Source organism: Phaeobacter sp. A36a-5a, from assembly GCF_037911135.1.
GTDB lineage: Bacteria > Pseudomonadota > Alphaproteobacteria > Rhodobacterales > Rhodobacteraceae > Phaeobacter > Phaeobacter bryozoorum.
Map to the genome: position 1 here is coordinate 114254 of NZ_JBBLYU010000005.1, position 56969 is coordinate 171222.

At 59.1% G+C, this 56969-nt stretch carries 53 protein-coding genes, 1 tRNA gene and 1 pseudogene (2 of these 55 running past the window's edge); 26 read left to right on the plus strand and 29 right to left on the minus strand.

Translation table 11 applies throughout. The features are described 5' to 3' along the window. The 4 genes and pseudogenes from WLQ66_RS17615 to WLQ66_RS17630 all read left to right on the plus strand — a co-directional run. Window positions 1-407, plus strand: the 3' portion of a protein-coding gene (locus WLQ66_RS17615) for a DUF995 domain-containing protein (RefSeq protein ID WP_340547642.1). 79 nt of this gene lie to the left of the window's left edge; the window shows 407 of its 486 coding nt (coding positions 80-486); the start codon falls outside the window, past its left edge; its stop codon occupies window positions 405-407. A 103-nt stretch (window positions 408-510) separates the two neighbouring features. Then, a tRNA-Arg gene (locus tag WLQ66_RS17620) sits at window positions 511-587 on the plus strand. 164 nt (window positions 588-751) lie between these two features. Next, window positions 752-982 (plus strand): helix-turn-helix domain-containing protein, encoded by a 231-nt coding sequence (locus WLQ66_RS17625; RefSeq protein ID WP_340547742.1) that lies wholly within the window; start codon window positions 752-754, stop codon window positions 980-982. Window positions 983-1162: 180 nt separating this feature from the next. Further along, window positions 1163-1684, plus strand: a pseudogene (locus WLQ66_RS17630) (IS3 family transposase); the annotation flags it as partial. Between the two features lie 388 nt (window positions 1685-2072). On the opposite strand, the gene WLQ66_RS17635 reads toward WLQ66_RS17630, so the two are convergent. Together WLQ66_RS17635 and WLQ66_RS17640 are read right to left on the minus strand one after the other, a co-directional pair. Further along, a complete protein-coding gene (locus WLQ66_RS17635; protein WP_340547643.1) occupies window positions 2073-2660 on the minus strand; it encodes a YceI family protein in 588 nt (195 codons plus the stop codon). A 43-nt stretch (window positions 2661-2703) separates the two neighbouring features. Further along, a complete protein-coding gene (locus WLQ66_RS17640) occupies window positions 2704-3537 on the minus strand; it encodes a nuclear transport factor 2 family protein (protein WP_340547644.1) in 834 nt (277 codons plus the stop codon). A gap of 105 nt (window positions 3538-3642) precedes the next feature. Between WLQ66_RS17640 and WLQ66_RS17645 the strand changes: the two genes are divergently transcribed. Then, window positions 3643-4017, plus strand: a complete 375-nt coding sequence (locus WLQ66_RS17645; RefSeq protein WP_340547645.1) for a winged helix-turn-helix transcriptional regulator — start codon at window positions 3643-3645, stop codon at window positions 4015-4017. Between the two features lie 28 nt (window positions 4018-4045). Here WLQ66_RS17645 and WLQ66_RS17650 read toward each other — a convergent pair whose 3' ends face one another. Continuing rightward, on the minus strand, window positions 4046-5446 hold the full coding sequence (locus WLQ66_RS17650) for an aldehyde dehydrogenase family protein (protein WP_340547646.1): 1401 nt from the start codon (window positions 5444-5446) through the stop codon (window positions 4046-4048). Between the two features lie 23 nt (window positions 5447-5469). Next, entirely contained in the window at window positions 5470-5847 is a 378-nt protein-coding gene (locus WLQ66_RS17655) for a nuclear transport factor 2 family protein (RefSeq protein WP_340547647.1), read from the minus strand. A gap of 139 nt (window positions 5848-5986) precedes the next feature. On the opposite strand from WLQ66_RS17655, the gene WLQ66_RS17660 reads away from it, so the two are divergent. The 7 genes from WLQ66_RS17660 (at window position 5987) to WLQ66_RS17690 (ending at window position 12864) form a co-directional block, all read left to right on the plus strand. Beyond that, window positions 5987-6934, plus strand: coding sequence for a helix-turn-helix transcriptional regulator (locus tag WLQ66_RS17660; protein WP_340547648.1), 948 nt, complete (start codon window positions 5987-5989; stop codon window positions 6932-6934). A 181-nt stretch (window positions 6935-7115) separates the two neighbouring features. Continuing rightward, complete coding sequence (locus WLQ66_RS17665) at window positions 7116-8396, plus strand: ABC transporter substrate-binding protein (RefSeq protein WP_340547649.1); 1281 nt, start codon at window positions 7116-7118, stop codon at window positions 8394-8396. Between the two features lie 3 nt (window positions 8397-8399). Continuing rightward, window positions 8400-9113 carry an ABC transporter ATP-binding protein gene (locus WLQ66_RS17670; RefSeq protein WP_340547650.1) on the plus strand — a complete coding sequence of 238 codons (714 nt, stop codon included), beginning with the start codon at window positions 8400-8402 and terminating at the stop codon, window positions 9111-9113. Next, on the plus strand, window positions 9110-9814 hold the full coding sequence (locus WLQ66_RS17675; RefSeq protein WP_340547651.1) for an ABC transporter ATP-binding protein: 705 nt from the start codon (window positions 9110-9112) through the stop codon (window positions 9812-9814). The genes WLQ66_RS17670 and WLQ66_RS17675 overlap by 4 nt, the downstream gene beginning before the upstream one ends. Continuing rightward, window positions 9811-10680 (plus strand): branched-chain amino acid ABC transporter permease, encoded by an 870-nt coding sequence (locus WLQ66_RS17680; protein WP_340547652.1) that lies wholly within the window; start codon window positions 9811-9813, stop codon window positions 10678-10680. Before WLQ66_RS17675 ends, WLQ66_RS17680 begins: the two co-directional genes overlap by 4 nt. Then, window positions 10677-11612, plus strand: a complete 936-nt coding sequence (locus WLQ66_RS17685) for a branched-chain amino acid ABC transporter permease (RefSeq protein ID WP_340547653.1) — start codon at window positions 10677-10679, stop codon at window positions 11610-11612. The genes WLQ66_RS17680 and WLQ66_RS17685 overlap by 4 nt, the downstream gene beginning before the upstream one ends. Before the next feature lie 139 nt (window positions 11613-11751). Beyond that, a complete protein-coding gene (locus tag WLQ66_RS17690; RefSeq protein WP_340547654.1) occupies window positions 11752-12864 on the plus strand; it encodes a histone deacetylase-like amidohydrolase in 1113 nt (370 codons plus the stop codon). A 177-nt stretch (window positions 12865-13041) separates the two neighbouring features. On the opposite strand, the gene WLQ66_RS17695 is transcribed toward WLQ66_RS17690, so the two are convergent. From WLQ66_RS17695 to WLQ66_RS17725, 7 genes are all read right to left on the minus strand, one after another. After that, window positions 13042-13542 carry a DUF3299 domain-containing protein gene (locus WLQ66_RS17695; RefSeq protein WP_340547655.1) on the minus strand — a complete coding sequence of 167 codons (501 nt, stop codon included), beginning with the start codon at window positions 13540-13542 and terminating at the stop codon, window positions 13042-13044. Window positions 13543-13564: 22 nt separating this feature from the next. Then, window positions 13565-14815: an ABC transporter permease gene (locus tag WLQ66_RS17700; protein WP_340547656.1), complete on the minus strand. Its 1251-nt coding sequence runs from the start codon at window positions 14813-14815 to the stop codon at window positions 13565-13567. Beyond that, complete coding sequence (locus WLQ66_RS17705) at window positions 14812-15507, minus strand: ABC transporter ATP-binding protein (RefSeq protein ID WP_340547657.1); 696 nt, start codon at window positions 15505-15507, stop codon at window positions 14812-14814. The genes WLQ66_RS17700 and WLQ66_RS17705 overlap by 4 nt, the downstream gene beginning before the upstream one ends. A 6-nt stretch (window positions 15508-15513) precedes the next feature. Continuing rightward, window positions 15514-16158 (minus strand): zinc uptake protein ZrgA, encoded by a 645-nt coding sequence (gene zrgA, locus WLQ66_RS17710; protein ID WP_340547658.1) that lies wholly within the window; start codon window positions 16156-16158, stop codon window positions 15514-15516. A gap of 24 nt (window positions 16159-16182) precedes the next feature. Beyond that, window positions 16183-16569: a Fur family transcriptional regulator gene (locus tag WLQ66_RS17715; RefSeq protein ID WP_340547659.1), complete on the minus strand. Its 387-nt coding sequence runs from the start codon at window positions 16567-16569 to the stop codon at window positions 16183-16185. A gap of 111 nt (window positions 16570-16680) precedes the next feature. Then, complete coding sequence (locus tag WLQ66_RS17720) at window positions 16681-18951, minus strand: glycosyltransferase family 2 protein (protein ID WP_340547660.1); 2271 nt, start codon at window positions 18949-18951, stop codon at window positions 16681-16683. A 154-nt stretch (window positions 18952-19105) separates the two neighbouring features. Further along, on the minus strand, window positions 19106-20143 hold the full coding sequence (locus WLQ66_RS17725) for an AraC family transcriptional regulator (RefSeq protein WP_340547661.1): 1038 nt from the start codon (window positions 20141-20143) through the stop codon (window positions 19106-19108). A gap of 121 nt (window positions 20144-20264) precedes the next feature. On the opposite strand from WLQ66_RS17725, the gene WLQ66_RS17730 reads away from it, so the two are divergent. From WLQ66_RS17730 to pdxR, 3 genes are all read left to right on the plus strand, one after another. Continuing rightward, window positions 20265-22037, plus strand: coding sequence for an acyl-CoA dehydrogenase family protein (locus tag WLQ66_RS17730; protein ID WP_340547662.1), 1773 nt, complete (start codon window positions 20265-20267; stop codon window positions 22035-22037). Window positions 22038-22092: 55 nt separating this feature from the next. After that, on the plus strand, window positions 22093-22899 hold the full coding sequence (gene dmdD / locus WLQ66_RS17735) for a methylthioacryloyl-CoA hydratase (RefSeq protein ID WP_374015638.1): 807 nt from the start codon (window positions 22093-22095) through the stop codon (window positions 22897-22899). An 83-nt stretch (window positions 22900-22982) separates the two neighbouring features. Then, a complete protein-coding gene (gene pdxR, locus WLQ66_RS17740; protein ID WP_340547663.1) occupies window positions 22983-24476 on the plus strand; it encodes a MocR-like pyridoxine biosynthesis transcription factor PdxR in 1494 nt (497 codons plus the stop codon). An 80-nt stretch (window positions 24477-24556) separates the two neighbouring features. Here pdxR and WLQ66_RS17745 read toward each other — a convergent pair whose 3' ends face one another. Genes WLQ66_RS17745 through WLQ66_RS17765 form a run of 5 tightly spaced genes read right to left on the minus strand, consistent with a single transcriptional unit; the run spans window position 24557 to window position 30832 of the window. Continuing rightward, window positions 24557-25624, minus strand: a complete 1068-nt coding sequence (locus tag WLQ66_RS17745; protein ID WP_340547664.1) for a beta/alpha barrel domain-containing protein — start codon at window positions 25622-25624, stop codon at window positions 24557-24559. A 3-nt stretch (window positions 25625-25627) separates the two neighbouring features. Next, complete coding sequence (locus WLQ66_RS17750; RefSeq protein WP_340547665.1) at window positions 25628-26524, minus strand: 3-oxoadipate:acetyl-CoA acetyltransferase; 897 nt, start codon at window positions 26522-26524, stop codon at window positions 25628-25630. Further along, window positions 26521-27723 (minus strand): pyridoxal-phosphate-dependent aminotransferase family protein, encoded by a 1203-nt coding sequence (locus WLQ66_RS17755; protein ID WP_340547666.1) that lies wholly within the window; start codon window positions 27721-27723, stop codon window positions 26521-26523. The genes WLQ66_RS17750 and WLQ66_RS17755 overlap by 4 nt, the downstream gene beginning before the upstream one ends. Further along, window positions 27716-29689: a TRAP transporter permease gene (locus tag WLQ66_RS17760; RefSeq protein WP_340547667.1), complete on the minus strand. Its 1974-nt coding sequence runs from the start codon at window positions 29687-29689 to the stop codon at window positions 27716-27718. Before WLQ66_RS17760 ends, WLQ66_RS17755 begins: the two co-directional genes overlap by 8 nt. 3 nt (window positions 29690-29692) lie before the next feature. Then, window positions 29693-30832 (minus strand): TAXI family TRAP transporter solute-binding subunit, encoded by a 1140-nt coding sequence (locus WLQ66_RS17765; protein ID WP_340547668.1) that lies wholly within the window; start codon window positions 30830-30832, stop codon window positions 29693-29695. A 245-nt stretch (window positions 30833-31077) separates the two neighbouring features. Here WLQ66_RS17765 and WLQ66_RS17770 point away from each other — a divergent pair, with 245 nt between their 5' ends. Beyond that, window positions 31078-31854: a DNA-binding transcriptional regulator gene (locus tag WLQ66_RS17770; RefSeq protein ID WP_340547669.1), complete on the plus strand. Its 777-nt coding sequence runs from the start codon at window positions 31078-31080 to the stop codon at window positions 31852-31854. An 8-nt stretch (window positions 31855-31862) separates the two neighbouring features. Here WLQ66_RS17770 and WLQ66_RS17775 read toward each other — a convergent pair whose 3' ends face one another. Genes WLQ66_RS17775 through WLQ66_RS17805 form a run of 7 tightly spaced genes read right to left on the minus strand, consistent with a single transcriptional unit; the run spans window position 31863 to window position 37531 of the window. Then, entirely contained in the window at window positions 31863-32492 is a 630-nt protein-coding gene (locus WLQ66_RS17775) for a fumarate hydratase C-terminal domain-containing protein (RefSeq protein WP_340547670.1), read from the minus strand. After that, window positions 32489-33355, minus strand: coding sequence for a fumarate hydratase (locus WLQ66_RS17780; protein WP_340547671.1), 867 nt, complete (start codon window positions 33353-33355; stop codon window positions 32489-32491). Before WLQ66_RS17780 ends, WLQ66_RS17775 begins: the two co-directional genes overlap by 4 nt. 1 nt (window position 33356) lies before the next feature. Continuing rightward, a complete protein-coding gene (locus WLQ66_RS17785; RefSeq protein ID WP_340547672.1) occupies window positions 33357-33986 on the minus strand; it encodes a flavin reductase family protein in 630 nt (209 codons plus the stop codon). Next, window positions 33976-34857, minus strand: coding sequence for an NAD(P)-dependent oxidoreductase (locus WLQ66_RS17790; RefSeq protein ID WP_340547673.1), 882 nt, complete (start codon window positions 34855-34857; stop codon window positions 33976-33978). Before WLQ66_RS17790 ends, WLQ66_RS17785 begins: the two co-directional genes overlap by 11 nt. A 26-nt stretch (window positions 34858-34883) precedes the next feature. Next, window positions 34884-35783: a cupin domain-containing protein gene (locus WLQ66_RS17795; RefSeq protein WP_340547674.1), complete on the minus strand. Its 900-nt coding sequence runs from the start codon at window positions 35781-35783 to the stop codon at window positions 34884-34886. Between the two features lie 3 nt (window positions 35784-35786). Next, window positions 35787-36587: an HpcH/HpaI aldolase family protein gene (locus WLQ66_RS17800; protein WP_340547675.1), complete on the minus strand. Its 801-nt coding sequence runs from the start codon at window positions 36585-36587 to the stop codon at window positions 35787-35789. Next, window positions 36584-37531, minus strand: a complete 948-nt coding sequence (locus tag WLQ66_RS17805; RefSeq protein WP_340547676.1) for a DUF6282 family protein — start codon at window positions 37529-37531, stop codon at window positions 36584-36586. Before WLQ66_RS17805 ends, WLQ66_RS17800 begins: the two co-directional genes overlap by 4 nt. Before the next feature lie 314 nt (window positions 37532-37845). On the opposite strand from WLQ66_RS17805, the gene WLQ66_RS17810 reads away from it, so the two are divergent. Genes WLQ66_RS17810 through WLQ66_RS17825 form a run of 4 tightly spaced genes read left to right on the plus strand, consistent with a single transcriptional unit; the run spans window position 37846 to window position 42936 of the window. Continuing rightward, complete coding sequence (locus tag WLQ66_RS17810) at window positions 37846-39096, plus strand: sarcosine oxidase subunit beta family protein (protein WP_340547677.1); 1251 nt, start codon at window positions 37846-37848, stop codon at window positions 39094-39096. A 12-nt stretch (window positions 39097-39108) separates the two neighbouring features. Then, entirely contained in the window at window positions 39109-39417 is a 309-nt protein-coding gene (locus WLQ66_RS17815; RefSeq protein ID WP_340547678.1) for a sarcosine oxidase subunit delta, read from the plus strand. After that, window positions 39414-42380, plus strand: coding sequence for a sarcosine oxidase subunit alpha family protein (locus tag WLQ66_RS17820; RefSeq protein WP_340547679.1), 2967 nt, complete (start codon window positions 39414-39416; stop codon window positions 42378-42380). The genes WLQ66_RS17815 and WLQ66_RS17820 overlap by 4 nt, the downstream gene beginning before the upstream one ends. Further along, a complete protein-coding gene (locus WLQ66_RS17825; protein ID WP_340547680.1) occupies window positions 42373-42936 on the plus strand; it encodes a sarcosine oxidase subunit gamma in 564 nt (187 codons plus the stop codon). The genes WLQ66_RS17820 and WLQ66_RS17825 overlap by 8 nt, the downstream gene beginning before the upstream one ends. A 21-nt stretch (window positions 42937-42957) precedes the next feature. Here WLQ66_RS17825 and WLQ66_RS17830 read toward each other — a convergent pair whose 3' ends face one another. Both WLQ66_RS17830 and WLQ66_RS17835 read right to left on the minus strand, forming a co-directional pair. After that, window positions 42958-43965, minus strand: coding sequence for a GlxA family transcriptional regulator (locus tag WLQ66_RS17830; protein ID WP_340547681.1), 1008 nt, complete (start codon window positions 43963-43965; stop codon window positions 42958-42960). Beyond that, a complete protein-coding gene (locus tag WLQ66_RS17835) occupies window positions 43962-44858 on the minus strand; it encodes a LysR family transcriptional regulator (RefSeq protein WP_340547682.1) in 897 nt (298 codons plus the stop codon). Before WLQ66_RS17835 ends, WLQ66_RS17830 begins: the two co-directional genes overlap by 4 nt. A gap of 110 nt (window positions 44859-44968) precedes the next feature. On the opposite strand from WLQ66_RS17835, the gene WLQ66_RS17840 reads away from it, so the two are divergent. The 6 genes from WLQ66_RS17840 to WLQ66_RS17865 all read left to right on the plus strand — a co-directional run bounded on the left by WLQ66_RS17840 (window position 44969) and on the right by WLQ66_RS17865 (window position 52669). Then, complete coding sequence (locus WLQ66_RS17840; protein WP_340547683.1) at window positions 44969-46420, plus strand: aldehyde dehydrogenase family protein; 1452 nt, start codon at window positions 44969-44971, stop codon at window positions 46418-46420. Between the two features lie 137 nt (window positions 46421-46557). Next, entirely contained in the window at window positions 46558-47547 is a 990-nt protein-coding gene (locus WLQ66_RS17845; protein WP_340547684.1) for a membrane dipeptidase, read from the plus strand. A gap of 62 nt (window positions 47548-47609) precedes the next feature. Further along, window positions 47610-49154, plus strand: a complete 1545-nt coding sequence (locus tag WLQ66_RS17850) for a BCCT family transporter (protein ID WP_340547685.1) — start codon at window positions 47610-47612, stop codon at window positions 49152-49154. Window positions 49155-49259: 105 nt separating this feature from the next. Next, the gene (locus tag WLQ66_RS17855) at window positions 49260-50951 is read left to right on the plus strand and encodes a hypothetical protein (protein WP_340547686.1); all 1692 of its coding nucleotides are present in this window, start codon (window positions 49260-49262) and stop codon (window positions 50949-50951) included. Continuing rightward, window positions 50948-51598 carry a DUF3726 domain-containing protein gene (locus WLQ66_RS17860; protein WP_340547687.1) on the plus strand — a complete coding sequence of 217 codons (651 nt, stop codon included), beginning with the start codon at window positions 50948-50950 and terminating at the stop codon, window positions 51596-51598. The genes WLQ66_RS17855 and WLQ66_RS17860 overlap by 4 nt, the downstream gene beginning before the upstream one ends. Window positions 51599-51661: 63 nt before the next feature. Further along, window positions 51662-52669, plus strand: coding sequence for an Ldh family oxidoreductase (locus tag WLQ66_RS17865; protein WP_340547688.1), 1008 nt, complete (start codon window positions 51662-51664; stop codon window positions 52667-52669). 71 nt (window positions 52670-52740) lie between these two features. On the opposite strand, the gene WLQ66_RS17870 is transcribed toward WLQ66_RS17865, so the two are convergent. From WLQ66_RS17870 to WLQ66_RS17885, 4 genes are all read right to left on the minus strand, one after another. Continuing rightward, window positions 52741-55161, minus strand: a complete 2421-nt coding sequence (locus tag WLQ66_RS17870) for a GcvT family protein (protein ID WP_340547689.1) — start codon at window positions 55159-55161, stop codon at window positions 52741-52743. Between the two features lie 143 nt (window positions 55162-55304). Continuing rightward, entirely contained in the window at window positions 55305-55544 is a 240-nt protein-coding gene (locus tag WLQ66_RS17875) for a hypothetical protein (protein WP_340547690.1), read from the minus strand. Window positions 55545-55559: 15 nt separating this feature from the next. Further along, entirely contained in the window at window positions 55560-56714 is a 1155-nt protein-coding gene (locus tag WLQ66_RS17880; RefSeq protein ID WP_340547691.1) for an aromatic ring-hydroxylating oxygenase subunit alpha, read from the minus strand. Window positions 56715-56803: 89 nt separating this feature from the next. Next, window positions 56804-56969 carry the final stretch of a LysR substrate-binding domain-containing protein gene (locus WLQ66_RS17885; RefSeq protein ID WP_340547692.1) on the minus strand. The gene runs 740 nt beyond the window's last position, so only the last 166 of its 906 coding nucleotides appear in the window; its start codon lies beyond the right edge, outside the window — the gene reads right to left on this strand; its stop codon occupies window positions 56804-56806.

The window sequence follows — 56969 nt, forward strand, 5'->3', positions numbered from 1 at the left end:
CGCGCAGTGCAAAAACTGCCAATCCGCAGAAAATTGCAAAAATATACTCGGGAAAGACTGAACTCTGGACCAACAACTGCGGCGGAGGCATCTATTTCGCACCGGGCGGTCAGGCGCGCGCCTGGTGTGCCGACCAAAGCGACAACCTGGGCGCAGGAACCTGGGCGGTCGATGCAAACGGGCAGATGTGCCAGGATCTCGTTTGGTACTACCCAAGCGGACGCCGTGCCGGAGCCAGCGCGAACGACAAATCCTGCATCAGCCATGTGGTTGACGCCTGGGGTGTCATCTGGCGAAGCTGGCCGAACGATCCCGAATGGTGGCCGATGGGTAAAGATGCGGGTCTCGTCCGTGGGTATAAATTCCAGGCCCAGGTTCAACAGACCCGGTCCAAACTGGGGTTCTGATTGATCCGGGTAAGAAGCCGTTTCAGGGGTCAGCCAAAAAAAGGGCCAACCCCTCGCTTTTGACTTGCACACCCGCGCCGCTACGCTTAAACCCCGCCGCAGTGGACCGATAGCTCAGCTGGATAGAGTACTTGACTACGAATCAAGGGGTCGGGGGTTCGAATCCTCCTCGGTCCGCCACTTCCCCCATTTGTATGACGTAAGAGGTGTTTGACTTTTCCGTCACATCATTGACCCAACAGAGTCCCGGCCGAACTCTTCCGCGCAACATTCACCCAGCATCCGAACACTGCTCGCTGGCGTTCCGTGTTGTCCTAAAACTTGCGCTGCGTCATTGTGCCAACATGCGTCAGCCCACAAAACAACAGTTAGATCGACATGAACGCCTCAGGGCCGATCTTCGCGTCCGGGGAAGCTCTCTCACAAAGATCGCCCGCGAATTGGGCGTGACTGACTCTGCTGTCACTTTGGTAGGAAAAAGAATGTGTCGATCTGCGAAGATTGAGCAGGCTTTGGCGGACGCTTTGCAAACCACGCCAGAGCAGCTTTTCCCTGATCTTTGCGAAGAGAGATAGAGCGGCCATTAGATTTGGCCCGAGAAATATGGACAGTTGAGCTAGGTGGATTTTCCGCTCCTGATCCGGCAGCGTGCCGGGACGAAGGAGCCCGAGATCGATGTCAAATCGTTGCACGCGAAGATAGGCCAGTTGACGCTGGAAAACGATTTTTTAGGCGAAGCGCTCGCCAAGGCCAGTCTGCTGAGAACGCTTGCTGTGACACGGCCAAACCAGGTCTGGGCGATGGACATTACCTACATCACCGTGGCGCGCGGATTTGTTTATCTCGTTGCGGTGCTGGACTGGTTCAGCCGAAAGATTCTGGCCTGGCGGTTGTCGACAACACTGGAAACCGGCCCTGGCATCGAGGCCTTGATTGATGCCATGCGCCGTCATGGCAAGCCCGAGATCATGAACACGGATCAGGGCAGCCAGTTCACGTCCATCGACTTCATCAAGACGCTGAAGGACACGGGCATCCAGATCAGCATGGACGGCAAAGGTGCGTGGCGGGACAACGTCTTTGTCGAACGGCTGTGGCGGACGATCAAATACGAGGAGGTCTACCTGCGCGCGTATGAAAGCGTGTCAGCAGCCCGCGAGAGCCTGTGCCGATATCTGGCGTTTTATAACAGCAGGAGGCCGCACTCATCGCTGGACGGGCAGACGCCCGATCAGGCACATCTCAAACCGTTGCGACAAATCCCGGTCGCAGCATAATCGAGCGGGAAATCTACCTACGAAACGGCCGGAAACTGTTCAAACCACCCGAACCACCTCTGCCTAGGGTGTCCAGTCGCTTGAAGAACCTTAGAATGCGTTGCAGCTGTGCGGCTCCTTTGACTTAGAACGCTCGCTAAGCTTGCTGCAGCGCATTAATACGCAAGTGATTACCTACGTTCTGAATGGTCAACAACTGAACAGCACGATGGATGTCGGCTTCAGGCATTTCGTGAACCCTTGGTTCGCAACCGCAAGCTGTGACCAACTCCATGGTGGATATCCTCCATTATGGACCGTTTCGCTGAATCTACCAGTCTGATGTGCAGACTCCGACCCCGAAGCTGGCGCCCCGGTGTCGGAATACTTGGTATATTGAGACCTGAGCTTATTCGGCAGCTTTAAGCTCGGTGTCGATTTCGATGGTCAACTGGCCCAACGGGATGCTGCTGCCGACGCCGAAATCTGTCGGGTCGATTGTGCCCGACGCGGAGAAAGCCACCCAGTCGCCTTTGTAGTAATCAAAGAACTGACCGACCGGATGCGCGCCAAGGTGTGTCAGGCGGGCCTCAAGCACCACCGGTTTGGTGACACCGTGCAAGGTCAGATCGCCGGTAATCTCGGCTGTATCCTCACCGGTGAGTTTTACACCGGTGCTGGTAAAGGTGATCTCCGGATAGGTGCCTGCGTCCAGGAAATCCGGACTTTTGGCATGTTGATCAAGCGCTTCGACGCCGGAGAAGAAGCTGTCCGTTGCGATGGCCGCTGTGACGCTGGCGGTCTCCGGGTTTGCAGGATCCAGTTCCAGCGTGCCGCTGACCGCAGTGAATTCGCCGTGCTGCATTGAGACGCCGGCGTGGTTCCAGCCCACGCGAACCTCAGTGTGGCCAGGATCTGTCTTGTAAGTTGCTGCAGCGGCTGCGCCTGTCATGATGGCAAGAGCGGCGAGGGTGCTGAGAAGGTGGATTTTGGTCATTGCGTATCCTTTCCGTTGGACGTGAAGTTAAAGGGGTTGTGAATCAAAACATGCCGTTGCCGTGGGCGAATTCGGCGGGGATTTCCTGCACCGCGTCCCAATGCTCGGCGATCAGCCCGTCCTCGACGCGCCAGAGGTCATAGAAAGCGGTGGGTTTGCCGTCGTAGATGCCTGCAGCTTGGGTCATTACGAAATTGCCTTCAGCCACCACGTTGTGCAGTTCGGTGTAGCCAAAGGAGATTTCGTTCTCGGCCAAATAGGCGATGAACCCCTTCAGCCCGTCGCGGGTGTCTGGCACATAAGGATTGTGCTGCATGTAGTCGGCGCGGATGTAGTCGTCGATCCTGGCAAGGTCGCCGCCCATCAGCACGTCGGTGACGAGGCCGGTAACCAGTGCCTTGTTGGCTTCGGTCTTGTCCAGATCTGTGATTTCGGTGGTGCCATCAATCATGGAACGGCCGCTGGCGGTTTCAGTCACTTCATCCTGGATCGCATCCCAATGCTCAACCAGTTTACCGTCTTCAAAGCGGAACAGGTCGATGATCACCTTGGGGCCGAAGAATTCCGCTGTCTGATGGATCACCACAAAGCTGTCATCACCGAACACCCGGATGGGGTTGACCTGCACGGGCGGATCCAGCGTTTCAAGGAAGTCCACAAAGCCCAACAGCCCTTCGCGCCCATCGGCGGCTTGCGGGTTGTGCTGGATGTAATCCTCGGCGACATGCGCGCGGATAAACTCGCGGTCGCCTTTAGCGAGGCCCTGCTCAAGAAGAGTCCGGGCGGTGGCCTTGTTTTCTGCGGGATCAGCGGCTGCAGAGGTTGCTACGGCTGCGGCCAGCACCGCTGTTGTTGCCGCTTTCTCGAAAATGGTCATTCAAGTCTCCTTCGTGGCTGTTGCCTGAGTCGGTCACATAAGTTACTATTAAGAAGTGCAGTTCCTATGTGGAAGAAGGCACTTTTTGGTAACTAAGGAAAATCCATGAAGCGGCGTGAGGAAATCGAACGAGAGCTGGGTCTGGATCTTTGCCCGATCCGAACCGTGCTGGCGCAGATCAGCGGCAAATGGAGCCTGCTGGTGATCCTGTTGCTGCGGGACGGGGAATACCGGTTTTCAGAAATTCAACGGGCAATCCCCGATGTTTCGCAGCGGATGCTGACCCAGACCCTGCGGCAGCTAGAACGCGATGGGCTGGTGGCGCGCAAGGTCACACCGGTGATCCCGCCGCGGGTTGACTATGCCATTACCGAGCTGGGCCGATCCTTGTTTGACCCTATCGGCGCGATGGCCGCCTGGGCGGTAGAGAAGCACCCGGAAATCATGACTGCACGGGAACGCTACGACAACGCAGGATAGGGCCGGGGCTGCGGCCCCGGCCGCCCGTTCAGGTGAACACCACTTGGATATCGGTGTATTCTGCCAGTCCTTCCTCGCCGAATTCCACGCCGAGCCCCGAGGATTTCACCCCGCCGAATGGCGCGTTGGGCTGGATTGCCCCGTGCTTGTTGATCCAGACTGAGCCGCACTCCAGTCGTGCCGCCACTGTTCGCGCCTTGGCAATATCGCTGGACCAGACCGATCCGCCCAGCCCGTTGGGGCTGTCATTGGCGGCTGCAATCGCCTCCTCAACGTCGCGGAATTTGATAACCGGCAGGGCTGGACCGAACTGCTCCTCATCCACCAGCGCATCACCATTGGTAAGACCGGCAATGATGGTCGGCTCAAAAAACAGCCCTTCACCAGGGTTGCCGCCCAGCAGCAGTTGGCCTTTATCGCGGGCCGCTGCTACGAGACGGGACACCTTGGCGTGCTGCATGGGATTCTGCAGCGGGCCAAGGATGGAGGACTCGTCGGATCCCGGACCCACCGGAATGGTGCGGGCAAATTCCACCAGCGCGGCGCAGACTGCATCGTGAATGTCTTCATGCACATAAAGGCGCTTCAGCGCGGCGCAGGTCTGGCCGTTGTTGATGAAGGCGCCCCAGAACAGCCCCTCGGCGATTGCTTGCGGATCGGCGTCCGGCAGCACGATGCCCGCGTCATTGCCGCCCATTTCCAGCGTCAGCCGCTTCATCGTCGGCGCGGCCGAGGCCATGATCTTCGCGCCCGTTGCACAAGAGCCGGTGAAGACAATTTTGCGGATCCCCGGATGGGCAGACATTGCTGCCCCCAGATTGTCAGCCTGGTCGTCGCTGGCGACACAATTTAGGACTCCCGCAGGCAGCACCTCGTTCAGCAAAGCCACAAGCCGCAGCGTGCTGAGCGGAGTCAGCGGGGAGGGTTTTATCACCACTGTATTGCCGGTCCGCAGCGCGGGCAGAATGTGCCAAATCGCAATCATCACCGGGTAGTTCCAAGGGGTGATCGAGCCGACGACACCAAGCGGTTTGCGATGCAGCTCAATCCGACCTTCGGCGTCTTCCTGCAGAACTTTGACCGGCAGCGACAGCTGAGCGGTGTAACCGGCCCAGGCCTGAGCTCCGCCCATCTCAAAACGTGATCCGAGGCCATTGAGCGGCTTGCCCTGTTCGGCGGTGATTAGCTGCGCGAGCTCCTCAGCGTGCTCCGCGATCTTGTCCGTAGCGGCTTCGCAATAGCGCCGCAGTTCGGTGTCGGGCAGCTGCGACCAGCTGGCAAAGGCTGCTTGCGCGGCTGCCACCGCACGATCCAGGTCCGCCAGCGTTCCGTTTGGTGCTTGGCCTGCCAGCCCGCCTGCCGGGTTGGCAACGTCGAAACTGGCGGCAGCTGGCGCGGGCGCGCCGCCGATTGTCATCTCAAATGTCATAGGGTGTCCTCCTTGGCAGCAGGTCAGGCGGCGGGCATGAAATAGTCCATATGGACCTTCCAGCCGTCGTCACCGTTCTGCCAGACAACCACATAGGCCAGATGGATATCGCCTGCGCCCTCGGCCCGCGGCGTCAGTACCACGCGGCCTGTCTCAATCCCGCTGCAGCCTTCTTGCTGCACCGATATTGTTGAGAGCTGGGCCAACTTCATGTCTTGCACCGCGCCCAGGAAGTAGGCTGAGGCACCATCGCGCCCGGTAAAGGTTCCGATCCCCTGGCCAATCACCACCGGGTCGGCGGTGTAGTAGCCCTCCACCAGCGCGGCGACATCGCCAGCGGCAAAGTCCGCCTCGAACTGGCGCGACTTCTCGGCGATCACGTCTTTCAGGGTTGCAGTCATGGTGTAATCCTCCCTTGGATTTGCGCATGCCCTCGGCAGTCCCGGGGCGCTGACGCCAACGCTAGCCAGGGAAAGGGAGGTGCTGTATAGTGCAGATGCACTATGTGTTTGGCAGCTTGGCGCGGGATACCCGGACCTCATGAACCGCTATGATCTGAGTGAATTTGTACTGAGCCTGATGGACAAGGCCAACACCCACACGCCGCTGCATTTCCAGCAGTACATGATCGGGCTGATGCGCGGCATTACGGTGTTTGATTCCGCCTGGTGGGGCTGGTCGGTTTTCCGGGGCGGCAAGATCGCGATGGTCCATACGATGGTCAGCGGTTTGCCGGAGGGGTTCGAGCCCAAGGTCAAAGCGCATCTGGTGAATGACCCCTTTGTGCGTACCGGCCGTTCCCTGAAACGGTACGCCCGGTCGCTGTCGGTCGAGGATGCTGTGACAGATCCCGGGTTTAAGGTCTTCGCCGAGGAATTCGATCTGACCCAGATGCTGAACGGCCATTGCAAGGTGCGCGAAGGGCCGTTCAACTTTTTCATGTCGCTTTACCGGCATGGCCAGAAGCCAGCCTTTACCGACACAGAGACTGCGGATTTTCTGGCCATCCTACGGCATCTGGAGCAGGCGTTGTCGATGTGCTTACAGCTGGACCTAGGATTGCGGGTGGACCCCTGCAACGAATGGGCGCTGCTGGACCATGAGGGCGAATTGTTCTTGTGCTCTTCCGGCTTCAATGCGGCGGTGAAAGACGGGCTTGAGCCGGGGCAGAAGCCGACGGCCATGATGCGGGAACTGGCGGGTCATACTGTGATCACCCCGCCCTCCGGGACGACCTTCGGCCGCTCCCGTTACTCTGACGACCTTTGGCTGATTTCGGCACAGCCGGTCAGCCCCCTGAGCCGCCTGTCCCCGAAGGAACGCCATGTTGCGGAGCTGCTGATTTCCGGCGCGACGATGCGGGCGATTGCCGAAGACGTCGGCGTTTCGGTCAATACTGTGCGGAATCAGGCGGCCTCCATCTATCGGAAAACCGGCGTTCACAGCAAAGTCGAACTGCTGCGACTGGCGGGCAGCCAGCTGCGCTAGAGCTGCACCCGTAGCGTTTCAGACACCTTCATTCCTTCGCTATGCCGCTGATTTCATGTGGCTCCATCGACGTTCCTGCGAGCGCTGCAAAGCTGTAAACAATCCGGTCGATGATAGTGCATCTGCACTATGTCTGGCCCGTTCGCCCTTCCATACCGTTTAGGAAACAGGGAGGATCACCATGACCAAACTCACATCTTTCAGCCGCCGCAGTTTCCTAGCCGGAACGGCCGCCGCAACCGGCGCACTGGCGATGCCATCCATTGCAACCGCTGCTTCCAAGAAGCTGCGGATCGGATTCATCTCGCCGCTGAGCGGGCCCCGCGCCTCGTTCGGGACATCGGACCAGTGGATGGTCGACAGCATCCGCAAGCAGCTGGAGGGCGGGCTGAACTCAGGTGGCAGCTCCCATGAGGTGGAGATCATCGTGAAGGACAACCAGTCCAACATGAACCGGTCGATCTCTGCGGGCAATGAGCTGATCCTGCGCGATCAGGTCGATATGCTGCTGATCAACGACGGCGATGCGGCGGTGGCATTGGGCGAGATCGCTGATATCCACGGCATCCCGACGATGAGCACGATGCAACCGTGGCAAGCCTGGATGTTCCCGCGCGGCTCCAACCCGGAACAGGGCTTTCCCTGGACCTTCCATTTCTTCTGGGGGGCTGATGACGCCATGAGCACCTTTGTGCGGCTTTGGGATCAGATCGACACCAACAAGAGCGTTGGCGATTTCTATCTCGACAACCCGGTCGGACAGGCCTTTGCCGATCCGGCGATGGGGCTTCCGGGCTTTATCGAGAGGGGCGGGTATTCGCGCACCGATGGCGGCATGTTCAAGATCGACGCGGATGACTATTCCGCCCAGGTCAGCCGCTTCCGCGACGCCGGCGCCGATATTGTGACTGGCTTCGGCTTCCCGCCGCATTGGATCACCTTCTGGAATCAGGCGGGGCAGGCGGGCTACACCCCAAAGGCCTGCACCTTTGCTGCGGCCTTTCTGTTCCCGCAGGCGATCGAGGCGATGGGCGCGCGCGGCGATGGCATGACGACTGAGGTCTGGTGGACCCCGAATGTGCCCTTCGCCTCTTCCTTCACGGGGCAAAGCGCCCGCGAACTGGCCGGTGCCTGGGAAGCAGACAGCAACGCGCAATGGGTGCAGACGCTGGGCTACAGCCATGCGCTGTTCGAGGTGGGTCTGAATGCGCTGGTACAGTCCGGCGCCCCCAAGGACCGCGCCGCAGTCCGCGACGTATTTGCTGCCACAAAACTGGAGACGGTTGTGGGGCCGGTGGATTTTGCCTCCAGTCCGATCCGAAATGTGGCCAAGACCCAGCTGGCGGGCGGCCAGTGGCGCAAGTCCTCGGGCAAGCATGCGTTTGAACTGGTGATTACCGAAAACACCCTCGCGCCTGACATTCGCGTCGAAAGCGAAACCATCGCTCTGCCCAAGGTCTGAGCCATGTTGGAAGCACGCAATCTCAGCAAGGCGTTTGGCGGCCTGCGGGTGATCGAGGATGTCTCGGTCACCGTCGCACCGGGCAGCTGCCTTGGGATCATGGGGGGCAATGGCGCGGGCAAGAGCACGTTCTTTGACCTCCTGACCGATGTTACACGCGCCGATGGCGGATCGGTCCATGTGGCAGGGCGGGATGTAACCGGGCTGGACACAGCCGGGCGGGTCCGTGCCGGGCTGGCACGTGCCTTTCAGGTGCCGCGCGCATTTGCCTCTCTCAGCGTTCAAGAGACACTCTATCTGGCCCAGCATGCCAGCCACGGCATCGCGCCCACGGCCGCACGGGCAAGGGTGGAGGAGATCCTGGAGATCACCGGTCTGGGACCACACCGCAACAATCCCGGCACCGCGCTGCGGTTGTTGGACCGCAAACGGCTCGAACTGGCAAAGGCGCTGGCCTCCGACCCCAAAGTGATCCTGCTGGACGAGGTGTCCGGCGGGCTGACCGATCAGGAAACCGCCGAGATGGTGCTGCTGGTCAAGCGGCTGAAGGAAGCGGGGCTGGCGGTCCTGTGGATTGAGCATATCGCCCACGCACTGCAGGAAGCGTCTGACAGGATCATGATGCTGGCGCTGGGTCGCAAGCTGATTGAGGACCGCCCGGAGGTGGTTGCCGCCGACCCGCAGGTGCGCGCGCTTTATCTGGGGGCGGCGGCATGACCCTGTTGCAGATGCAGAACCTGACCGCGCGCTATGGCGATTTCCAGGCTCTGTTCGGGATTGATGCCCATGTGGACGAGGGGGAGACCGTCGCGCTGATCGGTGCCAATGGCGCGGGAAAGACCACGCTGCTGCGGGCGATTGCCGGGCTGGGCACACGAGAGGCGGGACAGCTGACCTTTGCCGGGCAGGACATTCTGGCGCTGGACCCCGGCGGGCTGGCGCAGCGCGGCATTGCCATGGTGCCGGAAGGCCGCCGGCTGTTTCCCACCCTGACCGTGGCGGAAAACCTGATGATCGGCGGCGATGTCGGACGGCGCGGCCACTGGACCCTGCCGCGGGTGCTGCAGCTGTTCGACGAAATCGCGCCGATGGCGCAGCGGCCTGCAGGTCTGCTGTCGGGCGGCCAGCAGCAAATGGTGGCCATCGGCCGCGCGATGATGACCAACCCGGAGCTTTTGCTGGTGGATGAGGCCTCCCTCGGGCTGGCGCCAGTGATTGTTAATCGGGTGTATGAGGCTTTGGCCGGCCTCAAGGCGCGCGGCACCACCATTGTGCTGGTCGAACAGGACATCCGCAGGGCGCTGGCAGCCTCTGACCGTTTCTACTGCATGCTCGGCGGGCAAGTGTCGCTGGCAGGCGCTTCGGATGGTGCCTGTTTCGAGCAGGTGAGTCAGGCCTATTTCGGAGAGAACCAATGAGCGCAGCCATAGAAATCCTGATGAACGGGCTGTTCCTGGGCGGGCTCTATGCGCTGTTCGGGCTGGGGCTGTCGCTGATCTTCGGCGTCATGCGGATTGCCAATATTGCCCATGGCGAGCTGGCCATTGCCGGCGCGCTGGTGCTGTTCACGCTCAGCGCGGCCTGGCCCGTCAGCCCGCTGTTGCTGATGCCGCTGGTCTGCGCGGGCGCTTTCGCCTTTGGCTGGCTGCTGCAGGCACAACTGCTGAACCGGGTGCTGAGCCCGGACCCGATGCCTGCGCTGCTGGTCACTTTCGGCCTTTCGGTGGTGATGCAGAATGCCATGGTCGGCCTCTACGGCGCCAACAGCCGCAGCATCGACCTGGGGGAAATCAAGACCGCCAACATCACCCTTGCCGGGCAGACAATCGGCTGGCTGCCGCTTGGTATCTTCCTGCTGTCGCTGGGCCTGTTCGGCGGGTTGCATCTGGTCCTGCGCAAGACCCGGCTGGGCCGCGCCGTTCGCGCGACCTCCGATGATGCGGAAACCGTGGCGCTGTTTGCAATCCGCCGTCGACGCATCTTTGCCATTGCCATGGCAGTCTCCGCAGCCTGCGCGGCACTGGCAGGAATGCTGCTGGCCTCACGCAGTTCGATCACGCCGTTTTCCGGTGCGGAACGCCTGCTCATCGCCTTTGAGGTGATCGTGATCGGCGGCCTTGGCTCAATCTGGGCCAGCTATCTTGGCGGCATCGCCCTGGCGCTGGTACATGTGGCGGGCTTCTACTTTGATCCGGCGTCGGGGCTGCTCTACGGGCACCTCATGCTGCTGATCTTTCTTCTCATCCGCCCGCAGGGGCTTGCCGGAAAGGTGGTGACACGATGACCCGCGCAATTCTTGTCCTTTTGCTCACGGCACTTGCTGCCGCGCCTTTTGCGCTGAATGCAGGCGGGCTGGCGCTGCTGACCGAAATGCTGGTGCTGCTGGCCATCGCCCAAAGCTGGAACCTGCTGGCGGGCTATGGCGGCCTCCTGTCGCTTGGCCACCACGCCTTTGTCGCCACCGGGGCGTACCTCTTGTTTGCCGTTACACGGGACCTGCCTGTCTCTCCCTACATCATGGTCCCGTTGTCCGGGGCCGGGGCGGCGCTGCTGGCGCTTGCCCTGACCCCGGTTCTGTTCCGCCTGCGCGAGGTCTATTTCGCCATCGGTATGTGGGTGGCTGCAGAGATCATCAAGATCGTTGTCAGTCGGCTGCACTACTTCGGAGGCTCCTCCGGCCTGCCGCTTTATGCGGCGCGGCGGATCGATACCAGCTGGCTGCCCGCCTCGGCGCATTGGTTTGCGCTGACACTGGCCGCGGGCCTGTGCCTGGGGCTGTGGCTACTGCAGCAAAGCCCCTATGGCCTGCATGTCCATGCGATGCGCGATGACGAAACCGCCGCCCGCTCGCTGGGGGTGAAAACCCGGCGGATCAAAGGGACCATCTTTGTCCTGTCGGCGGCGGGGTGCGGGATGGCCGGCGCCATCAGTTTTCTTGGCACGCTCTATGTCTCGCCAGTCGCCGCCTTCGACATCAACTGGACGGTGAACGTGATCTTCATCTGCGTGATCGGGGGCCTTGGGACCATCCGCGGCCCGGTGCTGGGCGTGCTGTTGTTCGTCGTCCTGCGAGAGGGGCTCGTTGACTATCCCGGCTGGAGCCAGATTGCCCTCGGCACCATTGCGGTTGCGGTGATGCTGACCGCGCCGAAGGGGCTGAGCGGCCTGCTGGACCGCCTGCTCCCCAGAGCCAGAACGGCTGCCAGAGACCCATAATCTCGAACCTCGGCGACGAGACGATGACTAAGACTTTGACGCGCGCCGCCTAGCTGGCCGGGTCGCGGCTGCATGCCTAAGCCCGCGCCAATTATGCGCCGCTGCGCTTCTGCAACCTGAAGATTGAGGAGAGACGATAATGCCGGATACAGGATTCTACTTTGACGAACACTGCCTGTGGCACACGACAGGTGAACACGCGCTGATCATGCCGGTCGGGGGCTGGGTTCAACCGCCCGCCGGCGCCGGTCATGCGGAATCGCCGGAATCCAAACGGCGACTGAAGTCGCTGATGGATGTGTCCGGGCTGACCGCCCAATTGGGCGTCCAGTCGGCCCAGCCAGTCAGCGAATGCGAAATGGCGCGGGTCCACAGCAGTGACTACATTGAGCGTTTCAAGGCGCTGAGCGATGCGGGCGGCGGGAATGCTGGTCTGTTCTCACCTTTCGGAGCTGGCAGCTACGAAATTGCCGCTTTGTCGGCCGGGCTGGCGCGACAGGCGGTTTTCGATGTGCTGGACGGAACCTATCAGAACGCCTATGCCCTGTCGCGCCCGCCGGGGCACCATGCTGGGCGGGATGGTTCCATGGGGTTCTGCCTCTTGGCTAATATCCCGATCGCGATCGAGGCCGCCAAGGCTGAAAAAGGGCTAGGCCGCGTCGCGGTGCTTGACTGGGATGTGCATCATGGAAACGGCACCCAGGACATATTTTATGAGCGCGATGATGTTCTGACGATTTCGATTCACCAGCAAAGCTGCTTCCCACCTGGCTCCGGCTTGGGGGAGGAGCGCGGCGCGGGAGCAGGAGCCGACTGCAACTTGAACGTCGAGCTGCTGCCGGGCGCAGGCCACCAGTCTTACGCCGACGCGATGGAGCTGCTGGTGTTGCCCGCGCTTTATGAATTCAAACCGGATCTGATCATCGTCGCCTGCGGGCTGGATGCCAATAACTTCGATCCGCTCAGCCGAATGACGGCCCACAGCGACACATTCGCCTATCTCACCCGCGCGGTGATGAAGGCCGCGCGCGATCTATGTGGTGGCAGACTGGTTGCGGTACATGAAGGCGGCTACGCGGAGGCGGTGGTTCCCTTCTGTGCGCACGAAGTGATCGCGACGATGGCAGGCATCAAGAGCGATGTCGAAGACCCCTTCCGCGGCGTTGCCGAGGCCAACCAGCCCGCCGCCGATTTCGTCGAATTTCAGCGGAACCGGCTGATAAAGTTCGCGGAGCAGATTGCATCAACATAGTCAGGAGCTCTGGCTCACGGCGCCGGCCGGTTTCCTGGTCTTCGCCTTACCGCTCAATTGCAAGACTACCCCGCGATCACACGCGGCAGTTTGTTAAAAAGTAACAGCGACCGATTGGGCTTCAAGCGGGGTATTCTTGCCTCGCTTGGAGCTTTCGAAAAACGGCGAGCTGCTTCGTCACCAGACGTAGACCTCCATCTTGTCGGCGGCTATGGAATAGCCCGTTTGGCCAAGCGCGGTAGATTGCAGTTGCGTCCGCAGTGTTCCCGTAACCCAAACCGGATCCCAGAGCTGATCCCCCGGCCATGGTTCTGTCGCGGTGACCATCACAAGCTGGTTAGCCGGGGGCGGGGGCGTATGGATGCAGGCGCCGACATAGGGCACCAGCATGAACTCCGTCACGCCCTTTGCACCGACGTCGAAGGGGATGATGAAACCTGGCATCTTGATATACACACCGTTCAGCTCTTCGTTCAGCTTCGTCGCATTTGCGTCGTAGATCGGCCGCCAGGTGTCATTCTCAACGTCCATATCGCCTTCGCCGGTGATCTCCGAATAGGGAACTCCCGGCGGGATCAGGTCATCCCACATGATCTCGCGCGGCGTCGCTGCAGAGGCCACCGTTGGGGCAACCACTGATCCAGACAAGAGCATCAACGCCGTTCTGCGGTTCATCATTTGGTCCACCTCGCTTAGTCCACTACATCCTTACCATCATACCATCGGCAACGGACATTCTATAGGCTCTCATCGCAGGTATGAGGCTGACAACCATGCCGGCACAGATAACGCTCAGAATGACCCAAAACTCGCGCAGTGTTGGCGCATCAATCGGCAACCACAAGCCAAGCGCGCTGTCGAGAAGGGGTTGGGAGATGATCAACCCTACATATACCAACCCCAATCCAAGTGTTGCCCCGAGAGTGGCCATCATCATCGCTTCCAACACCAGCAGGCTAAGTATTGTTAGCGGACCTGCACCCATCGCGCGAAAGATCGCCATTTCGCGGCGCCGTTCATTCAGACTGGAAAAGATCGTGGCCATCATTCCGATCAGCGCGGTCACAACCACCATAGCCGAGACTGCAACAAGCGCGGTTTCGGCTATGCCAACAATACCCCATAGCTCTTGCAAAGCCACACCCGGCAGGATCGCCAGCAACGGCTCTTCGCGATATTCGTTGATGGAACGTTGCAGAGAAAATGTCTGGAGCGGGCTTTTGACACCGACGAGGGCCGCCGTTATCGCTTTCGGTGTCAGGTCCATCTGACGGATGACATCCACCGGCGTCGCCTGACCGGGGATCTGTGCGCCACTCTGCCAGTCGACATGGATGGCTTCTATCGCCTCCATGCTTATGATGACCGTGCGGTCAACCGGCGTACCGGTCTTTCCCAGAATTCCAGAGACCCGGAATGGCTGATCTTTGTGTTCGGTGAAAGACGCAAGGCCATGCGCCACGATGATCGGATCGCCGACCTTGTAACCCAATGCGGACGCGACGTCGGCCCCAACCACCGCATCAAAAAGATCATCCATGACGGCGCCATTTGCCAGCGTCAACGACCTGCCTTGCCGATATCTATAATGCTCAAAAAACTCTTGGGTGGTGCCCATCACACGGAACTGCCGGTGGCTGTCACCAAGGGAGATCGGCACAATCCAGTCCACATCGGACCGGCCCGCGATGTCCTGATAGCTTTGCCAGCTGACGTTGTTTGTCGCATTCCCGATACGAAATACCGAGTAGAGCAACAACTGCACAGATCCCGAGCGGGCGCCGACAATCAGATCGGTCCCGGAAATCGTGTCGGCAAAGCTCGCCTTGGCCCCGGTTCGCACCTTTTCGACGCCAAGAAAAAGGGCGACCGACAAAGCGATAGCAAGGATTGTCATACCCACCGTCAGCGCACGCGCAAACAGCGACGCAATCGCCAGCCGCAAAATCATGATACACCTTTCTGAACTTCGGCGATGTCCTCAAGGGTGATGACCCGGTCGAACCTTTTGCCCAGACGGGGATCATGACTCACCAACAATAGTGAAGAGCCCGTAGACGCAGTCTGTGTGAACAGCACATCGAGAAAGGCGTTCTGGGCGTTGCTATCGAGGGCAGAGGTCGGCTCATCCGCGATGATAAGGGGGGGCTGGCCAATCAAGGCACGGGCCACCGCGACGCGTTGTTGCTGACCCACGCTGAGCGTCCTGGCCTTTGCGTTGATAAGATGCTCCGGCAGACCCAGGGCAGAACACAAGCGTGCTGCCTCCGCGGCGGGCTGGCTGACCCGCCTTCGGCGTGAGGGGGCAAAGCGGAGGGGCAGCAGGATATTGTCGATCACGGATCCAAATGGGAGCAAGTTGAACTGCTGGAAGATAACGCCGATATGCTCCGCCCTGAAGGTATCTCTCGCGCCTCCGCTCAATCGGGAAATATCTCTGTCGGCAACAACAATCTCGCCGCGATCCGGCAGGATTGTACCGCAGATCAATGACAGCAGCGTTGATTTTCCCGACCCGCTTTCGCCCAGAAGCAGGACTGTTTCACCCGCTGCAAGAGAGAATTGCGGGACACTCAGCGAGAACCCGGCTCGTCCGCGCCAACGATAGGCCAGTCCAGTGATTTCGAGCGTTGCATCCGTCACCTACGTTCAACGCTCCAACGTCAGGATCGGGGTGCCACGTTCGATCTGATATGCGTGCGCGCCGGATGCACCGACCAGTTGCACCTGAACCTTCTGCACGTTGGGAAAGGCGTCGAAGTAAGCGAAGCTGATATTCGTCAGGGATGCAGGTTCGGCGCAGTTTAGCATGTAATTTGCATGAAACTCGGCGTGATCTGCTTCTTCGGTGTGATGCTCAGCATGGCCTTCATGCTCATGGTCATCATGCTTGTCGTCCGCGTGGTCTTTATGACCGTGTTGGTTGTTATCATGCCCGGCATCTTCGGCATGATCCTCATGCACATCTTGACCGTGGCCACTGGCAGTCTCCAGCTTTGCGCTCGCCTCGCCAACGCTGCACCTAGCGGCGTCCGGCATAACAAACAGGGCCAACGGATCACTGAGCCGGGCGATTGCAGCATCAACTGCTGAACGATCCGCGGCACTCTTTGCGGCATGTTCAAACCCGACCAGGTCAGCTCCGGGCGCCTGGAACTCCATCAATACCGTGCTCCCGTCGATCGCAATGTTCAGCGTGCCAACGCCGTGTTCATGCGCGCCAAGTTGACGGGTGCCCTCGGCCAATGCAGGCAAGGCAGTAACGATTGCGAGAAGAGAGAGAGTTCGTTTCATAACAATGTCCAATGTGGAAAATGATCAGGCAGCACAGGTGCCGCATAGGCCGTGGATTTCGACGATATGGCGCAGGGCTTTAAAGGCATTTCTATCGGTCAGTTCTGTAAGCTTCGGAAGCAGGTCACTACCGTCGTGTTCCTCTACCGATCCGCAGTCTTCGCAGATGGCCAGAACAGGCACGCTTTCAGCATGGTCGCAGCGACAGGGGACAAAGGCGTTGATTGACTCAAGGCGATGCGCACGCCCCTGATCGGTCAGAGCCGACAGCGTACGATAGACTGTCGGCGGCGCTATACTTGGCTCGCTCAGCTGGAGCTGTTCAAGAATTTGATAGGCCGTCATCGGCCTGTCGCAGGCCTTCAACACGGTCAGGACATCTGATTGGCGTGTCGTTGCGCGCTTTCGCATGATAGCCCCCTTTTGTTGCCCCAGGTTATTATTTTATAATATAACAAACCGCAAGACTTAAAACACCAGACACCGGGACAGCCATACGCAAATCCCGGATCGCTCTTGTCCTTAATGGTTGGTCTCGCCCCGCTGCACGGTGAAAAAAAAGTCGCTCCCTAAGGGGCGATCGGCAACCTCGTCAGGTATAACCTCGGGGCCGCCCAGAAACACGTTGGTGCAGAAATGGGCGTGCATCCTCGAGAGTTTTCGCAACTTTTCACCTGTGATTTCCCGAAACAGCGCAAGCATATCCTCGCGCGCCTTGAGTTCGCTGATCCTCTCGCGATGCCTTCGGCAGCAGCCCTCATGTGCAGCGGCAATGTCTGGATCTGTCAGCAATCGGGCCAGTTCCTCCTCAAGCGCAGGCATCATGCGCTGGATCGAGCGATCATCTTCGGCGTTGTTGTTCATTCTGAACCAGTAGGACAATCCCTGATCGCGCTCGACGTGATTCACCCGACCACGGTCGCGTTTGACCAGAAAACTCTCTGCACTGCGCACCGCGTAATGGTTGAGCTGGACCAGGTCGTATCCATAGGTCGCGATGGTCGAGCGCCAGCCATTGCGAAATATGTCCCGTGGCATCGGGCGACCCGATCCGTTGACCCATCGAATGTCCTGCCAGTGCTGTGATTGCAGCCCCTTTGGCCGGTGAACGCCGAGACGTTTGAAGACACCGTTATTTCGAAACAGCGTTTTAAAGCCCCAAGCCTGATGCGGCCTGCGCGTGACTTCATGGGCGCAGCGCGTAAACTCTCGTGTGACTAACGCGCCGGAGAACCTGGACACATCACTGTTTCCGAACAAGCGCCAGGTCATAGCGATCATATTCGCGTCACCGATCGCAGCATATAGGTCGCTGAGCCTCCCATTTCCGCATCTAATATTGATGAATTCATCCACATCCATACAGACAAGCCAATCCGCGGCGCGAACGACAGGTTCTTCTTCCGCCGCTTGAAACGCGGCGTGCTGCGGCTTCAGGTCGGTTCCGCGATATGGGTTATCCCTGTGCTGGACGTAGCCCTTGTCCTGTAAAACCCGCAAAAGACTGTCGGTGCCATCGCTGCAGTCATTTGTATAAACAAGGACCTCATCGACGCCGATGGCACGGTGGTAGGCCAGCCACTCCAGCACGAAAGGCCCTTCATTCTTCATCGTTGTGACCACAACCGTCCGCGTTCCACTGCCGCCAGTGGGCAAAAGCTTTGCCTTGGGCATACGAACCGGATCTGCGCCGAAATGCTGCAACGACACATCAAGGAGTTCCGGCGCCTCAACGAGGCCAGCCTTCGGGACAATCTGCGATAGCTTCTCAGTTGGATGGCGCAGGAGCATACTGCGGGAGAACTTGGCGATCCGATCCGTGTCGGGCGTCGCCCCTAAGATCTGTGACTGATGCCAAATGCTGTCAGCGCGGCAGTCTTGCGCGGCGACGCACCAACGCAGGTGGCGTATGTCGCTATCAAACCGCGTACAGATATGATCGGAAAATGAGGCGTTTCTGCCGCGACGCACCCGCCAAGGATAGCTCTGCACCCCATGCAGGCACGTGTAGCGACTAGGGACGTGAACCGCGCGATCAAAAATCGTTGGCCCTTTGTCACAGGCCAGCAGGTCGCATAAATCAAGATTGGCCACTGCACGGGCGCTGGCCAAAAAACGCGCCCGAATGATCTCATAGATCACGAACTCACCGAGCGGCGCCCTCCAGGGGTCATCCGGCGGCGCCGTCTGCCTGCGTTTCGGTGCACCCAACACATTCAGTGGATGAGCTTCAGCTGGCAGGCCTTTTTTGCCAAGCGGGCAGGCAGAATGAACCACGACCACGCGCACGAGCCCCTCAATATCTTTAGCAAACCCTTGCAAAGCCGCGATAAACTGCCGACTTTCATCAGGTGGCGCTTGATCTAGGATGACGGCTGCCTGCATCCCATGCTGAGACACATGGTAGGTCAGCCAGTCAAAGGCCGTTTCGGCACTTTCACCATTGCGCGTCGCAATAATCACGTCCAGCCCGGAAAAAAGGTCCGTCTCAGCAGCTTGGGCCTGAACACGGCATTCTTGACCGTTGACGGCGATAACGACCGGGTCCATCGGGCTATTCAACCCGAGATCGAGGGACTGAACGCAATCCGGGCGATGTCTCAGCGTGGTGTTTTCGTCGGAAGCCAAAATATCGTTGCAATGGGTCCCTGATTTGAAGAACAGCCTGGCGGCATGGCTGTTGCCTGCGGGGATCACAACGCAGTCTAGCAGAATGGTTTCACCAAACTGCTGCACACCCAACTGGCGCTCCAGAACTTTGTCCGATCCTGTCCCGAGGTCTGAATGCGTCATAGAAGGCCCGTTGATATTTGTCTTTGGATAGCACGAATTTATTCGTACTGCCCTGAAAAATCCGAACGCCACCAATCATTAACGGCCTCACCGCCCTCGGGTCGATCCTCGATTATGCGTCGCGCCTGTATCCTGTACCCGAGCAGCCCGGTGCCTATGTATCAAGGGCTCGATAGGAGCTGGTTGTGCCGCCTGTCCAGCGCCGGAAAGCACGATGAAAGTTTGCCGCAGAGGAAAATCCAAGATCCTGCGATATCTCTTCAATCGACTTCTGCCCGGCTCGCAAATCACGGATCGCGATATCGCGGCGCAGTGCATCCTTGATGGACTGGAAGGACGCTCCCTCAGCATCTAATCGCCGCATCAATGTTCGAGGTGTCACATTTAGCATTGCCGCAGCATCGCTCAGTCGGCAGTTTTCCCAGTTGGATTGGTAGAGGAATTCACGGATCTGAAGCGAAAGCCGGTGCTCCCGAAAGCCGGTGAAGATCCAGTCACGCGGAGCGCGGTCCAGGAATTCCGCCAACTCCGCAGCAGTGCGGGGCTGAGGTGCGCCCAGCTGCTGGGCGTCGAATGAGATGGCCGAGCAGCCCTGGGAAAAGGTCACGGCGGCTGGAAAGACGACACCATAATCCTGCGCGAATTCGGGGCGATCAAAGGCAAATTGCACGGCCTTCACCGGCACTTCGTAGCCCGCCAGCCAAGAGAGCAGACCATGCGCCAGCTTAAGCATAAGCATATGCCCGAACCGTTGGATCTCAGGCGATCCGCGGGGGACGATCTTGAGAATGAGATCTGTATTTTCAGATTTTAAATCAACCTGATAGTCATCAAGTATCAAATTCCAGAATGTGGAGAACCGATAGAGGGCCGCCGGGAGGGTTCCAGCTGCACGCACCGTGGTCAACAGGTGTTGCAGCGCGCGAGGCCGGACAGTGCGGTCCCACAAACCGGTCATTTCATCACCAGTTTCAACGGCGGCAACCTGATAGAGCTGCACGATCTGGTCAAGGGTTACCCGCTGCGCGCCCATGTGTTTGACAGTCTCCGGCTTGACCAGCCGGGCAAGACCGCAGCGTTGCAGAATAGAGCTCATCTGATCTCCGTTACAGCAGGTCTGCAAAGCCAGAAGCCAGTCTTCAATGAATGGCAGAGATACGGTCGCCAGCGTGTCTGGATCGGAGTGTGTCATCACTGCGTCAGATTAGGTTGTTTTGTCACTTTCGGAAAGTCGTTTGTCAAATTCTGGAATGGGCAGCAAACTGACCGTACCGTAGACACGCGACAGCAGGTAGCACAGCAGCGAGGCGCCAATGACTTATCAAGCTCCAATCCGTGACCTGATGTTCAATCTCGAACATCTTTCCCAATGGCCGCAGATCGTGTCCTTGGACAAGTACAGCGAAATTGAACGCGCTGACGCTCAGGCTGCATTGGAAGAATTTGGCAGGTTCTGCGGGGATCTCATCGCGCCGCTGTCACATGATGCCGACACGGCGGGCGCGCGACTTGAGGGGAACAAAGTCGTTCTCCCCAAAGCCTATGAAAAAGCCTACGCGCAGTTTGTCGATATGGGGTGGCAAAGCCTGGCGCACCCTGCGGGCCATGGCGGAATGGGCTTGCCGCGAGCCGTCGGAGCTGCCGCGACGGAGATCCTGAATGCGTCGGACATGAGCTTTGGCCTGTGCCCACTTCTGACCGATGGTGCCATCGACGCGCTGGAGCTCTCCGGCACGGATGAACAGAAGGAAATTTATCTCCGGCCGCTGGTGTCCGGCAAGTGGAGCGGGACAATGAACCTGACCGAGCCTCAGGCCGGCAGTGATCTTGGTCGCGTGCGTTGCAAAGCTGAGCCGCGCGAGGACGGCAGCTACAGCATCAGTGGCACCAAGATTTTCATCACCTATGGCGAACATGATCTCTCCGAGAACATTATTCATCTGGTTCTCGCGCGCACTCCCGACGCCCCGGAGGGGCACAGGGGGCTGAGCCTGTTTCTGGTGCCGAAATACCTCGTTGATGAGAATGGCCACCCCGGCGACCGCAACCGTGTCAACTGTGTGAGCATCGAACACAAGCTGGGGGTGCGGGCAAGTCCGACAGCGGTTCTGGAATATGCAGGTGCCACCGGATATCTGATCGGGGCAGAAAACCGCGGGTTGGAATATATGTTCACCATGATGAATGCCGCGCGCTTTGCCGTCGGCGTTCAGGGGGTCGCCTTGTCCGACCGCGCCTATCAGCACGCGCTTGCCTACGCCCAGGAGCGGGTTCAGGGACAAGGCATCGGGCTGGACCCTGAACAGGTTCCGACCATCATCGGCCATCCCGATGTGCGCCGGCTGGTGCTGCGGATGCGGGCCCTGGTCGAAGGTGGCCGGTCGCTCAGCATGGCAGCGGCTGGCTGGTTGGACCTGTCTCGGAACGGGACCGACAGCACGCGCGCAGAGGCGACGCCGATCGCAGAGTTCTTCGTCCCACTGGTCAAGGCCTTCTGCACCGAGCGAGCGATCGAAGTGGCCTCCCTCGGCGTGCAGGTCCATGGCGGAATGGGCTTCATCGAAGAGACCGGCGTCGCGCAATTCTACCGGGATGCTAGGATCTTACCGATTTATGAGGGAACCACGGCAATTCAGGCGAATGACCTATTGGGACGCAAGGTTCTGCGAGATGGCGGACAGACAGCACGCCGGTTCTCGGCCATGATTGCAGAGACCGAAACCACCCTGAAAGCTGGGGGGCCGAAGGCGCAGGACATCGCGAAATGTCTTGGCGATGCGCGGGTGGCGTTTAATGCCAGTCTCGACTGGTTGCTCGACATTGGCAGCGATAATCTCAGGTCCGCCTTTGCCGGCAGCGTCCCTTTCCTCAATCTAACCGGGACGCTTGCGGCCGGGTGGCAATTGGCACGCGGGGCGCATGCTGCCGAGATTGAATTGGAGCAGCGCAGGGAGCCTGAATTCATGGCACAAAAAATCACCACCGCCCAAATCTTTGCCCGGCATGTCCTAGTCGAATGCGAAAGCGACCGGGCCCGGATCATCAGCGGTGCATCGTGTCTCCTTGATGAGACAAGCCGACTCTGACCTCCCGCAGCATACCTGCCCAAGGGCACCCATTTAATCCGAAAAGGATCCCGCCATGTTGGCAAAAGACAGCTTCAGCTCCTATCAAAACCTCGCCATCGACGTGCGCGACAACGGTGTCTGTGTCGTAAAACTCAACCGCCCCTCGAAACGAAACGCGCTGGACACCGCAACCATTGAAGAGCTGGTGCAATTCTTCAGCGGTGCACATCGCAACGGTGTAAAGGCAGTGGTGCTGGCCGGGGCGGGGGACCATTTCTGTGCAGGTCTGGACCTCATCGAACATTGGAAAGAGGATCGCAGCCCGGACGAATTCATGCATGTCTGCCTGCGCTGGCACGAAGCATTCAACAAGATGGAATATGGCGGGGTTCCGGTCATCGCAGCCTTGCAGGGCGCGGTTGTTGGCGGCGGTCTGGAGCTGGCCAGCGCAGCCCATATCCGGGTGATGGACCAAACCACTTATTTTGCCTTACCAGAAGGCCAGCGTGGCATTTTCACCGGTGGCGGCGCGACCATCCGTGTCTCTGATTTGATTGGTAAATCACGGATGATCGACATGATCCTGATGGGACGTGTTTATCAGGGACAGGAGGCCGTTGACCTTGGGCTGGCGCAATACATCACCGATGGATCCAGCTTTGACAAGGCATTGGAACTTGCCGATCGAGCGGCGGAAAACCTGCCGTTGACCAACTACGCAATCTGTTCAGCAATCAGCCATCTCAACAATATGTCCGGTTTGGATGCCGCTTATGCCGAAGCCGTGGTCGCCGGTGTTGTGAACACGCAGCCCGCGGCACGGGCACGGCTTGAGGCTTTTGCAAATAAAACGGCTGCACGCGTTCGCCCCAATGAATGACGCAGTATTTCTCCCGCCCATCCAGATCAGGGCGGGTGGGGCCTACCGTCCGGAGGGCAGCGGCCATATAGACAGGTCTTCCCTTGACTGGTCTGATCGAACTTATCAATAGTTGCGCTATGACTAAGGCCAGATCAGGAGCGGCACTGCTCTCCCTTTCACTGGATCGCGACGGACCAGAAACGTTGCAGGCACAGCTGCTGTCTCAATTGAGACGCCTGATTCTCGAGCATGTGCTTTCGCCAGGGTCAAAGCTCCCATCAAGCCGGACATTGGCTGATGAACTCTCGGTGTCACGGGTGACGGTCTCCGCCGTGATCGATCAGTTGATCAGCGAGGGCTATCTGGAAGGGCGCGCCAGATCCGGTGTCTACGTCGAAGCAGAATTGCCCGAACAGCTGCCGGGATCGGCAGGAGCACCAGGCCCGCAGGATACAGACGCAGCCATGCCGGACGCTACTCCCGACATGCCCGCACAGTTACGAACCTTTGATATCTCCGCATCTGAGATCGCACTGTTTCCATACCGCCAATGGAGCCGCCACCACGACAAAACCTGGCGTATGCCCGAAGCCGCGTTGCTGGCGCGCGTCGATCCTTTTGGTTGGCCGCCGCTGCGCAGCGCGATTGCCGATCATTTGCGAGAATGGCGTGGCTTGCCCTGCACGCCAGAGCAGATCTTCATCACCTCCGGTGTCGTCGAAGCGATTGGCCTGATCGCGGCTGCCGTGCTAAGCGAAGGCGATGAGGTCCTGACCGAAGATCCCGGGTATATGATCCTCAATCGCGCCTTGCATCACAACCGGCTAATCCCAGTGCCGTCGCCGGTTGATCAGTCGGGCTTCGACATCAAGAGCGCACTGCCAGCCACACCGAGGGCAAAAGCGGCGATTGTGACACCGTCGCGTCAGTACCCGCTGGGCGTGACATTGCCGCTTTCCCGCCGACTGGAACTGATCGAATGGGCCGTCGCGAGACAGGCCTATGTGATCGAGGACGACTTTGACAGTGAGTATCGATTTCAGGGTCGACCGCTCCCGGCGATGATGAGCCTCAACAATCAGGATCGGGTGATCTACGTCGGCAGCTTCTCCAAGGTGGTCTTTTCTGCACTAAGGCTAGGGTTTGTGGTTCTTCCAAAACCGCTCTTGTCGCAGGTCAAAGCCGTGCTGGAACAGACCGACCCGCAGGCGTCACTCATGCTGCAACCCGTGCTGGCCCGTTTCATGCAGAGCGGCGATTTTGCCACCCATATCCGGCGGATGCGACGCCTCTACGCAAAACGACATGCGGCGCTGCTGCGGGCGATCTGCGTCCATGCAGGCGATCTACTGACCGTGGATCCGGTACCTGCCGGAATGCACTTGGTGGCAAGGCTCACATCTTCGCTCGAGAGCCGCATGAGCGATGTCGAGGCTGCACAGCGCGCCGATTTGGCCGGGGTCTCCGTCAGACCGCTGTCGTCATTTTTTGCACAGACGCCCAACATGCAAGGGCTGGTCATGGGCTTTGCAGGGTTCTCAGAAGACACACTTGACCAAGGCGTTCAGGATCTAGCGGCGGCCTTACGTGCATGAAACCAAGCCTGTCTTGTCAACTCAACCAATCCTATTTTTAACATAACTACCATTATCAATCATCTTGTGGGCGCACTTCCTCAGCCCTCGGGCGCTGCATCCGCTGTTGATGGGATAAAATCGCGCCAATGATCCCCGACGGTGGGCAGTTCTGTATAGGTCCGCCGTGCGTCGGCGGCGCGACCGATGAGATCGGCGGCAGACATGCCCATTTTGTCACAATAGGCTTCCAGTTCATCGACCGCGTCCGTGATCACCCTCCAGCCGCGCAGCATCACCTCGGAGGATAGCCCTACGGCACTGCTACCAGCCAGCATCATCCGGGCAACGTCCCGACCATTTGTCGCGCCGTTGGTGCCAATCAATGGGCAGCCCGGACCAAGACGTCGTCGGCTTGTTGCCAACCAATGGCAAGTGATCGGCAGGTTCCAATACCCCCCGATACCGCAGCTTGTGTCCAGCACAGGTTTTTGTGTTTCAAGATCAGGCACCAACCCAAGCGACCGGCCTGCCATAACCACGCTTTGGGCGCCTGCGGAAAAGGCTGCTTCAGCGAGGTCGCCTACGCGTTCGCTTTGACCTGAGATCTTGATCCAGACCGGAATATCTAATGCTTCAACCATCATTCCGGTGAGCCTTGCCACCCGTTCGGGGACCAGCTCCGTGCTGACAGCACAGCGCGCCGCCTGGCTGGCGTAGGGCGTACCGATGTTCAGTTCCAGCAGCTTCAGCCCGGCGGCCTGGATCGCGCGCGCCATGTCCAGGGCTGCGGCTGGCTGGGCCAGGACCAGTGACGGTACGAACAGACAGTCGTGTTGACCTGCCAGACGGTCCATACTCACAGCTTGCAAGAGCCAAGCGTCAAACGTCAGTGACGGTAGCCCAGATCGGGTAAACACCGTCAGTCCGCGAGGAGCATCCTCGGACCAATCCACCTTGTTCCAGTCTCGATCCAGCAAAGTGTATTCAGCCTGCTGCAACTGGTGCCTGGCGGCTTGCGACTCGTTGATAGATTTGCCGACCACCGCACCCGCGCCGGCTTCAATCGCAGCACGGACCCCCTCGATATCAATCAGATGTTCTCCCGGCGCCGCGATCACCGGGTTCTTCAGGCAAAGATCTCCAATGCGGGTCTCAAGCTTGGCCATGCGTCACCCGCCGACTTCCAGCCGTTCCCCTGAGCACACAGTCTCCTTGACCTGCGGCCCTGGCGTCGACGCCCGCAAGCCCAGAATGCGGCGTGCCTCATCTGTGGTCGCGACAGGACGCTCGTATTTTTCGCAGAGCGCTGTCACACGCTCCACGAGTGCAGCGTTCGACGGCGCCAGCGTATTGCGGTCGAGCCTGACATTATCCTCAAGACCCGTTCGCGTGTGTCCACCTGTCGAGATTGCCCATTCATTGACAACCAACTGGGCAGCGCCAATGCCGGCAGCGCACCACGGCGATGTCGGCGACAGCCGTTGCAGCGTTGCCCGGTAGATATCAAATATGGCTCTGTCTGCGGGCATCGCATTGCGCACCCCCATGACAAACTGCACATAAGGCGGGTCATGCAACTTACCCTCTTGCGCCATCTTGCACGCATTTACGATATGGCTAAGATCAAAGGCTTCAATCTCCGGCATCACACCGTAGGCCGCCATCTCGCTTGCCAGCCAATCCACCAGCTCGGGCGGGTTTTCGTAGACCCGTGTTGGGAAGTTGTTTGATCCGACCGAAAGCGACGCCATATCGGGCCGCAGTGACAGCATACCGCCCCGTATCCGGCCAGACCCGGACCGGCCACCTGTGGACAGCTGGACGATCATGCCATCACAGTGCTTGCGGATTCCTTCCATCAGGCGCGCGAATTTATCAGGTTCCGAACTGGGTGTTTCGTCCTGGTTCCGAACATGACAATGCGCAATCGCGGCACCGGCCTCAAACGCGGCCTGGGTGCTTTCGATCTGTTCATCAACTGAAATTGGAACCGCCGGATTGTCCGACTTGCGGGGCAGTGACCCGGTAATTGCCACACAGATTATGCAGGGTGCTTGGTCGGTCATGGGTGGGATTCTTCCAGATTGGCCAAGGCCTCTATCGCCGCCCCTGCTCCGCGTGCATCGGCCTGTATGCCGAGCACCTTCAGAGCCAAATCAATGCTTGAGATCGCCCCCAGAATGGTCGGTGCATTGATGTGCCCCATATGCCCGATCCGTATCGACTTGTTGGCCCAGTCGCCCAGGCCCCGGCCCAGCGTAACACCGCAATGTTGCTTGCAGAAAGCGATGATCCTATGCGCGTGTGTGTCGGCAAAGTTCAGCACCGATACCGATGGCGCGCGAGCAGACGGGTCCATAATATTCGCCATCGCGCCCGCCGCCGCCCATTGGCCAATTGCGGCCAGTGTCGCATCTCTAAGCGCTGCGTGACGTGCAAAGACCGCGCCGAGCCCCTCCCGCTCCATCATGTCTAGTGCTGCCGCGAGCCCGAACAAGAGCTGTTCGGGCGGCGTGCCACAGTATTTAGAGTAGTGATCACCCGTCATTCGCGCGGTCCAATCCCAGTAGCGGGACCGCAGACCCGCTGAGGCATGGGCCGCCAATGCACGCGGTCCTGCCACCACGAAACCCAGTCCCGCTGGACACATCAGACCTTTCTGTGACGCTGATACCGCAACATCCACGTGCCATTCGTCGAAAGCAAATGGCATGGTGCCCAGCGACGCGATGGCATCCACCATCAGCAGAGCAGAATGACCAGTGACGTCTATGGCCTGCCGGATGGCACCGATCTTGTTGCAGACGCCTGAGGCGGTATCGACCTGAACACAAAGGATGGCGGCAATCTCGTTCGCGCTGTCTTCTGTCAATCGCCGTATCAGCGCGTCGGTGTCGATGGGTCGGTGCCAGTCGCCCGGCAGGATCTCGATCTGTAATCCCATCGCCTCTGCCATGTCTCCCCAGCCAAGCGCGAACCGGCCGGATTCCAAGACCAGAATTCGATCTCCGCGCGACAACGTATTGCAAAGCGCCGCATCCCAGACGCCATGACCGTTGGCCGCATAGAGAAAGACCCGCTGCGATGTGCCGAATGCTTTCTGCAAGCCTGCCTCGCACCGGGCCGTCACGTCGAGAAGCGGCCCGGAATAGATGTCGATGGAGGGGCGCTGGATCGCCGTGCGCACGGCATCGGGAAGGATCGACGGCCCCGGGATCAGAATGGTTTCCGGTCCGGCGGCCAGTTTTGGGAAAGCATCAATCATGGCTTAGCTCGATCTTGCCAAGCCGCCGCTCCCGCAGAAAGGCAGAGGCCACCACCGGGATGATCACAAGCCCCGCCAAACCCAGGATTTCATGCTTTTCAAGCGGGATGACCGTGTGCCCGGGGAGCGGCATGATGATCGAACCCGCAATGAGCAGCAGCCGATCGTGTAGCTTCAGACGACCAACACCCGCCAGATAGCCCTGCATACCGCTGGCAAAGCACATCACACCCAAGACCGCGATGCTAAGTGCGATCACGATTTCACCCGGGCTGCCGACCAGAATTAACGCCGGATCCAGCACGAAGAAGAAGGGGATGAAGTAGATGACGCTGCCAAGTCTCATCGCCTCAACTCCCGTGGCCATTGGCGGTGCCTTTGCGACCGAGGCGGCGGCAAACGCCCCCAGCGCAACAGGCGGCGTGATGAACGACAGCATACCCCAGTAGAAAATGAACATATGGACGGCCATTGCATTCATTCCGGTCGCAACCAGTGCGGGAGCAAGAATAATCGCAAGAAAGATGTAGGCCGCCGTCACCGTCATACCGATACCAAGCACAAAGCTGGTCATCGCCCCGATGATCAAAAGCACCATAGGCGAGCCGCCAGCGATCGACAGCAGGTCATTCACCAACGTTCCGGCAAGCCCGGTCATCGAGAGGGCACCAACAATCAAACCAATCCCCGCCAATACGCTAACGAGTTCGGCAAAAAGCTTCGTCAGCGTGTCAACAAAAGCAAGCAGCTCGTCACGTCCCCAGCGCGTGTTCTTTGAGAACAGCTGATTGATGATCAGCAGCACTGGAGTTGCATAGAACGGCGCCAGCATTTCGCGGCGAAGGAAAAGCAGCAGATAAACAAGGAGAGCGAAGGCAAAGATATAGAACCACCCTTCTTTCAGCGTCTGTCGCACCGATGGCAATTCCGCGGCCTCAAGCCCCTTGATACCTTCGCGCGCCGCGCGCGCGTCGATCTGGATGAAAAGCCCGAAGAAATATAAGAACGACGGGATAATCGCGGCCATTGCAACACTGGCGTAAGAGACCTCGAGAAAATTGGCCATGATGAAGGCTGTGGCGCCCATAACTGGCGGCATTAGCACACCACCCGTTGAAGCGCAGGCCTCGACCCCGGCGGCAAAGGGTGCCTTTAGCTTGATACGGCGCATCGCAGGGATGGTCATCACACCGGTGGTCATGACATTGGTCACAACCGAGCCGCTCATCGAGCCCATCAAGCCGCTTGCTACAATCGCAACCTTCGCTGGCCCGCCACGAATATGTCCCAGCAGAGCAAAGGCAAGATTAATGAAGAATGTGCCCGCCCCGGTATGCTGTAGCGCTGCACCAAAGATCAGAAACCCGATGACCAGATTGGCGAACGCCCGCATCGGGATGCCCACAATGCTCTCGTTGCTCATGGCATGGTAACCCGCCGCAGTCTCCAGCGGGTAGGAAAACCCGCGAATGGGGCCGGGCATGGCATCGGCAAACAATGGATAGAGGGACACGACGCCCACAATAACGGCGAGTGCCGTGCCGCCGGCGCGGCGCGAGGCCTCAAAGATCAGGACCCAGAGTGCCATCGAAATATAGGTGGCGCGCGCGGGTGCCGCGAGTTCCCAGCCATTTTGCATCATGTTGAGCGAGTTTGCGATAAACCAGCACAGCACAGATCCGGTCAGGACCGCCAGGACGATATCGTAAAACGGCACCCTGGTGCCGGTCGCAGCCTTGCCAATGGGCAAGATGATGAAGACGGACGGGATGATCAAAAGCAAAAGCAGATACATATACTGATTTGCAAGAAGTGTATGGCCCACAAAGAAATGCAGATTGAAGGCCTGATTGATCGAAAGAAACACTACGGCGCAGGTGCTTGCCCGCAGCAACCAGAGCCAGGCATTGCCGACAGGTCGGAAACGGCTGACCGACGCTTCTAGGTCGTCCATCTTCGTACTCATGGATCAGTTATCCCAAACTGTCGGCATATTTGCCGCTCGCAGCGCATCTGCACGCGCGGCCATCCAGCGCTTCTGGAAGTCATCGGCGCTTTTGTCCTCCAGGTCTTGCCACGCATTTGCGATCACAGCCTGCCGGCTCAGAAGATACCGGTTGTGCGCTTCATTTTCGTCAGACCACAGGCCAACCGACTTCCAATACGCAACCGCTCCTTCATGATACGGCAAGACCCATTGGAAATTCTGCCGATCCTTGGCCCAGCCGCTGGCGGAGGGCTCGGCGGCGACAAATCTCTCGAACTGCTCGTCGATGCCCTTTGCCATGTTCATCACAAGCCCAGCATCGCGATCCGGCGCGGTCACGAGAATTGGATAGGGAAAGCCGCTGCATTGCAACGGGTTAGCATCCGAGATGTTGGTACCGGCCGTTGCGATCCGTTTGGCCATATGAGGGGCCACGGCCTGCATTCTCGCCCAATTTTCGGTTTCATCATGTGGAGTTTCAAGCCAGCGCAAACCCCGCGGAGACGCGTCAACTTCGGTGCCGCCGCCTGTGGTAAATGAAGTCATCGCATCGGCCTGATCATTCAGGATTGCTTTCCATGCCGCGTCAAACCCGCTTACCTCGACTTTGGTGACATCGTCCCAAGTCAATCCGCCATATGCGAGAAAGGCCGTCACATTGGTCTGTAGCGCGGGTGAACCGACAACCCAAGGCAACCGCTTGCCCTTGAGATCTGCCGCAGTCACGATATTCGCGTCTGCCGCAGTTCCAAGCGCGAGACAGTTGTTGCCGGATGCGCTCATCACCATTTGCAGGGGTTGTGGTCCCAGTTCCGGTTTCGCCCACCCGAGGACGCCCTCAGCTGCATAGAACACGCCAGATCCGGCAGCGGCAAAATCGATCTGACCGCTCACCACTGGCACAACGCGCGAGACGTCATTTTTAGCCGGAACAACGCGCAGCGTAACGCCGTATTCGTCCTGGAGCGCCTTGCCGATAGCAACCGACTGGCTATAGCCCGAGCTTCCGACATTATAGGCTGTCCACGACAACGTATCGGGCAGCTTGGTCTCTTCCGCCGCGGCGGCACCGCCCAGGCACATCGCCAAAAGCGGACCCATAATTCTAAGCGTTTTGGTCATTTCTATTTCTCACACTTCCTAGTCGGTTACGCGGTCCGGTTTCCGCCCTTTGTTCTGGTTAGAACTCAGTCGCCCTAGCCTTTGCCCCATTGAAAACTCTTGGTCGAAAACCTGGACGAGCGTCTGAGTTAACCTGTGATTTACTGTCAGGTCTTGCCTGCGACCTCTCAACGATTGCGCAGGGCTGTTCCACTGTGTGGAACAATATGGTAAGCGTTCCAGACATCGCATAAGGGAGCAGGTTGTTGGTACGGTATACTCCGGTCAGATCCGTCGAGCGGGCGATGGCGGTGCTTGAGGAAATGAACCGCGTCAAAAGCTCCACGGTTGCTCAACTGCATCTCCGCACCAAACTCGCAAAGCCGACAATCGTGCGGTTGCTCCAGACGCTGGAACACATGGGTTATGTGAGCAGAGATGAACGCCAGTCGGGCTATGTTCTGACCTCAAAGGTCATGTCGCTTAGTGCCGGGTTTCACAATGACCCGCTGGTTGTCGAAGCCGGGCGTGCCTATGCCATTGCCCTGACAAAGCAGGTTACTTGGCCGGTCTCAATCGCCATTCCAGATCAGGGCGACGTCGTGGTTCGGTTCTCAACCATTCCCGACAGCCCGATTTCACCGTTTCACGCAACGGTGAATATGCGCCTGTCATTGGATCTTCATGGGCTGGGACTTGCCTATCTGGCTTTCTGTCCCGAGGACGAACAGCGCATTTTGTTGAAATCGATATTCGAACGCAGCAAGAGTGAGACGCCGCAATCAGGCGACACAGAAACCGGGCTGCAAGGGCGACTGGCCCTCATCAAGCAGCAGGGATTTGCGGAGCGGCTGCGCGCCGCCGGCAACGAAAGCTCCAACACGATCGCGGTTCCGATCCTTGGCGAAGGCCGCGTACTGGGGACTTTGGGTATTACCTATTTCCGCTCGGCCGTCCGGCGCGCGGATGCCGTTCGCGACTTTCTGCGCCCGCTACAGGATGCGGCCAAACAGATCGCCAGCAATGTCCGCGATCTGACCTGAGAGCTGTGTCAACGTGCTCGGGTTTCGTTCAACTCTTTCATCAGCGCCTCGAAGCGGGAATCCGCTTGGGCCTGCAACTCGGAATAGAGAGAATTGCCACGCACATCGACACCAACGGTCAAGGGGCCCAATTGCTTCACGCGCAAGCGCGTCAGCCGAAATTGCAGGATGAGATCTGTCCACGCCACGTCGATTACATCTTCGACCGCCTCTGACGTCAATGCGCTGGCCCCACCCACAAATGACAGATAAACACAGCGCATCTCGCGCATTGCCTCTACCGTCTGCGGACCGACACCGCCTTTTCCACCGATCGCCTTTACCCCACTGGCGCGAATGATCGCTGGCAGATGGGGCTCAAATCGCGTGCTGGTTGACGGGTTGATGTAGCGACATTTTTTGTCGGATCCACTCTCTTCGATATAAGCCCCGACCTGACACAACATACCGTCTTTGAGGTCTATCGGCAGCTCAACCCCCGCTTGCAGATAGTCCTTCATCCGCTTATGCGTCGGCAGACCAACGGTTACAACGATATCCCCTGTGAGATAGACAAGGTCACCGATCCTAAGCCTGTCCAGACAATCCTGTTGCAGCGGCAAGGTCAAATCGTGGCTCTGGGATCGGGTATTGGTCATTCGATCCGCTCGATTTTGCCTGAGTTATAGAGGCGCGCGCGGGTTCTACGGTTGATCCAGCAGTTGAAGCACACTGCCACGGGGGTAAACCCATGACCGGCGGAATAATCGATATGGATGCCCAATGCTGTCGTATCGCCGCCCTGCCCCATTGGACCGAAACCCAGCTTGTTGATTGCCTTCAGCAAACGCTTTTCCATATCTGCCAGGATCGGCTCGGGGTTTGTCGTACCCATCGGTCGCAAGGTCGCATTCTTTGCGATTTTTGCAGCCTGATCGAAGGACCCGCCAATACCGACGCCAATCATGACGGGCGGGCAATGCTGCGAACCGGCCTTGATCACCGTCTTGAGGATGAACTCCTCAATATCGGCCAGTCCAGGATAAACAAAGATCTCCAGCGCCGCCCAACGACCTGAGCCGAGCGCCTTGGGTGAACATGTGATGTCAATGTAATCCGCGCCATCGACGATATCCCAGTTGATGATGGGCATATCCTTGCCCTGATAGGAGCGTTCGTTTGTCAGAGGGTTCTGAACAAATTTCAAAAGCGGCGGATCGATACGCTCAACAAGATCGCCAAAACCATCGACGAAGGCAGATTTCACATCCCCTTCGAACCGTGCCTGACTGCCGATCTTAACAGAATAGACCGGCACACCCGCATCCGAGCACAAAAACCGGTCGTGTTCTTCGGCCAGCTCCGAACTGCGGATCATGAAGTTCAGCACCTTCTTAGCGTTCTCACCGGTTTCCTCGGCATAGGCTTCGGCAAGCCGTGCTTTCGTGTCCTCGGGGATCTTCTTTAATGACCAATCATAAAGATCGCCGGTCAGCCGCCGCAGCGCATCGTGTCTGATCATCTCAATCCTGTTCTTTCTTGACGTAGACCCGAGGCAACTGAAATCGCGGCCCCATTTCGGCGAAATCCAGATAGCCCAGGCGACTGATGTGCCTGACCTTGTTGTAGTCCACCATCCCGTCGGTGAGGCAGGCATCGTCAATATGAACACCAACCACATGGCCAAACACGATCGTATTGGGGTTCTCAGGACGTTCAGTTGGCAAGTGCAGCACCTCGATGGTCTTGCACTCAAACTGAATGGGAGAAGCTGCAACCCGCAACGGTTGGACCAGCCTAGACTGGATCGAAGCTAGCCCCACCTCGTCGATCTCGCTAACCTCGCTGCCCCAAGCAGTCGAGGACAGGTTGACCTCCTCGCGCAGATCATAGGTGGCGACATTGTAGACGAATTCACCGGTATTCTCAGCGTTGACCCAACTGTCCTTGGGCGTGCCGTCCGGCTTCAACCCATTGCACGAGAACATGACGGTGGGCGGAAAATTATGCACGAGATTAAAGTAACTGAACGGCGCAAGGTTATGGATGCCATCGGCACTCACAGTCGAAATCCAGCCAATAGGCCGTGGCGCAACGCAGGCAGAGATAGGGTTATGTGGCAAGCCGTGCCCTTTTGACGGTTCAAAGAACATCATTGCTATCCTTCAGAATTGCACCCGGCATGGCCGCGAAATCGCGATCTGCATACCCGGCATCCCGAAACTGGGTGAAGCTTTCAAGCGCAGCCTGCAAGGCTGGCGTCGCGACTCCGCCTTGGGCTGCCACCTGGCAAAACACCCCTAGGTCCTTGGCAATGCCGGCGACTGTAAAGCTCGCCGAGCTCTCTTTGCCCAAAATAATCTCGGACTTCCCGGAAAGAGCACCATTTGCTGCAGGGCCGCTTATCAGAATGTCCAACATCAACTCACCCGGCAGGCCGAGGCTGCGCCCTACACCGAGCGCTTCTCGCAGCGACTGCCAATAGCTGGCCAGCATGATGTTATTGACGATTTTTGCCGCCAACCCCTGGCCCAACGGGCCGACGTGAAAAACCCGGTTTGCAAAGAGTTCGGCCACCGGCACGAAGCGGGCTACATCAACAGGCTCACCGCCGATAAAGACGCCTGCCTGTCCCATCGAGACAACCTTGGGCCAGCCCGAAACAGGCGCGTCAAGAACCCCAGCTCCGGCAGCCGTGATCCAGTCGGCATATCCTTTCAGCGTGGCCGGATTAACCGTGCTGGTGTCGACAACCAGCTTGCCACGCAAATCACAGGTTATCAGCCGGTCCAGCACTGCCGCGACCGCCCCGTCATCAAACAGCGACAATAGGACAATATCGACCTCCGCAACCAGATCGTCCAATATGGCAGGGGCACCAATGCCCCTTGCACCCGCCCAATCCACGTCCACCCCGCTCCGCGTCCAGCCCGAAACTGAACAGCCCTGTTCAGCCAATCTTGCCGCAAGTGCCGCGCCCATCTTGCCAAGCCCAACAACGCCAACTCGTTCGTTCATCGCCATTTCCTTCAAAGCCTTTTCCGATCCGGTCAGCCCGCCATCGGATAGTCAGCCGCATTCAACACCCAACCGGGTTTCAGACTGAAATCCTCACGCGGGGGACAGAAGACATCAACCATTGCGTTTCTGTCAGCACCCGTCGCACGACTGGTATGGATGACGGGCGGAGGAATAACAGTCACCGACGGGGCGCCCACTTTGACCTCCTGATCAGGGCGCCAATCCGCCATATCCGTGGTCCAGGGCCAGCGCAAATGATGCGAATAAGCGCCCTCAAGCACCAGTGAGCATTGTTCGAAATCATCATGATGATGTGGCGACATTTTGGTTGTGTCGCGTGGCCCGTCATAAGGATCAAGCACATTGACCATGAAGGTGGTGCATCGAAAAATCCGGCCAAATCGACCCGGCTCTGGCGGGACATCCAACGAGTAATGCCGGAGTTGCCACCCATCGGTGGGCTTTGGCCAGTCTTGCAAGGGCGGAATATGACTGCGCAGCGATTGATAAGCGTCACCATTGGTGCAAAGCGCCAGCAGATCCTTTGATCGGCTGGTGAACAGCCGGAAAAAACGCCCCCCTTCGGGAAGGATCACTGCGCTGTCGCCGGGTGGCACGAAGGCAATGGAGTTCCCAGGCACGTCGCAGGAATTACCGCCGACAGTGATCGTCGCGCCGTTCTCCGGCAGCAGGACAACATATTCGTCGCACTGATTTTGTCTGGTAAAACTGCCTCCCGGTTCCGCTTCGGTGCGCATGACAACAAAGTTCTGGCCTCTCAGGCGCCATGTCAGGCCGTCGCTGCTGCGAACAGCGGGGTCGATCTTGTCGAACTCACCAATCTGCGGAATCGCTACTAGCCCCGTTCTGGGCTTGGCCGCGGCTTTTGTGCGCAGCGCCGACCGCGGGTCTGTCTTGTCATAGGCCATCAGTCACTCCTGTACTGCGGAAAGGGCATTGCGAAGCTCGGCAAGCCGCGCGCGGGCCGCATCGCGGATGAACGTCTGATCAGACGCGAGCACGAAGGCGGTCACTCCCAGTTCGCAGAGCCATCCGGCATCCTTGGCCGAACCCGCCATGGCGCAGATCGCCACCCCGTGCGCCCGCGCCGTTGCGCAGATGGTTTTTGTCGCCCGCAATACAGGCTCTGACCCGGGCTTTGTTTCGCCATAGGCAACGGTCAGATCGCCGCGCCCGATAAACACACCATCCAGCCCATCGGTCGTCACTATCGCGTCAATCTGCTCGACCGCCAAAGGATCCTCGATCATCGCGATGACCAGGCCCCTGTTGTCTTCCTTTTCAACATGCTCGGCCAGCGTGACCTCCCCAAATCGACCCGCACGCGTCGTCGGCGAATAGCCCCGCGATCCGCCGCGATAGCGCGCGGCGGAGACGATCGCCCTGGCTTTCTGTGCTGTGTCAACATGCGGAACAAGAATCCCGTCTGCACCGCAATCCAAAGCCGACAGGATGTCCGCCGGTTCGGCGCTCTTTACCCGAACAAGACAGCCAATATCTGCCGCCTTGCAGGCCAGAACGATCCGATCCGTGGCCTCACGAGAAATCGGAGCGTGCTCCTCGTCGACCACTACAAAGTCATAGCCGGCCACTCCGAGGATTTCTGCAGGCATGGTATGCGCAATCTTCAGAAAACTCCCGGTCAGATTGGTTTCGTGTAGAAACCTCTGACGAAATCCGCCCTTAACATAGGTCATATCCTGCCCTTTCACGCGTCGGAGGCCGGCGCCAGACCAACAAGACGCGACGGGTTATCCCGCACCAGCAGGCGAATTTCATCCTCGCTGAAGCCGCTGACGAGGCACAGCTTGATCGCCTGTCGCATTCCTTCGACCGGAGTTGGATTGTCGATCTGACCCAAATCTGATCCGATCGAAGAATGTTCGACACCGGCAGCGCGGATGTGCTCAGCCAGAAGATGCGGTTCGAACACGTTAAAGCGGCTATCAACATAAAGGCAGGCAGATTGCTCAACCAGCGCACCAAATTCGGCGATCTCGCGAATATCGTCGTAGGTAAAGTGAAGCCCGTACATTGGGTGATTGACGATCAGTTTCTTCACCCCACGCGTTTTGGCTTCCTCGAACAGCTTCCATATCTCCCAGACGTGAAGATGCCCTGAGGACAGAACCGCATCGAACTCGGCAATTGAATCCAATACCTCTTTGACCGGATCAATGATGCCCCCCCGATCGTCCACGACGGTCAAAAGCCGTGGAGGCTTGAGCTTCACATTCATCTCCAACCGCGATTTCCGAAAGGACGAACGGATATGATTGGCCGATTGCGCCGTCGGCATCCAGATCATCGTACCGCCATGTTTCAACTGGGAATCAACCACATGCGGGTTGATTCCCCCGGTCGTGTTGTTCAGAACCAACCCGCCATACATCGCTACGCCCAGATCCCCGACCAGACGCTTCATCATCGGCAGAAACGGTGCAACCGCGTAATGGTGGTCCTTGAACAGGATGCCACGCATTCCGGCAGCCGCCGCTTGCTCGACCGCCTGAATATGGTCGATCTGGCGTTCCATGATCGAGGGTCCTGAATGCACGTGGAGATCAACGGCACCGACCATTAAGCGGTCCACAACCACATCATCGACATCAGCTATCAACGCGCGGAACTCTTCTCGATTTTGGCTCTGTGTCATCTTGGTACCGTTTTTGTGGGTAATCGGGACCGATGATCGGGTAAATCCAGACCGGCATCCATGACGCCAGAGCCGTATTCCACGTGGTGGAATTCATGCGCCTCGCCCGCCAATACCGACTGGACCCGCTCCGGAATCATCGCCACTTTCGCCCCTGCAGGATGACCCGTCCAAGCACTCGGGATCGAAGATTGCAAAGACTGGCGAGCGGCCCAGGCCCCGAATGTCGATTCTGACCTGAATCTTGTCCGAAAGCGCATCGGCAAGATCCCCCGAATTCGCGGCAACTGGTGCGGAAAGAAACAGGAGCCCCCATGCGATACTCTGCGTTTGGACTGATCAAGGAAGCTCTGAGCGGGCACAAAGGCTGGCGCCCGCAATGGCGCGATGCAGCGCCAAAGCCCGCCTACGATTACGTCATCATCGGGGGCGGCGGCCATGGTCTGGCCACTGCCTATTACCTCGCCAAGGAATTCGGCGGCGCGCGGATCGCGGTGCTGGAAAAGGGCTGGATTGGTGGCGGCAACGTCGGACGCAACACAACCATCATCCGATCCAACTACCTGCTGGATGGCAATGAGCCTTTTTACGAGTTCTCACTCAAGCTTTGGGAAAACCTGGAGCAGGATCTGAACTACAATGCGATGGTCAGCCAGCGTGGGATCCTGAACCTGATCCACAGCGATGCGCAGCGCGACGCAGCCCGGCGCCGCGGCAATGCGATGATCCTGAACGGCTCGGACGCGGAACTGCTGGATACCGCCGGTGTGCGCGCCATGTATCCCTTCCTGAACTTCGACGATGCCCGCTTCCCGATCAAGGGCGGGTTGCTGCACCGGCGCGGCGGAACGGTGCGCCACGATGCGGTGGCCTGGGGCTATGCCCGGGGCGCGGATCAGCGCGGCGTCGATATCATTCAAAATTGCGAGGTCACGGGCCTGCGTATCGACGGAGGCAAGGTGTGCGGTGTCGAAACCTCTCGCGGCTACATTGGCGCGGGAAAGGTGGGCGTGTCGGTTGCTGGCAATTCCAGCCGGGTCATGGCCCTCGCCGGGATGCGCCTGCCCATCGAGAGCCATGTTCTGCAGGCCTTCGTCTCCGAGGGGCTGAAGCCCTTCATTCCCGGGGTGATCACCTATGGCGCCGGGCATTTTTATTGCAGCCAGTCAGACAAGGGCGGGCTCGTCTTTGGCGGCGATATCGACATGTATAACTCCTACGCACAACGTGGGAATTTGCCAGTGGTCGAGGATGTGGTGGAAAGCGGCATGTCCCTGATCCCGGCTCTTGGTCGCGCGCGTCTCCTGCGCAGCTGGGGCGGCATCATGGATATGTCGATGGACGGCTCTCCCTTCATCGACAAGACCCATATCGACGGGCTCTATTTCAACGGGGGCTGGTGCTACGGCGGCTTCAAGGCCACGCCAGCTGCGGGCTATTGCTTTGCCCATCTGCTGAAAACAGACCGCCCGCATGAGACGGCAACCGCCTACCGGCTGGATCGCTTCATGACTGGCCGCATGATCGACGAAAAGGGCCAGGGCGCCCAACCGAACCTGCATTGAGGACTTGTCCAGATGATCATCAACCATCCGCTACTCGGCCCACGCGACGCGCAGGAATTCACCTATCTGGGCGATGCTGGTCTTATGAACCGCCCCTATTGGCTTTCGGAGACCGCGCTGCAGCAATTCCACGATTACCTCTATCTGCGTCAGAACCCGGCTGGGGAGCATCGCGAATTGTGGTTTCATGAACAGGGCGATCGTTCCTGGCTGGTCGTCACCCGCAATACGGTCACGCATGAGATACTGAAAGTTGAACTGGCGCGGGATGTTGCCCTTGCGAACAGAGCCGCAAACACGCCGCAGGAGGCGCTGCAATGAGTTCGCACCCCCCACTGAAAAACCGTCTGTCCGGCGGACTGATCGACCACGACACAGGCTTGTCGTTCCAATTCGACGGTAAGAACTACCAAGGCCATCAGGGAGATACGCTGGCGTCAGCACTGCTTGCCAATGGCGTGCGCCTTATGGGCCGCTCCTTCAAGTACCACCGCCCGCGGGGCGTGCTGACCGCGGGCAGCGAGGAGCCGAACGCCCTCGTTGAACTGCGGTCCGGTGGTCGTCAGGAACCGAATACGCGCGCCACGGTTATCGAACTCTACGCAGGATTGGAGGCCCAATCGCAGAACCGCTGGCCATCGCTCGAACATGACGTGATGGCGATCAATGACCGGTTCTCGAACTTCCTGACCGCAGGGTTCTACTACAAGACCTTCATGTGGCCCAAAGCATTCTGGGAAAAGCTCTATGAACCGATCATCCGCAAGGCAGCGGGCCTTGGCAGCCTGACCGGTGAGGCGGATCCCGACGCCTACGACAAGGGATATCTGCACTGTGATCTGTTGATCATAGGCGCCGGACCAGCCGGCCTGGCCGCAGCATTGACCGCAGGGCGCGCTGGCGCTCAGGTCATACTCGCGGATGAAGATAGTCACCTAGGCGGTCGTCTGCTAAGTGAAACTCAGGCTTTGTCCGATATGTCAGGCCCGGACTGGGTGGCCCAGACACAGGCAGAGCTTGCGACGCTCCCGAATGTGCGGGTGATGCCCCGCACCACAGTCTTTGGCGCCTATGATCACGGTATCTATGGTGCGGTTGAGCGCAATGCCGACCATCTGCCAAAACCCGCAGCTGGCAAACCGCGTCAGACCCTTTGGCGGATCTATTCCAAACGCGCGCTGATCGCCACGGGAGCCATTGAGCGACCGATCGCCTTTGAAAATAATGATCGGCCCGGCATTATGCTGGCGGGCGCCGTGCGTGCCTATGCCAATCGCTGGGCGGCGACCCCCGGCCATTCGGTCGTGGTGTTCGCCAACAATGACGATGCACATCAAACCGCTCGTGACCTCATGGCAAAGGGTGTCGAGGTCCCCGCGATCATTGACGTGCGACCGGATGCGCCAGCCCTGCCGGGAACCGAGGTTCTGGCAGGTGCCGAGATTACCGACACCAAGGGGCGGCTTGGCCTGACGTCTGTCACCCTGCGCCTGGCAAATGGGCAAACCCGAACAATCGCCTGCGACGCGCTGGCCATGTCCGGGGGTTGGAATCCCAATCTGGGCCTGACGTGCCACCAGCGTGGTCGCCCCGTCTGGAACGAGGCCATCCAGTCTTTTGTTCCGGCCGCAGGGCTGCCAAACGGTCAGCTGGTCGCCGGGGCTGCTATGGGAGATATGACCACCGCACAGGCCCTTGCGGGGGGTGTCCAGAAAACGATCGAGGCGCTTGCCGATCTCGGCATCTCGGCCGGTGCAGCCGATCTGCCCCATGCTGAAGACGCACCCGTCTCGCTGACCCCGTTCTGGCAGGTCAAAGGCGCAAAGCGCGCTTGGCTGGATTTCCAGAATGATGTGACGGTAAAGGACGTGAAGCTGGCGCATCAGGAAAACTTCACCTCGGTGGAACATCTGAAACGCTACACCACACTCGGCATGGCCACCGACCAGGGCAAAACCTCGAACCTTGGCGCGTTGGCAGTGATGGCCGAGCTCACCGGCAAGTCAATCCCGGAAACCGGCACGACCATCTTTCGTCCGCCCTATACGCCGGTGGCGATGGGCGCTCTGGCGGGGCGAGCGGTGGGTAAGGATTTCCACCCAACCCGCCTGACACCCAGTCACAAATGGGCCGAGGAACAAGGCGCGGTGTTCGTTGAGGTCGGCAACTGGCTGCGCGCGCAGTGGTTCCCGCGTGACGGTGAAACCCATTGGCGCCAATCCGTCGACCGCGAAGTGCTGCAAACGCGTAATTCGGTGGGCATTTGCGACGTAACCACTTTGGGGAAGATCGACGTTCAGGGCACGGATGCCGCGACCTTCCTCAACATGATTTATGCAAACGGGTTTGCCAAATTACCGGTTGGCAAGGTGCGCTATGGGCTCATGCTGCGTGAGGATGGTATCGCCTATGATGACGGCACTGCGGCCCGTCTTGCAGAGGATCATTTTGTCGTCACTACAACCACGGCCAATGCGGTTCTGGTCTATCGCAATATGGAATTCGTGCGTCAGTGCCTGTGTCCGGATCTGGACGTTCAACTGATTTCGACAACCGAGGCCTGGGCACAATATTCCGTCGCCGGGCCAAATGCGCGGAGATTGCTACAGAAGATTGTCGACCCAGAATTTGACATCTCAAACGAAGCGTTTCCCTTCATGGGCTGCGGCGAAATCACTGTCTGCGGCGGATGCCGCGCCCGACTGTTCCGGATCTCTTTCTCCGGTGAGCTGGCCTATGAAATCGCGGTGCCGACACGCTATGGCGACGCGCTGCTGCGGGAAATGATGGCCGCCGGTGAGGAATTCGACGTGACCCCCTATGGCACAGAAGCTCTGGGTGTCATGCGGATCGAAAAAGGACACGCCGCCGGCAATGAGCTGAACGGGACAACATCCGCACTGAACCTCGGACTCGGGCGCATGGTCTCAACCAGCAAGGACTGCATTGGCAATGTCCTCAGCCGACGCGAGGGGATGAATACCGAAGCGGCGCTGCACCTGGTAGGGCTTCGCCCCGTCAACAGCAGCGACAGCCTGCCCGCCGGGGGGCATCTGATGGCAGCCGACGGCCCCGTGGAGGCGGCACATGATCAGGGATATGTCACCTCCGCGGCCTATTCACCCATCCTGAAAAGCGCGATTGGCCTGGCTTTTGTCAAAGGTGGGTCGGACCGCACAGGAGAACGGCTGCGCCTTGTGAACCCGTTGGAAAACCAAACAGTCCTGGTTGAGATTGTCAGCCCACATTTTGTTGACCCGGAAGGGGAGAAGCTCCGTGCATAAGCTCAGTCCAATCAGCCCACTTGGCAGCGATACGGCCCGGATTGACCGGATCGGCGACCTGACCATCTCAGAGGTGACAGACCAGGCCCTGGCCTCGATTACAGCGCGTAAAGATCAGGAAACGGCACTGCGGGCGGCTCTTGGTTCGGCGCATGGCATGACGCTTCCAGATGTCGGCACATCTTCAGACTCGGGGGGAATCTCCGTTTTTTGGACCGGACCCGCTCAATGGATGATCTCGGCCCCGCATGACCGCCATGAATTGCTGGCGCGTGATCTGAAACAAGTGGTGGGTGCGGCTGCCTCGGTGGTCGAACAGACCGATGGCTGGTGCCGTTTCGATGTCACCGGTCCGACACTCTGCGATCTGTTCGAACGGCTCAGCAATGCACCTGTGCGCAATATGACAACAGGGCGCGTTATTCGGGGCACGTTGGAACATCTCGGCGTATTCCTCTGGCGCCGGGCAGAGGATCACATGGCAGTATTGGGACCGCGCTCCTCCGCGGCCTCCCTTCACCACGCGCTTATAAGCGCAGCTCATTCCATCGCGTAAAACCCGCCTGTCTGCGGTGTCCTATCCCGCAGGCAGGGCGTCGCCGCTTTTTACGCGGAGGGAGTTTTTCGCCCGGCGATCATTGATCGGCGTGACGCCAAAGCTCTCGCGGTATATCCGCAGGAACGCGCCCGGCGTGCTGTAACCTACCATATAGGCGATTTCGGTGACCGAGGTGCTGGAATACAGCACCAGTTGCCGCGCCTGATTCATCCGCATCATCCGATAGTATTTCAGCGGGCTCTGACCCGTCGCCTCCTTGAAACTGCGTTCGAGGGATCGCGCCGATACACCAATAGCATTCGCTACATCGCTGATTTGAATAGGGTCTTCGATATGCTCGGCAAAATGTTCAATGGCCTGCGTCACCTTCTTGGGCAACAGATCCTTGCTCTTGGCTGTTGAAAACGCGGGTGTCTTTTGCGACGTCGTGGCGCTGCGCACATATGGATGCTGAAACCAGCAGGCAACTTCGGCCATGATATCGCCGCCCAAATGGTCTTCTATCAGTGTCAACATATAGTCGAAAACCGCCGTCGCCCCGGAAATCGTGGTGAAAGCCCCCTCATCGCAGATCACTGTGCTCAGCCTCTCGATCTCAGGAAATTCCGCTTCAAAAGCAGCCTCATAGCACCAGTGAACCGAGAGCGGGTCGCTCCCGACCAAACCGGTGCGTGCCAGCGGAAACACCCCCCCGCTGAAGGCGCCAAGTCGGGTCTTGTTCCGGGTAAGCCGCTGGAGCGCGGCATTGGCACGCGCCGATTGATCAAAGCGCGCATTAGGACCCGCCGCAAAGAACAGATAATCGTGATCCGTAAGATCGGCCAGCACACGATCCGGGCTGAACGTCACCCCTGCCGAGGACGCGACCGGCTCCGTTGTTTCGGCAACAACAGTCCAGCGAAACGCCTCCTTCCCCGCGATTTCATTGGCGGCCCTCAGCGGCTCGATGCAAGACGTCAGGCAAGCCATAGGGAAACCAGGAAAGATCATAATGCCAAGCGTAAGCGGCGTCTTGGTTAGGGTCACGACAGGCCTCCTTTGGTCAATTCGGCAGCACAGCTCAGGATGTGTTTTTCCAGCAAACGGGCCGCAGGAGACAGCGCCGTATCGGTTTTCCGAAGCAGGTGGATCTGGCGAGTCGCAAGCGAATCAGCCAATGGTCGGAACGCCAGCCCCGTCGCATTCGCGGCTCGCGCGGCCATCTCCGGCAAAATAGTTACCCCGATTTCAGCCTGCACCATAGCCATGATGGAGGTCAGGTTCTGTGCCTTCAAAAGCGCCCTGTCGTGCAGCTCTCTGGATTGCTCCGCCTTGATGCTGGCCGACAGGCTATTGGCGATCAGCCTTTCGTTCCGCAGCATCTCCCATTCGATTTTCCCCTGCTCCTGCGCCAGCGGGTGACTGGGTGCGCAGATCACTCCGAACGCATCCGACAGCAGATGCTGGCTGTGCAATCCAGAGCTGTTCTGGCCCAGTGTTGCAATACCGATGTCGATGCGTTCACGGGACAGCTCATGCAGAACCGAGATCGAGTCCATATCTCGCAACTCAATATCTACATTCTTGAAATCGTTGATGTACCTGGAAAAGACCAAGGGCATGACGGTGCCGGCGACCGATGGAACCGTGGCTATGCGGACATGTCCGTGGGTGGCCTTGGCATAGCCTTCTATGGCTTTGACCATCGTATCGTATTGCTGCAACTCGCGCTCTGCTTGTTCCAGCACAAAGGCCCCAAGGGCGGTCAGCCTGTTCTTACGGTCGGTTTCAAACAGCGGTTCGCCAAGATGGGTTTCCAGCTGCTTGAGCATCATCGATACGGCAGAGGGCGTGCGCCCAAGAATACCGGCAGCATCACTCAGGTTTCCACTTCGAGCGACTGCAGCAAAACCGCGGAGCAATTCAATTTTCAAAGCCATGAGCACTAACTTCAGAGTTTCTGAAATGATGTTCAGTAATTTGAGTTTGATTGAAGTGGTCGCGCATGTCCATACCCATGGAAACTGAATTCTGTGTGAGGCCTCCGACCATGACTGATATCCAAAAGAACCTGATTGCCGGTGAATGGCTGGCTGGTGAGAGCGAAGTCGAGAACCGCAACCCATCGGATCTGAGCGACCTCGTTGGTATCTTCGCGCAGGCCAGCGCCGATCAACTGGATGCGACATTGGACCAGGCGCAGGTCGCCCAGCGTGAATGGGCGGCCTATGGGCTTGAGCGTAAGCAGGCCGTGCTGAACGCAATCGGCAACGAGATGATGGCCCGCGCCGAAGAACTCGGCACGCTCCTGAGCCGTGAAGAAGGCAAGCCGCTGGCCGAGGGTAAAGGCGAAGTTTACCGCGCCGGCCAGTTCTTCACCTATTACGCCGCCGAATGCCTCCGCCAGATCGGGGAAAACGCCGACTCCGTGCGTCCCGACATCGAGGTGGATGTGCGCCGGGAAGCGGTCGGTACGGTGGCGATCATCAGCCCTTGGAACTTCCCGACCGCTACCGCCTCCTGGAAAATCGCGCCGGCGCTTTGCTATGGCAACGCCGTGGTGTGGAAACCGGCCAACATCACCCCGGCATCAGCCGTCGCGCTGGCCGAGATCATCAACCGGCAGGATATCCCCAAGGGCCTGTTCTCGCTGGTCATGGGCTCCGGCCGTTCCATCGGCCAGCGTCTGGTCGAAAGCCCCAAAGTGAACGCGATCTCCTTCACCGGCTCGGTGCCGGTGGGCAAAGGGATTGCTGCCGCCGCCATCCAGAACCTGACCAAGGTGCAGATGGAGATGGGCTCCAAGAACGCGCTGGCGGTGATGGACGACGCAGATCTGGATCTGGCCGTCACGCTGGCCCTCGGTGGCGCCTTTGGCGGCACCGGACAGAAATGCACAGCCTCCTCCCGGCTCGTGGTCCACGCGGCCATTCATGATGCCTTTGTCGACAAACTTGTCGCCGGGGCACAGGCCATGAAAGTGGGCCACGCGCTGGAAGCGGGCGTGCAGATGGGGCCGGTGGTCAGCGAGCAGCAGCTGAACGAGAACCTGGCCTATGTGGACATTGGCACTTCTGAAGGTGCTGAACTGGCCTGCGGCGGCCTGCGTCTGCAGATGCCGCACGAGGGCTTCTACATGTCCCCTGGCGTTTTCCTCAACACCACCAACGACATGCGCATCAACCGCGAGGAAATGTTCGCGCCGCTGACCAGCGTGATCAAGGTCGGCAGCTATGACGAGGCGCTGTCGGTGGTGAATGACACCAACTTCGGCCTGACCTCGGGCATTGTCACCCAGTCGCTGGCGCGCGCCACCCATTTCCGCCGCAACGCGCGCACCGGTGTGGTCACTGTCAACCTGCCAACCGCAGGCACCGACTACCATGTGCCATTCGGTGGCCGCGGCGACAGTTCCTATGGCCCGCGCGAGCAGGGTAAGGCAGCGGCGGAGTTCTATACCACCGTCAAAACCGCCTACATCAGCGCCGGCAAGCCGGTCTGAGACTGAATTCTTGGCAGTGCCGCATCGCCGGCCTGCCAGTTTGCGGACGCGCCCGCCCTCCTTGTTTCCCCCGAGGCGGGCGCATCCTGCCTGGCATTACAGGCCGGGTAGTGGACTTTGAAAACCGAGGTGCTTGAATGACCGGATATCGTATCGACTGCCTGCAATATGCCAATTGGTCGGAAAAAATCTTCCGCCAGCTGCGCGAGGGCAACGTGGACGCAATCCATGTCACCATTGCCTATCATGAGACCTTCCGCGAGACGGTCCTGAACTTCGAGAAATGGAACCGCTGGTTCGAGCAGTACCCGGATCTGATCATGAAGGGGCAGTGGGCCTCTGACATCGACAAGGCCCGCGAAACCGGCCGCACCGCTGTGTTCTTCGGTTTCCAGAACCCCTCGCCGATAGAGGACGACATCGGCCTGGTGGAGATCCTGCACACGCTGGGCGCCCGATTCATGCAGCTCACCTACAACAACCAGTCGCTGCTGGCGACGGGGTGTTATGAGGCCGAGGACATGGGGATCACCCGCATGGGCAAGCAGGTGATCAAGGAGATGAACCGGGTCGGCCTGGTCGTGGACATGAGCCATTCCGCCGACCGTTCCACCATCGAAGCAGCGGAAATTTCCAGCCGCCCGATCGCCATTACTCATGCCAACCCGCATGAATGGTCGCCGGCCCTGCGCAACAAGAAGGATGACGTCATCCGCGCAGTGACCGGCCATGGCGGGATGCTGGGCTTCTCGGTCTATCCGCATCACCTGAAGGACAAGTCCAACTGCACGCTGCAAAGCTTCTGCGAGATGATTGCCCGAACCGCCGAGAAATTCGGCGTTGAACATCTCGGGATCGGCACTGACCTTTGCCAGGACCAGCCGGACAGCGTCGTCGAATGGATGCGTGTGGGTCGCTGGACCAAGGAGATCGACTACGGCGAAGGCTCCAAATCCGCGCCGGGTTTCCCGCCAATGCCCAGCTGGTTCGAAGACAACCGCGACTTCGGAAATATCGAAGACGGGCTGCGCGAGGTCGGCATGAACAACGACGAGGTATCAGCTGTCATGGGAGGCAACTGGTATCGCTTCTTTGAAGAGAATTTCGGTCCAAAATCGGGGGATTAAAGACCGGGATAGACAGAAATATCGGCCCGACCAGTGCGCGGGCCAACCAATGGGAGGGAAAGATGTCAGAGACATCTATGGAGACAACACCGCAGGAGAGCCGGATCAACAAGCCGCTGTTTCTGCTTTCAGGCGGTTTTATCGCGCTATTCTGTGCCGCAGCACTGGTCAATCTTGACGGGCTGTCGGCACTGGTCGACTGGGGGTTCAACATCTCGGCGACCTATTTCGGCCTGTACTGGCAAATTCTACTGCTTGCGACCTTTCTGATCGGTTTGCTGCTCTGCGTCCTGCCCGGTGGGCGCGCTATTCTCGGCGGGCTGGCCGCGCCTGAATTCACCACGTTCCAGTGGGGATCCATGGTCATGTGTACTCTGCTTGCTGGTGGTGGCGTGTTCTGGGCGGCCGGGGAGCCGATTGCGCATTTCCTCTACTCGCCTCCCCTCTACGGGGCCGAAGGAGGTAGCGAAGCCGCCGTTACCCCCGCTATCGCACAAAGCTTCATGCATTGGGGGTTTCTAGCATGGGCGATCCTCGGTTCGCTCTCCACGGTCATGCTGATGCATTATCACTATGAAAAGGGCCTGCCGCTGGCCCCCCGGACGCTGCTCTATCCGGTGTTCAAGGACAAGGCTATCAACGGCCCCATCGGGGTGATCGCCGACGCATCATCGATCATCGCCGTGGTAGCGGGTACCGTCGGTCCGATCGGCTTTCTTGGGCTTCAGGTGAGCTATGGTCTCTCCGATCTCTTCGGCATCCCGGACGTTTTTGCCACTCAGTTCGTGGTGATCGGCGCACTGGTGGCACTCTACACGATCTCGGCGATGACCGGCCTGTCGCGCGGCATCCAGATGCTGTCCAAGATCAATGTGATCCTGGCCGCCGTGTTGCTGGTCTATGTGCTCATTGCCGGGCCTACCGGTTTCATCTTCGGATCGTTCTTCTCAGGTTTTACGACCTATTTGGGCAACTTCTTCCAGATGGCGCTCTATCGCGGTGATGCAGGCATATTCGGCGCTCCCGGCTGGCTGGGATGGTGGACCGTGTTCTTCTGGGGCTGGTTCATGGGCTACGGGCCACTGATGGCTATGTTCATTGCCCGCGTGTCACGCGGACGGTCGATCCGGTCCATCATCATCATGCTGTCGATCATCGCACCCATCGTGACCAACTTCTGGTTCACCATCATCGGGGGCACGGGCATTGCGATGGAACTGGCTGAGCCCGGCACCATCTCCGCAGCTTTCGAAGGCTTCAACCTGCCTGCGGCACTACTGGCAATCACGAACAATCTGCCGATGGGTTTCTTGATCTCAATCCTGTTCTTGATCCTGACCACGATCTTTGTGGCCACGACCGGAGATTCGATGAGCTACGTGATTTCCGCTACAATGACCAACGGCGACACCCCAAGCATCGCCGTACGTGTTTTCTGGGGCATCGCCATGGGTGTGATGGCGGTCATTTTGATCTCCGTCGGTTCCGGTGGCGTATCAAAACTACAGAGCTTCATCGTGGTCACCGCGGTTCCGGTGTCGCTTATTCTTCTGCCATCGCTCTGGGATGCTCTGCGCATCACATTGGCAAAAGGCAAAGAGAACTGAATAGCTGCCGGGCGCTGCTGGCGCCCGGCCCACCCATCCAAACTGCCCGACCTGTTCAGATCATACGGGATACGACTAACGACCTGATTACAAAGGCCAATCCGAATGACCGACATTCTCTGCCGTGAACCGAACACCGTCATGCGTCTGGCACGCCTTGGCTCTATGCACCAGTCGCGCCTGTCATTCATGCGGGTGCTGACCCGTCGTCTGGCGCGCGAAGGCTGGCGATTTGAACAGACCGCATTTGACATAGACGACAGCGGTCAGGGCCATGCAGTCTACACCGCATATGGGCCGGAGCGCGCATATTCCCTGGTCGCCTTTGCCCACGACCTGCCGCCTGAAAAACGCTCCGACCGAGTGATTGCAGAGGCCTGGGACGCCACTTTCACACTATTTGACGGTATTCCTTCTGACGCGGATATCGCCCGGCTGTCACAGAATATCCCCGTGCAAGAAGCCGGACGTGTGTCCGGGTCGGAGCTTTCTGTATCCCGTGCCAACCGGTCGGTGCGCCTCTGGGAACATGTGGTCGGCGCATTGGCCTCTGGCCAGCAGCCCTCCGCAGAGCAGATCGACGCCGTCGGCTATCTGATGCGGACAACGGCGGTCTACGGGTCCGGCAAACTGGGTGCGGCTGACCGCGAGATGATCGCGGAACGCCCCGAATTCCGTGCGCCGTTCCAGGTTGAGATGCTATCGGTCTACCTGACCCGCTGGTTTGTCACCGATCTGGTCCAGCATATGGCCGATTGTCGCGCCAAGGCTGAGGGCACCACCGCCGCAAAACTGGCTCCGGATCTGGCCCGGTCAATGGGGATCGGCAATTCCACCGGCCTTGGAATGGCGCCGTTTCTGCTCAACCACCCGGTGCTGTTCAACAACTGGGTCGCGGCGCGCGAAAAGGCGATTCAGGCGGTGCGCAATATCGAGGAAGCGCATCCCGACGATATCGCTGTGTTCCGCTCTCTGGTGGCACGCAGCAAGCTGACAATTGCAGATTGGCAGTCACAGCATCCGATTCAGATCCAGAAACTGAGCGCGCTGCGTGCCGACGCTGATCAGGTGACCAGCTACCTGGAAATCCAGACGCTGGCCGGTCCGAAGCCCTGGGATGCCCTCTACCGCTGGGCCGAAGAGACGCTCTCGCTCGAGGGTCAGGAATGGATCGCGTCGCTGATGCTGGAGCCCTACGGCGGGCTTGTCGATGGCTTCGCCGAAGATATGTCAGCAGATAACACCGCAACCTTTCGCATTGCGGGTGCTATGACCATTGGCGATCTTCGCAAGATCCTGCGGGACGTATACGCTTGGGCCATCGACACAAACTGGCAGGCCCCAGAGAACAAGGCACGCGCCTGGTATGTTTCGGAGGAAAAGCTCGAACCCCGTCTGGGTGAGCGCTTTGAGGAGCCCATCGAAGAATATGAGCAGCCGCTGGCACCGGGTCGAGATGCCGCGATGTTGTACCAGGCTCTGGCCCACTGGCCAGACGAGGCGCAGGTTGCAGATTTCCTGTTGCGCCATTCCGAACACCGCCATGTTCTGCGCCGTGTTCAGATCGTCGGCCGCGCGCCCTACGCGGAAATCCGTGACAACACGATTTCCGATCAGGTCCTGCCGATCGATATGCTGCGCTGCAAGCTGGCATTCTTTGGCGCGACGAAATTTGATCCCCGGTCAGATCGTTGGGTGCGGATTTGCATGTATGGCAATGCTCCGCTGCCCACCGAACTCACCGTTGAGAACGCGGAATTCTGGGTATTCCCCGAACTGGAAGAGGGGCTGGCATGAGCCATTCGTTGAATGAAATCGAGGCCATGAGCAAGCGCGCCGCCCGTGGCGCGGGCCTGTCCTGGGGATTGGCAGAAGAGGCCGCCAAGGGTACGCGCTGGCTTTCGTCTTTTGGGTTTCCCGGCACCGAGATGCTGGCAGATCTGCTGACGATGAATGATCGCATTCCCTCGATTGACGTATCGCCCGTTTCGCTGCGAGCCGAGGTCTGGCACGCCCCTGCCCGCCGGATGAGTCCCTTGATCGCCGGTGCAGCACTCAGCGATTGTGCCGTGCGCCTGCTGGAGCGCGGCAAGATCACGATGGAGAACGTCAATTTTCCCTTGCTGGCGGTGCCCTTCATGGGCGGCGCGGCCTTGCGACTGGGCCGACCGGTTGCCGCCGAATGGCAGGGCGCGCGCCTGGCCACCGATGGCAAGCGGCTCTGCGTGCAGGGCTCCAGCGAGACGCTGCACAGCCTGCTGGCGGAACGGATGGTATTCTCCGCCCCTGCGGAGATGACCGGCCAGCAAGAACCGGTGATGCGCGCAAGCGTCTCCAACGCAAGCTGGGACCAGCTGGGCAAGTTTGCCCATCGCACCTTTGCCCCGGCGACCGAGGAAAGCCGCCTGCGCGGCGCCGGGGCCGGCCTCAGCGACAACGACTGATCCACCCATCGACTGCCGGTCAGCCCGGCATTGACCCGAAGACTGAAAAACAGAAAGCCCGATATGACCGCAACCGAAACCCTGACCCTTGCCGAAATCGAAGACCTGGCCTTCCGCGTGTTGGTCAAGGCCGGCACCTCCGAAGCCAACGCCCGCCCCCTTGCTGTTGCAACCGCCATGACCGAAGCCGATGGCGTCGCCTCGCACGGGCTGGCCTATATCCCGATCTATGCCCAGCATGTCGAATGTGGAAAGGTGGATGGTCAGGCAAAGCCGGTTGTGGATCAGCCCCGCCCGGCGGTTGTCACCGTGGACGCAGCGACCGGTTTTGCCCATAGCGCCATTGATCTCGGCTTTGAAAAACTGATCCCGCTGGCCCGCGAGATGGGGGTTGCGGTTCTGGCGGTGAACAACTCCTACAACTGCGGTGTCCTCGGAGTTCACACGCAACGGCTGGCGCAGGCAGGATTGCTTGGCATCGGTTTCACCAATGCGCCCGCCTCGATCGCGCCCTCCGGCGGTGCGAAGCCGGTTGTCGGCACCAACCCCTTCTCGATCGCGGCCCCGGACGCAGACGGGAATGCCGCGCTGCTGATCGACCAGTCCGCCAGCACAATTGCCAAGAGCGAAGTTATGAAACACGCCCGGGAGGGCAAAGCGGTCCCCGAAGGCTGGGTGCTGGATGCTGACGGGCAACCAACCACCAATCCCGAGGCCGGGCTCAAGGGGTCAATGGTTCCTTCCGGCGGATACAAGGGCGTCGGCATCGCCTTGACTGTTGAACTGATGGCGGCTGCCATGACCGGCGCGACCCTCGGCTCCGTCGCCAGCCCCTTCTCTGGCACCGCGGGTGGGCCACCAAAAACCGGCCAGTTCTTCATTGCGATCGATCCGGCAGCAACCTCGGGCGGCGCATTCCACGACCGGCTGACCGACCTGATCGCATCAATCCATGATCAGGATGGCGCACGGCTGCCGGGCGATGGACGTCGTGGCTGCCGCACACGTGCCGCGTCTGAAGGCGTCGCCGTGAACGCCGCACTGCTGGAGAAGGTCCGCGACCTTCTCTGATCCGTCGCGAGGAACACAAGACACCACGATAAAGGAGGTCATATGGCCTCCTTTATTCGTTCTCCTGAACGCTAGCCCCGCAGAATGGCACCATCTGCGTCGAACGGCGGTCGCTCCAAAATGACCGCCCGGTGTGGACGCCCCAGGACCATGACCTCCACCGCATCACCGGGCATTGCCTCTCGAACAAAGCCAAGCGCCAGCGACATGCCCACGCTGTATCCATAGGCGCCCGAGGTTACGCGGCCGATCCCCTTACCATCCTTGAAAATAGGCTCTCCGCCGGTCGCATCAGCATTGGAAGCTGCCGTTCCGGCCTCATCCAGATGCAGCAGAACCATCCGTTCACGTGCCGGGTTCTCGAGGACCTTTTCTGCGGCAGCTTTGTTCAGGAAGTCTTTTTGCAACTTGCAAAGCCGGTCCAGCCCGACCTCCTGCGGCCAGTATTCCGGGCTATATTCCCGGCTCCAAGAGCCGTAACCTTTTTCGATCCGCAAGGACATCAACGCCCGACTCCCGACAGGACCTGCGCCGAACTCCTCACCAGCAGCCAGGAGCGCCGAGTAGAGACGCGGCTGATCTTCGCGCCTGCAATGCAGCTCCCATCCCAGATCGCCGGTGAAAGAAACCCGTAGTGCAAGCACCTGAATCCCGGCAAGATCAATCCAAGCCGAACGCATGAACGGAAACTCATCGGTCGAGAGGGAGGTATTTGTCAGGCGTTGCAGCATCTCACGTGATTTCGGCCCCGCGACATTGAAACCGCAGATCTCGTCTGTCAGCGACACGAACATAGTGCCTTCTGGCAGCGGCACCTCCTTGAAGAATCGCTTGTGATAGCGCTCGGCCATGCCGGATCCGATGATCCAGAACTCATCCTCAGAAACACGGGTCACCGTGAAATCCCCGGCAATCCCACCGCGTTTCGAAATCAGCGGCGTGAGGCAGGACCGTCCCACCGCATTTGGCATCGCATTGGCAAAGACCGCGTTCAGCCATTCTTCGGCCCCGGGCCCCGCACACCGGTATTTGGCAAAGTTGGATATGTCGATAATGCCCGCACGGGACCGCAACATTCTGCACTCATCGCCAACGGGTCCCCACCAGTTCTGACGGGTGAACCCATTGGTATCCTTGGCGCCGGGCGCTTCTGCAAACCAGAGGGGATGTTCCCAACCGGCGTTGAGGCCAAAGACCGCGCCCATTTCCGCCTGTTGCTCATATATCGGCCGCGTCCGTGCCGGGCGACCAGCGCTGCGTTCTTCATTGGGAAAATGGATGGCAAAGCGATGGGCATATTGATCCCGCACCCGCGCCTTGGTGAAATCTTTGGTCGCCCAACTGCCAAACCGCGCCATGTCCCAGGCGAACATATCATATTGGGTCTCACCCTCGATGATCCATTGCGCCGCCATCAGCCCCATACCGCCGGACTGCGAGAAACCCGGAATAATGCCATTGCAGCAGAAATATCCATCAATTTCGGGCACCGGCCCCATCAGGACATTGGCGTCCGGCGACCAGATCATCGGACCATTGATGACACGCTTGATGCCAGCGTCACCAACCGCAGGCAGGCGTTCGATGGCGTTCATCATGTTCTCTTCGATCCGCTCCAGATCATCTGGAAAGAGATCATGTGCAAAGTCGAGCGGCGTGCCCTCCTCGGCCCAGAACTTCATATCCTTTTCATAGGCGCCAACCAGCAGCCCCTGCCCTTCTTGCCGCAGATAATACTCACCGTCCCGGTCACTGACGGATGGCAGGCGGGTCCCATGCGCGGCCACGGCAGCCATGGTCTCGGTAACGAAATACTGATGCTCAGTTGGCTGCAACGGCAGCTCGATCCCCGCCAGCGCCGCGACCTCGCGGCCCCAGAGCCCTGCCGCATTCACCACCCAAGGCGTGCGGATATCTCCTTTGGTCGTCTTAACAATCCAGCTGCCATCGTCTTGCTGCTCGGTCGCCGTCACAGGGGTGAAACGATGGATTTCGGCGCCCCGCTGGCGCGCCCCGAGGGCATAGGCATTCGTCACGCCAGAGGGATCCACATTGCCACCATCGGGTTCATACATAACACAGCGGATGCCATCGTAATTGACCAGCGGGTTCAGGCGCCTGGCCTCCTCGATGCTGATCTCGTAAAAATTCATCCCATAGAGCTTGGCCTTTGCGGCCTGCAACCTCAGCTGGTGTTCACGTTCCACTGTCTGCGCCAAATAGAGGGACCCAGGCTGAAATACGCCACAGCTCTGTCCGGTCTCAGCTTCCAGTTCCTTGTAGAGAGACATCGTATAGTGCTGGATACGGCTGATATTGGTGCTGTCATGCAACCCGTGGATATTTGCCGCCGCGTGCCAAGTGGACCCGGACGTCAACTCGTTCCGCTCCAGCAGCACCACATCTGACCATCCCAGTTTGGTCAGGTGGTAGAGGATTGAACACCCAATAACCCCTCCACCGATGACAACTGCCTGTGCTTCTCTACGCATCTTTGCTCCCTTCAAGAGCCTATCTTAACGGAGCAGCGATCCAGACTGCCTCCGCTATCGGTTGAACCGCTTGGTGCCTGTTGCCGGTCGCACAGGTCACCATGCCAGCCGGTTTTTCAGCACAAATACCCGACTGTGACATGTCAGAAGCTGAGGCGCTGCACGCGCCCCCGTGCCGCAAGCCGCGCATTCAGCGGATCGGCTTCGGGCGCGCCGAGTTCCAGAGCAAAGACAAAGGCATGCGTGAGGAAAAAACAGGCCCTGTCTATATCGTCGGCCGCCTCTGCATAATCGGCGGCGAGTGAATAGAGCCGCACGAGAGCCGCGCCATCATCTGCGGCATGCGCCTGCAACAGGGCGCGATCAAGCTCATCGCGTTCCATGGCTCAGGAACTCGCTCATTTTGCACGACCTTTCTGAACCTCGGTCGCCACCCAGTGATGGAAGTTATGAGTTGGCCCATCCATCACCGGAGAGAAACGGCCGCCATCGAACAACACGCCATGACGCCCCTTCTGCATGCCCTCCACCACAAAGATATCTTCCTCGAAGACGGTCTTCCACAGCTGCGCATTAGAGGCACGCAAACCATCAAGTTCCGGCGTGTCCCGCTCGCTTCTGGCATAGTATAGCTCGATATGCTCGACCGTATGCCCGCAGTCCTTCGGCTCCAGAACAATCGCGAAACTATGGTCACGCTGCACCCCCAACAGAACGTTGGGATAGACCGCGACATATTCCGCACCCTCATCCCATTGATCACTCAGCCCGTCGAAATCCGGCAGTTTCGCACCGGCTTCGTCGGTCAGTTGGCGATAGACCAGCGTGCCCTGACCCGAGTATTTTCCCCGCTCTTCAATGTTGTAGTGGTCTTCCAACCGCGAATAGCTGTTAAGCCCGGGGTGAACCCACGGCAGATGATAGCTCTCGCAGTAGTTTTCGACCGCCAGCTTCCAGTTGGTTGCCACCTCCAGCTTCAGCGATGACCCTTCGCCACCGTGGTAAATCGGTGTCTCAAATTCGCGCCAGCGTTCCAGCAATGCGGCATGGGCTTCGGCGAACTCGGGCGCCTCTCCATCGACATTCACAAAAATCACGTCTCGCCAGATATGCGCCCGGACGCGGATCAGGCCAAGCTTGCCGATGTCGACATCGACATGGGTACTCTGCCCGGGACCACCGATATGTGGGGTCGCACGCAATGCCCCGTCGAGCCCGTAGCACCAGCTGTGATAGGGGCAACGTATGGCCCCGCGGATCTTCTGTGGCTTGTCCACCAGGATCATACCCCGGTGGCGGCAGGTGTTTTGAAACACGCCGATGTCACCGTTTCGGTCGCGCACCAGCAGCAGCGGCATACCAAGAAAGTCGACCGGTTTGGCATCGCCTGGTTCCGGAATATCCTTGCCAAACCCAATTCCTGACCAATTGGCAAAAAGAACCGCGCGCTTTTCCTCATCGAAGACGCGGGGGTCAACATAGTGTTCATTTGGCAGGCCGTTTGCCGTGTTTACCTCGGTCAGCACGGACGACAGGGGGGTATGCGTGTTCATCGAACTCTCCATGGCGTGAGCTTTTCCCTATTGGAGGATCGGATCAATTCCGCTCAATAGGGGAAAACCTCATTCATGAATGAGCCTGACTAAACCGAACTGCGGCTTGCCTCCGACAGGATCCAGGCTTTCAACTTGCGGGCATTCGGCGACAGTTCATCATCCGGCAGACCCACCAGATAGAACTCTTGCGGTGCCGGAACGCTCTGATTGCCGACAATGGCAAGCTTCTTGCTGTCGAGCATTGGCTGGATA

What these genes read in the sequence shown, in the direction of transcription:
- WLQ66_RS17840 (WP_340547683.1), top strand. Translation starts at nt 44,969, where the DNA reads ATGACTGATATCCAAAAGAACCTGATTGCCGGTGAATGGCTGGCTGGT.
- WLQ66_RS17700 (WP_340547656.1), bottom strand. Translation starts at nt 14,815, where the DNA reads ATGATTTTGCGGCTGGCGATTGCGTCGCTGTTTGCGCGTGCGCTGACG.
- WLQ66_RS17660 (WP_340547648.1), top strand. Translation starts at nt 5,987, where the DNA reads ATGAACCGCTATGATCTGAGTGAATTTGTACTGAGCCTGATGGACAAG.
- WLQ66_RS17730 (WP_340547662.1), top strand. Translation starts at nt 20,265, where the DNA reads ATGACTTATCAAGCTCCAATCCGTGACCTGATGTTCAATCTCGAACAT.
- WLQ66_RS17790 (WP_340547673.1), bottom strand. Translation starts at nt 34,857, where the DNA reads ATGGCGATGAACGAACGAGTTGGCGTTGTTGGGCTTGGCAAGATGGGC.
- WLQ66_RS17875 (WP_340547690.1), bottom strand. Translation starts at nt 55,544, where the DNA reads ATGGAACGCGATGAGCTTGATCGCGCCCTGTTGCAGGCGCATGCCGCA.
- WLQ66_RS17720 (WP_340547660.1), bottom strand. Translation starts at nt 18,951, where the DNA reads ATGACGCATTCAGACCTCGGGACAGGATCGGACAAAGTTCTGGAGCGC.
- WLQ66_RS17810 (WP_340547677.1), top strand. Translation starts at nt 37,846, where the DNA reads ATGCGATACTCTGCGTTTGGACTGATCAAGGAAGCTCTGAGCGGGCAC.
- WLQ66_RS17850 (WP_340547685.1), top strand. Translation starts at nt 47,610, where the DNA reads ATGTCAGAGACATCTATGGAGACAACACCGCAGGAGAGCCGGATCAAC.
- WLQ66_RS17625 (WP_340547742.1), top strand. Translation starts at nt 752, where the DNA reads ATGCGTCAGCCCACAAAACAACAGTTAGATCGACATGAACGCCTCAGG.
- WLQ66_RS17785 (WP_340547672.1), bottom strand. Translation starts at nt 33,986, where the DNA reads ATGTTCTTTGAACCGTCAAAAGGGCACGGCTTGCCACATAACCCTATC.
- WLQ66_RS17715 (WP_340547659.1), bottom strand. Translation starts at nt 16,569, where the DNA reads ATGCGAAAGCGCGCAACGACACGCCAATCAGATGTCCTGACCGTGTTG.
- WLQ66_RS17635 (WP_340547643.1), bottom strand. Translation starts at nt 2,660, where the DNA reads ATGACCAAAATCCACCTTCTCAGCACCCTCGCCGCTCTTGCCATCATG.
- WLQ66_RS17695 (WP_340547655.1), bottom strand. Translation starts at nt 13,542, where the DNA reads ATGATGAACCGCAGAACGGCGTTGATGCTCTTGTCTGGATCAGTGGTT.
- WLQ66_RS17640 (WP_340547644.1), bottom strand. Translation starts at nt 3,537, where the DNA reads ATGACCATTTTCGAGAAAGCGGCAACAACAGCGGTGCTGGCCGCAGCC.
- WLQ66_RS17775 (WP_340547670.1), bottom strand. Translation starts at nt 32,492, where the DNA reads ATGACCAATACCCGATCCCAGAGCCACGATTTGACCTTGCCGCTGCAA.
- WLQ66_RS17820 (WP_340547679.1), top strand. Translation starts at nt 39,414, where the DNA reads ATGAGTTCGCACCCCCCACTGAAAAACCGTCTGTCCGGCGGACTGATC.
- WLQ66_RS17665 (WP_340547649.1), top strand. Translation starts at nt 7,116, where the DNA reads ATGACCAAACTCACATCTTTCAGCCGCCGCAGTTTCCTAGCCGGAACG.
- WLQ66_RS17835 (WP_340547682.1), bottom strand. Translation starts at nt 44,858, where the DNA reads ATGGCTTTGAAAATTGAATTGCTCCGCGGTTTTGCTGCAGTCGCTCGA.
- WLQ66_RS17815 (WP_340547678.1), top strand. Translation starts at nt 39,109, where the DNA reads ATGATCATCAACCATCCGCTACTCGGCCCACGCGACGCGCAGGAATTC.
- WLQ66_RS17805 (WP_340547676.1), bottom strand. Translation starts at nt 37,531, where the DNA reads ATGACACAGAGCCAAAATCGAGAAGAGTTCCGCGCGTTGATAGCTGAT.
- WLQ66_RS17855 (WP_340547686.1), top strand. Translation starts at nt 49,260, where the DNA reads ATGACCGACATTCTCTGCCGTGAACCGAACACCGTCATGCGTCTGGCA.
- dmdD (WP_374015638.1), top strand. Translation starts at nt 22,093, where the DNA reads ATGTTGGCAAAAGACAGCTTCAGCTCCTATCAAAACCTCGCCATCGAC.
- WLQ66_RS17685 (WP_340547653.1), top strand. Translation starts at nt 10,677, where the DNA reads ATGACCCGCGCAATTCTTGTCCTTTTGCTCACGGCACTTGCTGCCGCG.
- WLQ66_RS17670 (WP_340547650.1), top strand. Translation starts at nt 8,400, where the DNA reads ATGTTGGAAGCACGCAATCTCAGCAAGGCGTTTGGCGGCCTGCGGGTG.
- WLQ66_RS17745 (WP_340547664.1), bottom strand. Translation starts at nt 25,624, where the DNA reads ATGGCCAAGCTTGAGACCCGCATTGGAGATCTTTGCCTGAAGAACCCG.
- WLQ66_RS17645 (WP_340547645.1), top strand. Translation starts at nt 3,643, where the DNA reads ATGAAGCGGCGTGAGGAAATCGAACGAGAGCTGGGTCTGGATCTTTGC.
- WLQ66_RS17880 (WP_340547691.1), bottom strand. Translation starts at nt 56,714, where the DNA reads ATGAACACGCATACCCCCCTGTCGTCCGTGCTGACCGAGGTAAACACG.
- WLQ66_RS17755 (WP_340547666.1), bottom strand. Translation starts at nt 27,723, where the DNA reads ATGATTGATGCTTTCCCAAAACTGGCCGCCGGACCGGAAACCATTCTG.
- WLQ66_RS17860 (WP_340547687.1), top strand. Translation starts at nt 50,948, where the DNA reads ATGAGCCATTCGTTGAATGAAATCGAGGCCATGAGCAAGCGCGCCGCC.
- WLQ66_RS17750 (WP_340547665.1), bottom strand. Translation starts at nt 26,524, where the DNA reads ATGACCGACCAAGCACCCTGCATAATCTGTGTGGCAATTACCGGGTCA.
- WLQ66_RS17845 (WP_340547684.1), top strand. Translation starts at nt 46,558, where the DNA reads ATGACCGGATATCGTATCGACTGCCTGCAATATGCCAATTGGTCGGAA.
- WLQ66_RS17725 (WP_340547661.1), bottom strand. Translation starts at nt 20,143, where the DNA reads ATGACACACTCCGATCCAGACACGCTGGCGACCGTATCTCTGCCATTC.
- WLQ66_RS17760 (WP_340547667.1), bottom strand. Translation starts at nt 29,689, where the DNA reads ATGAGTACGAAGATGGACGACCTAGAAGCGTCGGTCAGCCGTTTCCGA.
- WLQ66_RS17870 (WP_340547689.1), bottom strand. Translation starts at nt 55,161, where the DNA reads ATGCGTAGAGAAGCACAGGCAGTTGTCATCGGTGGAGGGGTTATTGGG.
- WLQ66_RS17690 (WP_340547654.1), top strand. Translation starts at nt 11,752, where the DNA reads ATGCCGGATACAGGATTCTACTTTGACGAACACTGCCTGTGGCACACG.
- WLQ66_RS17780 (WP_340547671.1), bottom strand. Translation starts at nt 33,355, where the DNA reads ATGATCAGACACGATGCGCTGCGGCGGCTGACCGGCGATCTTTATGAT.
- zrgA (WP_340547658.1), bottom strand. Translation starts at nt 16,158, where the DNA reads ATGAAACGAACTCTCTCTCTTCTCGCAATCGTTACTGCCTTGCCTGCA.
- WLQ66_RS17655 (WP_340547647.1), bottom strand. Translation starts at nt 5,847, where the DNA reads ATGACTGCAACCCTGAAAGACGTGATCGCCGAGAAGTCGCGCCAGTTC.
- WLQ66_RS17865 (WP_340547688.1), top strand. Translation starts at nt 51,662, where the DNA reads ATGACCGCAACCGAAACCCTGACCCTTGCCGAAATCGAAGACCTGGCC.
- WLQ66_RS17680 (WP_340547652.1), top strand. Translation starts at nt 9,811, where the DNA reads ATGAGCGCAGCCATAGAAATCCTGATGAACGGGCTGTTCCTGGGCGGG.
- WLQ66_RS17675 (WP_340547651.1), top strand. Translation starts at nt 9,110, where the DNA reads ATGACCCTGTTGCAGATGCAGAACCTGACCGCGCGCTATGGCGATTTC.
- WLQ66_RS17795 (WP_340547674.1), bottom strand. Translation starts at nt 35,783, where the DNA reads ATGGCCTATGACAAGACAGACCCGCGGTCGGCGCTGCGCACAAAAGCC.
- WLQ66_RS17650 (WP_340547646.1), bottom strand. Translation starts at nt 5,446, where the DNA reads ATGACATTTGAGATGACAATCGGCGGCGCGCCCGCGCCAGCTGCCGCC.
- WLQ66_RS17765 (WP_340547668.1), bottom strand. Translation starts at nt 30,832, where the DNA reads ATGACCAAAACGCTTAGAATTATGGGTCCGCTTTTGGCGATGTGCCTG.